This is a genomic window from Streptosporangium canum (assembly GCF_900113865.1).
GTDB classification, from domain to species: Bacteria; Actinomycetota; Actinomycetes; order Streptosporangiales; family Streptosporangiaceae; genus Streptosporangium; species Streptosporangium canum.
The window spans coordinates 123,776-180,476 of record NZ_FOQY01000011.1; the positions used below are offsets into that span (position 1 = coordinate 123,776).

Here is a 56,701-nt window from a genome sequence, read left to right on the forward strand (position 1 = left end):
GTCGGTGGTGGTGACGGAGCTGGAGGGGCGGCGGGTCGTGGTCTCCGCCGGCGGCGACGGGGCACGGGTGTGGGATCTGGCCACCCGCGAGCAGATCGGCAGGCCGTTCACCGCGCAGACCGACGGGGACACGACGACCGTGACGGTGACGGTGACGGAGTTCGAGGGGCGGCCGGTCGTCGTCTCCGGTGCCGCCGGTGGCGACGACAGCACGGTGCGGGTGTGGGACCTGGCCACGCGTGAGCAGATCGGTCAGCCGTTCACCGGCCACACCGAAGGCGTCGAGTCGGTGGTGGTGACGGAGCTGCAGGGGCGGCCGGTCGTCGTCTCCGGCGGCTACGACGGAATACGGGTGTGGGATCTGGCCACCCGCGAACAGATCGGCAAAGTGTTCGGCACCCCCACCCACGGGATCACGTCGATGCTGGTGACGGAGCTGGAAGGGCGGCCGGTCCTCCTCACCGGCGACTTCGACGGCAGAGTGCGGGTGTGGAGCCTGGGCCCGCCCGCCCCGGCGTCCGGCTCCTGAACCCCGGCGCCCGGCTCGCGAGTTCCCGGTGCCCGGCCCCTGAGCGGCCGTCGCCTTCTGCCCGCGCCGCCCGCGCCGGGTGCTCCGACCGCTCTGCCCGCACCGGGTGCCCGCATTCCGACGATCATCCCCGCGGTCCCGCGGTGGACGGGGATCGGCCGGGCCGCCGCCGTCTTCGAGTGTCATGAGCTCGGCCACCCACCGTCGTCTCCGAGCCAGACGAGGTTGGAGCGGAGCCGCGACGCGGCGCTGCGGGCGCTCGTCCATCGGCCGAACCCGTTGACCACGCCGACGGTCGCCGCCGTGCCGCACGGCAGGGCCAGCCCGTAGGCCACCACCTCCACGACGATCTCCTCGCCGTCCTCCCCGGTCTCCTGGACCAGCGCGAACATACGCGGCAGCCCCCCGGCCAGTGCCCGCACCCCTTCCCCGGTGAGAGGCGGGTCGTCCCCGGCGAGAGACGAATCGGGCTTCCGGGCCAAGTCGTCCCCGCCGTCTCCGATCTCGCCATACGCGCGGGCGGCGATCACGGCGGCCGAGTACGACGCGAAGAGCGAGCAGATCGACCGTTGGGTCGAACTCCGCATGACCCGTCAAGGGATCCTCGAACGGGAAGATCCGCCTCGGTTCTCAGCGATCATCGATGAGGCCGTACTGCGTCGCGAGGTCGGCGGCCCGGAATGTCTGGCGGCCCAACTTCGACACCTGGCCGGATGTGCTGCCGGACCGAACATCGAGATCCGTGTGCTGCCGTTCAGCGCCGGGGCGCACGCCAGCCCGACCGGCGCGTTCCGTATTTTCACGATGGAGAAGCCGTTCCCCGAGGTCGGCTATGCGGAGACGCCGAAGGGCGCTATCTATGTGGAATCACCCGATACCCAGCGCTTCGCACGGACGTACGATGAATTGCGAGAGCTGGCCCTCACGCCCGAGGCGTCGGCTGAGCTGATCTCCGCGACGGCAGAGAAACTGTCGCGGTGAACCGGATGGAAGGGCATGGCATGCCTACCCCCGAGGACCTGGCCAATGTTGCCTGGCACATCAGCACGAAGAGCGAGAACGGCGGCGGAAGCTGTGTGGAAGCCGGGCCGCTGGCCGATGGCAGCGGGCGGGTCGCCGTACGGCACAGCCATCACCCCGACGGCCAGGTGATCGTCTACACCCGCGCCGAGTGGGAGGCGTTCACCGGCGGCGTCAAGGACGGGGAGTTCGACTTCCCCTCCCCGTGACGCGCGAGGAGACGCCCACGCCGTCATCAGGAACGGAGCACCGGTCGTCCGCACCTGCCGACGACCGGATTCAGCCGCGTGATCAGACTTGCTGCTGGGGGCCGGCCCAGGGCGTGCTCCAGTCGATGTCCTCACCGTTCAGACGTACTGTCGGTGTCCCTTCGACCTTCCGGGTGAGGGCCAGTTCGGACACCTCTGCGGCGCGGTCGGAGCTCTCCCGGGAGTTCAGGCAGGCGGCGAAATCGGCCTCGGCGATGCCGACCTTTCTCGCATAGGCCACCAGATCCTCGATGGCGAACCCGCCCTCCGCCGTTTCCTCCGGCTGGTGGGTGTACAGCTCGTCGTGATAGGCCAGCCATTTGCGGGGATCCGTCACGCACAACGATGCTTTCAGCGCGCGGTGTGAGTTGTCGTGAGTGACGGGCGATTTCTCCTTGCGGAAAATGGTCATCGGATAATAGACGACCTTGATCTTTCCTTGAACCGCCCACTGCTTGATGGTCTCGCCATTGGTCCGTTCGAATTCCTGGCAGTAGGGGCACTGGTAGTCCTCGTAAACCTCCAGAACAGGGCTTTTCACGCCGCGTTGGGCCATGACGACGCTGCCGTCGGGCCGCAGAGTGATCAGATCCGATGGCGTGGCGGCGTTCGCGGGAATGCCGTCGGGCCTGCTCGACGTGATCGCGACCGTGACCAGGATGACGGCCGCGGCCACGAGGACGGGCAGGATCGTCTTCCTTCGGACGCGGGGGGAGTTCACGGTGCTCAAAAATCCGCCTATCGATCTGAGGTCGTTCCCGCTCGGCCTCTCGGCGGCCGGGGCCGGTCGGTCCGAGCGCGAACGCTGGGTGATCACATACGGTACGTGGTCATCTCGCTCTCGGCGGGCGCTGCCGCGGCCGTGGCCATGGAGGGGCCGGGGCTCTGGCGCGTGACCCGCCGCGTATTCCACAAGGGCCGACATCCTCCCCGGCAACTGCGGCATCCCGATCTGAGAGGGGTCTCAGCGACGCTCAGCGTCGCCACAGCGATCATCGGGCAGCGTGGGAGGCGGTTGGCCAGGGGGCCGAGGCGAGGAGAGGGAGTGCCGTGCTTACCCATGTCGCGCGTCCAGAGGAGATCCTCAACAGCCCGGCGATCTCTGCCGGGCTGGTGCGGGTGGAGAGCCGTATCCGGCGGCTGAGCACCTCCTCCCGGTTACCGCTCATCAACAGCGCGGCCGGGCGGATCACCGGCGCCGGGGGCAAGCGGCTGCGGCCCGCGCTGACGCTGGCGACCGCGCTCGCGCTGGACGGGTCCCTCAGCAACCGGGTGGTCACCGCGGCGGCGTGCGTGGAGCTGATCCACGCTGGGTCGCTGGTCCACGACGACCTCATGGACAAGGCCGCCGAGCGCAGGGGGGTGCGGACCCTCAACGCCGAGCTCGGTGACGCCAGGGCGCTGGTGGTCGGGGACTTCATGCTCGCCAGGGCCGGGCTCGCCGCGCTCTCCGTGGTCTCCAAGCCGGTCGCCCAGACGCTCGCCGCCGTGGTCGTCGAGCTGGCCGAGGGGCAGTTCCAGGAGATCGCCGAGCTGTTCGACCCCGGCCGCGCCCCCGAGGACGCGCTGCGGTCGATCACGGGCAAGACCGCGTCCCTGTTCCGGGCGAGCTGCCTGGTCGCCCACCCGGACGGGCGGAGCATGGCCGAGTACGGCGAGCGGTTCGGCGTCCTGTTCCAGGTCCTCGACGACCTGCTGGACCTGGCCTCCACCGCCAAGCGGCTCGGCAAGCCGGTCGGCAACGACCTCAGGCAGGGTGTCTACACCCTCCCGCTGCTGCTGGCGCTCCAGCACGACCACGGGGACCTGCGGTCCTTCCTCGGCAGGCGGCTGAGCGAGGACGAGATCATGGTCCTGCTCACCCGCCTGCGGAGCGGCCGCATGATCGACGACACCCTGGAGTATTGCCGGGGGCTGGCGTCCGACGCCCTGGCCTCGCTCCCGGTCATCGCCGACCCGGAGATCGCCGCCGCCCTGTACGGCCTGCCGGCCGCCTATATCGACTGGACGGAGTCGCTGCTCGTCAGGTGAGGGTGACCGGTAGGTCCTTTTCATCGCTCTTCTCAGCAAAAGACGCCGGAGTCTGTCGCTCCGTCTCCCCTCGGGTTACATTTATTTCAGATAACATCTTGATGTTGGAGGTGATCATGTCTCGTCCCGGAGTTCTGGCCCATGCGACCCGCGTCGAGCCGGTCAACGCTGATCGCGAGGTGCTGGCCGAGTTGCAGGCCGCCGACCGCCCTCAGGCGCAACTGGTGCTGCGTGGGTCGGGTGGGCGGGACATCGTGCTCCCCGAAGGACTCGTGCGCTTGGTGCTGGCGGCCGCTCAGGATCTCGCGGCGGGGAACGCCGTTCTGGCTCTGCCGGTGGAGACACGGCTGACGCCGAACGAGGTCGCGCAACTGCTGGGTGTGTCGCGGCCCTTCATCGCCCGGCTACTGGACGAAGGCGAGATCCCCTCTCAGTATCTGCCCGACAGCCGTCATCGTCTGGTCCGCCTTTCCGACGTCGTGGAGTTCCAGGCTCGTCGCGAGCGCCGCGCCGAAGGACGCCGCAGAATCGCGGAAGTGGCCGAAGAGGCGGATCTGCCCTACTGACCTCCCGGGAGTGCCCGCCGATGGCGCGCGTCTTCGTTGACACCAACGTGCTGTTCCCGTTCTCACTGATGGATCTGATGCTCGCCCTGACCGAGGACGCGGTGCACACCGTGGTCTGGAGCGATCATCTGCTGGAGGAGTGGGAACGCGTCATCGTGCGGGAGCGGCATCGCTCCACGTCCGCGGCGGCACGTATCAGCGCGGCGATGCGAGAGTTCTTCGCCGACACCCGCGTGTCCGAGGACGACTACAAGCACGTGCTCGAACATCTGGACGGCCCTGACCCAGACGACTGCCACCACATGGCCGCCGCCATCGTCGGCCGCGCCCAGACCGTGGTCACCTGGAACCTCACTGACTTCCCCGTCGCGACCCTGAGCCGATACGGGTTGACCGTCACCGACCCCGACACCTACCTGTGCTCGTTGCTGGCGCAGAGTCCCCACGAGGTGGTCGCTGTCTTGGCCCGGATGGCGAAGGGCAAGCGCCGCCCTCCCATGACCGGGCTGGACATCACCCACGCGCTGGAGCGCGCCGGGGTGCCCGTCTTCGCCCGGCGGGCACGCAACCGCCTGCCCGCCGTATCCGATGAGCCGTGATCGGCCACATAGGCAGAGCGGCGAGCTTGGACCTCGTGTTCGGATCCGCACTCGCCTTTCGGTAAATCGGTCATCCAGGACAGTCGGGCTCTTCCAGATCGGGCTGCTGTGATCGCCGCCGCCCTGTACGGCCTGCCGACCGCCTATATCGACTGGACGGAGTCGCTGCTCGTCAGGTGAGGGTGACCGGCAGGTCCTTGATGCCGTTGATGAAGTTGGAGCGGAGCCGGCGGGCGGGACCGGCCTGGGTGAGGCCGGGCAGCCGCTCGGCCAGGACCTCGAACAGCACCCGGAGCTCCAGTTTGGCGAGGTGGTTGCCGAGGCAGAAGTGGGCCCCGCCGCCGCCGAAGCCGATGTGCGGGTTGGGGTCGCGGCCGATGTCGAAGACGCCGGGGTCGGCGAAGACCTTCTCGTCCCGGTTGGCCGAGCTGTAGAAGACCACGACCTTGTCGTCCTCCTTGACCTCCTGCCCGCCGATCGTCGTGTCGGCGGTGGCCGTACGGCGGAAGAGGTTCACCGGGGAGACCCAGCGGACGATCTCGTCGGCCGCGGTGCGGGCGAGGGCGGGGTCGGCGACCAGGCGTTCCCACTGCTCGGGGTGCTCGAAGAAGGCGAGCATGCCGCCGGAGGCCGCGTTGCGGGTGGTCTCGTTGCCCGCCACCACCAGCAGCAGCACGAACAGGTCGAACTCCTCCTCGGTGAGCGTCTCGCCCGCGGCGTCGGGCATGATCAGCTTGGTGACGATGTCCTCGCGGGGCCGCTCGCGCCGCTCGGCGGCCACGGCGTTGGCGTAGGCGTAGACCTGCATGGCCGCGTCCGGACCCCCGGAGGAGTCGGCCGCGTAGTCCGGGTCCTCGGCCCCGATCATCTGGTTGGACCAGTTGAAGATCTTGTCCCGGTCCTCGACGGGGGCGCCGAGCAGCTCGCAGATCACGTACAGCGGCAGCGGGGCGGCGATGTCCCTGACGAAGTCGGCCGATCCGCGTCCCTTGGCCTCGTCCACCAGCTCGTGGCAGATGTCGCGGATGTGCTGCTCCAGGGCGCCCATCATGCGCGGGGTGAAGCCCCGGTTGACCAGGGAGCGACGCCGGGTGTGCTCCGGCGGGTCCTGGTTGAGCATCATCATCCGCTGGAGCGCGCGCTGGTCCTCGGGCATCTCGTCGAACAGTGCGAGTTTCCTGCTCGACGAGAACAGGTCGGAGCGGCGGGAGACGTGGACCACGTCGGAGTGGCCGGTGACGGCCCAGAATCCGGGCCATCCCCGCTCGGCGTCGCCCGGGTGCGCGTAGACGGGCGCGTTGGCCCGCAGCCAGGCGAGCTGGTCGTGAGGCGCGCCGTTCCGCCAGTAGAAATCCTGGTCGACAAGGTTGATGTCCATTGATCCTCCTGGGCGAACCGTACGCGCATCTCCCCGATGCCGCTGACGGAACCGGAACGCGCCCGCCGCGCTTTCCGGCGGGTGCGGCGCCGATCGTTCGATCAAGCGCTTGGCCAGACGGCTTTCTGAAACGTGTTCTATTACGGGTGGGCGGGAGAGTCAAGTGAGGGCCCGCCGCCTCCGGGGCGCGGGAGCCCCGGAGGCGGCGTGCGGGTCTCCCGGTTGGTGGCGGGCTTGTCGCGCCAGAGCGTCAAGTCATCGGGTGTCTGTGCGGCCGTCGCGCTCTTTTCCGGCTCCGCGGGGGCCGTGTGCCGTCCATAGAGGCAGGTGGTGATGGTGAGTGTGGCCGGCAGGGTGATGCCGAGTCGTCGTCTTGGAGGGTGAGACAACCGATTCCTCCGATCACAGGACCGGCCTGACTCAAGGAGATAGCACCGAAACCCCGCTGTAACAAGACGCATCCTCCGATGTTTGGCGGTCATCGATCCGTGGGATCGCCGCTCACATCGGAGGATCCGACCGGTGAGCCCCGTCGACGCCCGCGCGGTTAAATCCGATGACTGGCGGCGGGGAGTGTGGGGGAGATCCCGCTATACCACTGCCACCTGCGGTTTATCCTCTATAACAGATCGGATGTATCCCCCGCTGAAGGGTTGACATGGAGGTTCGATGTCGTTCAGCATCACGAGACAAGACATCCGATGTATGACTGAAGGGTGCGGTGTGAAGCTGCTGCGAGTTGGACCCGTCGGCCAGGAGCGCCCGGCCGTCATGGACGAGGCCGGTAACCTCCGTGCAATCTCGGAACCCGAGATCGACGGGGCTTTCCTCGCTTCCGGGGGAGTGGCGCGCGTCCGCGAGGCGCTGGAGCGGGACGAACTGCCCGTGCTGGAGACCGAGGGGCTGCGGATCGGCCCGCCCGTCGCCAGGCCGGGGAAGATCGTGTGCATCGGGCTCAACTACCGCGACCACGCGGAGGAGACGGGCGCCGCGATCCCGGCCGAGCCGATCATCTTCATGAAGGCCCCCAACACGGTCGTCGGCCCCTACGACGAGGTCCTGATCCCCAGAGACAGCGTGAAGACCGACTGGGAGGTCGAGCTGGCCGTCGTCATCGGCCGGACCGTCCGCTACGCGGAGACCCACGAGGAGGCTCTCGCGGCGGTCGCGGGCTACGCGATCTCCAACGACGTCTCCGAGCGCGAGTTCCAGCTCGAGCGCGGCGGACAGTGGGACAAGGGCAAGTCCTGCGAGACCTTCAACCCGCTCGGCCCCTGGCTGGTCACCGCCGACGAGATCGCCGACCCGCAGTCCCTGGGGCTGCGGCTGTGGGTGGACGGCGAGCCGTACCAGAACGGCGACACCAAGAACATGATCTTCCATGTCGCCGAGGTCGTCCGCTACCTCAGCCGGTTCATGGTCCTGGAGCCCGGCGACGTCATCAACACCGGCACCCCGGCCGGCGTCGCGCTCGGCCTGCCGGGCACGCCGTACCTGCGCGCGGGCCAGGTCATGGAGCTGGAGATCGACGGCCTGGGCCGCCAGCGCCAGACGGTGGGGCAGGCATGAGCGCCTACCGCATCACCGCGCTGGAGACCCACGACATCCGCTTCCCCACCTCGCTGGAGCTCGACGGCTCCGACGCGATGAACCCGGACCCGGACTACTCGGCCGCCTACGTGGTGCTGAAGACCGACGACGGGTTCGAGGGCCACGGCTTCGCCTTCACCATCGGCCGGGGCAACGAGGTGCAGACCGCCGCCGTCAAGGCGCTGGAGCCGTACGTCATCGGCAAGGACGTCGAGGACCTGGGCGCGCTCTGGAAGGACATGGTCCACGACTCCCAGCTGCGCTGGCTCGGCCCGGAGAAGGGCGTCATGCACATGGCGATCTCCGCCGTGGTCAACGCGCTCTGGGACCTGAAGGCCAAGCGCGAGGGCAAGCCGCTGTGGCTGCTGCTCGGCGAGATGTCGCCCGAGGAGATCGTCGCGCTGGTCGACTTCCGCTACCTCAGCGACGCGCTCACCCCGCAGGAGGCGCTGGAGATCCTGCGCGCCGCGGAGCCGGGCCGGCCGGAGCGGATCGCCCACCTGAGGGAGCACGGCTACCCGGCCTACACCACCTCGCCGGGCTGGCTCGGCTACAGCGACGACAAGCTGCGCCGCCTGTGCAAGGAGGCGATGGCCGAGGGCTTCACCCAGATCAAGCTGAAGGTCGGCGCCGACCTGGAGGACGACCGGCGGCGGATGCGCATCGCGCGTGAGACCTGCGGCGACGACTTCCCCATCGCCATCGACGCCAACCAGCGCTGGGACGTGGACTCCGCCATCGCCTGGGTCAACGCCCTGGCGGAGTTCCGGCCGCACTGGGTGGAGGAGCCGACCAGCCCCGACGACGTGCTCGGCCACGCCGCCATCGCGCGGGGCATCGCGCCGATCCCGGTCGCCACCGGCGAGCACGTGCAGAACCGCATGGTCTTCAAGCAGCTCCTGCAGGCCGAGGCGATCTCCTACCTGCAGATCGACGCGGCCCGGGTCGCGGGCGTGAACGAGAACATCGCGATCCTGCTGCTCGCCGCCAAATTCGGTGTCCCGGTCTGCCCGCACGCGGGCGGCGTGGGCCTGTGCGAGCTGGTCCAGCACCTGTCGATGTTCGACTACGTCGCGGTCAGCGGCTCGATGGAGAACCGGGTGATCGAGTACGTCGACCACCTCCACGAGCACTTCGCCGACCCGGTGGTGATCAGGAACGGCGCCTACGTCGCGCCGAGCCTGCCCGGCTTCGGCGCCGCCATGCACCCCCGGTCGATCACCGACCACACCTACCCCGACGGCCCCGTCTGGAGGTCCCTCAATGGCTGAGTTCGACGGCCTGCGCGTCCTGGTCACCGGCGGCGGCTCCGGCATCGGCCTGGCCACCGCCACCCTGCTCGCCGCGCGCGGAGCGGCGGTGGCCTGCCTGGACCTCAACCCGCCCGGGGAGCCGTTCATCCCGGTCACGGCGGACGTCACCGACGAGGACGCGGTCCGTACGGCGGTCGCCGAGGCGGCCGAACGGCTGGGCGGCCTGGATATCCTGGTGAACAATGCCGGGATCGGCGCGGCCGGGACGATCGAGGACAACCCCTACGAGGAGTGGTCCCGGGTCCTGGACGTCAACGTCCTCGGCATCGTCCGGGTGACGCGGGCGGCCCTGCCGCACCTGCGGCGCTCGGCGAACGCGGCGATCGTCAACACCTGCTCCATCGCCGCCACGGCGGGCCTGCCCCAGCGGGCGCTCTACAGCGCGTCCAAGGGGGCCATCCAGTCGCTCACCCTGGCGATGGCCGCCGACCATGTCCGCGAGGGCATCCGCGTCAACTGCGTCAACCCGGGCACCGCGGACACCCCCTGGGTGCAGCGCCTGCTCGACGCGGCTGCGGACCCGGCGGCCGAGCGGGCGGCCCTGGAGGGGCGTCAGCCGATGGGCCGCCTGGTGAGCGCGGAGGAGGTCGCGGCCGCGATCGCCTACCTCGCGAGCCCGCTCGCGGCCTCGACCACCGGCGCGGCCGTGGCGGTCGACGGCGGCATGCAGGGACTCAGGCTCCGGCCCGCGACGTGACACGGCGCGACGTGGCGTGACACGGCGGGGCCTCCCTCCGGAGGCCGGCCGCCGAACGAGATATACGAGATATCGGTCTAGCAATAATTCACCCCCCACATGGTTTCGAATTGAGGCAACGGTATGAAACTCGGAACTGCGGCGACGGGCGCGGCACTGCTCGCGCTCGCTCTCACCGTCTCGGCATGCGGCTCGTCGGAGACCACCGGCGCCGACAGCAGCGCCAAGCCCGCGGCCGACGCCGGGGCCAAGGGCGGCAAGGTCGGGATCGACTTCCCGCGCGCCGACTCCGACTTCTGGAACTCCTACAACAAGTACGTCCCGCAGCTCGCCGGTGAGCTGGGCGTCGAGCTGATGCCGCCGACCAACTCCCAGAACGACGTGGCCAAGCTGGTCGCCAACACCCAGGCGATGATGGGCCAGGGCGCCAAGGCGATCGTCATGGCCCCGCAGGACACCGGCGCGATCGCCTCCACGCTGCAGACCCTGGAGAACAAGAACATCCCGGTCGTCTCGGTGGACACCCGCCCCGACAAGGGCAAGATCTTCATGGTCGTGCGGGCCGACAACAAGGCCTACGGCACCAGGGCGTGCGAGTTCCTCGGCGAGAAGCTGGGGGGCAAGGGCAAGATCGTCCAGCTCATGGGCGCGCTGTCCTCGATCAACGGCAGGGACCGGGCCGAGGCGTTCGGCGCGTGCATGAAGGAGAAGTTCCCCGGCATCACGGTCTTCGACGAGCCGACCGAGTGGGACGGCACCAAGGCCGCCTCGATGCTGCAGACCCGCCTCCAGCAGCACCCGGACGTCAAGGGCATCTACATGCACGCCGGAGGCGTCCACCTGGCCCCGACCCTGCAGGTGCTCAAGGCCAAGGGCCTGATCGCGCCGCCGGAGGACCCCAAGCACGTCTTCGTGATCTCCAACGACGGGATCCCGCAGGAGTTCGAGGCGATCCGCAAGGGTGAGATCGACGCCACGCTCTCCCAGCCGGCCGACCTCTACGCCAAGTACGCGCTCTTCTACGCCAAGGCCGCGATCGAGGGCAAGACCTTCCAGCCGGGCCCGACCGACCACGACAGCACGATCATCCAGCTGCCGAACGGCCTTGAGGACCAGCTTCCCGCCCCGCTGGTGACCAAGGAGAACGTGGACGACCAGAGCCTCTGGGGCAACCAGGTCAAGTGATGACATCTTCCGTTAAAGCGGTTGAAGCGCTTGGTATCACCAAGCGCTTCGGCCCGACCACCGCCCTCAACGGTGCCGGGATCGCCATCACCGAGGGGGAGACGCACGCGCTGGTCGGCCGGAACGGCGCGGGCAAGTCCACTCTGGTGTCGATCCTGACCGGGCTCCAGCGCCCCGACGAGGGCGAGGTCCGCTTCCGCGGGGAGCCCGCGCCGCCGCTGGCCGACCGGGACGCCTGGCGGCAGCGTGTCGCGTGCGTCTACCAGAAGTCGACGATCATCCCCACGCTCACCGTCGCGGAGAACCTCTTCCTGAACCGGCAGACCGACCGGGGCGCGATCAAGTGGCGCGGCCTGCGCGCGCGGGCCAGGCAGCTCCTGGAGCAGTACGGCGTGGACGTGGACGCCGACGGCCTGGCCGGAGACCTGAGCGTCGAGCAGCGCCAGCTTCTGGAGATCGCCCGGGCGCTGTCGTTCGGCGCCCGGTTCATCATCCTGGACGAGCCCACCGCGCAGCTCGACGGCCCGGCCATCCAGCGGCTCTTCGACCGGATGCGCGCCCTCCGGGAACAGGGTGTGACGATGATGTTCATCTCGCACCACCTGGACGAGGTGTACGAGATCTGCCAGAGCGTCTCGGTCTTCCGCGACGCCCGGCACATCGTCACCACCACGGTCGGCGACCTCCCGCACGCCCAGCTGGTCGACGCGATGACCGGCGAGGCCACCGCCGCCTACGAATACCGCTCCCGTACGGCCGACGCCTCCGCCCCCGTCGTCCTGGCCGCCCGGGGGCTCAGCCTCGACGGCCGCTACGAGGACGTGGACCTGGCCATCAGGTCCGGGGAGATCGTCGGCCTGGCCGGGTCCGGCAGCAGCGGCAAGGTCGGCCTGGCCGAGACGCTGGTCGGCCTCCGCCGGGCCGACGCCGGCACGGTGACCGTCAACGGCACCGAGGTCAAGCCGGGAGACGTGCCGTCCGCGCTCGCCGCCGGTCTCGGCTTCGTCCCCCAGGACCGGCACCACGAGGGCTTCGTGCCGCTGCTGTCGATCGCCGAGAACGCCACCATCCCGATCGCGGGCAAGCTCGGCCGGTACGGCATGATCTCCCCGGCGAGGCGGCGCGAGCGCGGCGCCCGGATGATCGCCGAGCTGGACATCAAGACGACCGGACCCGACCAGCCGGTGGCCGACCTGTCCGGCGGCAACGCGCAGAAGGTCGTGCTGGCGAGAGCGCTCGCGGACGACCCCCGGGCGCTCGTGGTCATCAACCCGACCGCAGGGGTGGACGTGAAGGCCAAGCACTCGCTCCTCGGCGCCGTGGAGGACGCGGTGGCCCAGGGGACCGGAGCCGTACTGGTCTCCGACGAACTCGACGACCTGCGGATCTGCGACCGGGTCCTGGTCATGTTTCACGGCAAGGTCGTGAAGGACGTGCCCCGCGGCTGGACCGACAGCGAGCTGGTGGCGGCGATGGAAGGTATCGATCACTGATGGCCACTACAAAGACGACGCCCGTGGCGAGCCTGCCCGCGCAGGGCCGGCGGTTCCAGCTCGGGCGGTTCCGGGACCTCACGCTGGTCCCGGTGATCATCGTGCTGCTGATCGTCGGGTCGTTCGTGGACCCGGTGTTCCTCACTCCCGGCAACCTGACCAACGTCCTGCAGCAGCAGTCGGCCCTGGCACTGGTGGTGCTCGCCGAGGCGTTGATCCTCATCGCCGGCAAGTTCGACCTGTCGCTGGAGTCCACGGTCGGCATGGCCCCCGCCGTCGGCGTGATGCTGGTCATCCCGGTCGCGGCCGGCGGGTTCGGCCTGGAGCTCCCCGGCATCCTGGCGATCCCGCTCTGCCTGCTGATCGGCGGGCTGGTCGGCGCCTTCAACGGCTTCCTGATCATGCGGTTCCAGCTCTCGGCCTTCATCGTCACCCTGGCGATGATGATCGTCGTCCACGGCCTCCAGCTCGGCCTCACCCAGGGCAAGAGCCTGTTCGAGCTGCCCGAGTCGTTCCTCTACCTCGGCAGCGCCACCTGGCTGGGCCTCCCGGCGGCCATCTGGATCACCGGCCTGCTCTTCGCCGCGGCCATCGTCGCGCTCGGCTACTTCCGGGCCGGCCGCTCGCTCTACGCCATCGGCGGCAACGCCGACGCCGCCCGCGCGGCGGGCATCCGGGTCGAGCGGGTCCTGTGGATCGTCTTCATCATCGGCGGCGTGATCGCCGCGCTCGCCGGAGTGCTGGAGACCGGCCGCCTGGGCGGCATCAGCGCCAACCAGGGCGTCGGCTGGATCTTCATGGCCTTCGCCGCCGCGGTCATCGGCGGGGTCAGCATGGACGGCGGCAAGGGCACGATCCTCGGCGCCCTCACCGGTGTCCTGGTGATCGGTCTCGTCGAGAACATCCTGACGCTGAAGGGCGTCCCCGGCGAGTGGAAGCAGCTCGTCTACGGCTCGATCATCCTGGTCGCCCTGATGATCAGCCGCCTCGCCGGCGGCAAGGCACAGGATTGACGACGGCCGTACCCGCTCCCGGGCGGGTACGGCAAGGCGCAGGATCGACCACCATCCCCTCCCCGGGGACCACGGCAAGGCACAGGATTGACGGTCATGACCCTCTCCGTGAGCGAGTACGGCTTCGGCGCCGCCCCCATCGGCAACCTCTTCACCGCCGTGGGCGACGCCGAGGCCGGTGCGGCGGTGGACGCCGCCTACGACGCCGGGTTCCGCCTCTTCGACACCGCGCCCCACTACGGGCTCGGCCTGTCGGAACGGCGGCTCGGCGCCGCCCTGGCCGGGCGGCCCCGCGACTCCTACACCCTGTCCACCAAGGTCGGCCGCCTGCTCGTGCCGGCGCCCACCGGCGGTCCCGCCGGCCGCGACGACCAGGGGTTCGACGTCCCGGCCGACCTCCGCCGGGTGTGGGACTTCTCGCGTGACGGCGTACGGCGGTCGCTGGAGGAGAGCCTGGAACGGCTCGGTCTCGACGCGGTCGACATCGTGCTGATCCACGATCCGGACGACCACTGGGAGCAGGCCGTCTCCGAGGCGTACCCGGCCCTGGCCGAGCTGCGCGACCAGGGGGTCGTCAAGGCCGTCGGGGTCGGCATGAACCAGTCGGAGATGCTCGCCCGGTTCGTCCGCGAGACCGGCGTGGACCTGGTCATGCCGGCCGGCCGCCACACCCTTCTCGACCAGTCGGGGGAGGAGGAGCTGCTGCCGCTCTGCCAGGAGCGGGGCGTCTCGGTGGTCGCCGCCGGGGTGTTCAACAGCGGCCTGCTGGCCACCCACGACCCGTCGGGCACCTACGACTACGCCCCGGCTCCCGCGCCGCTGCTCGCCCGCGCCCGCCGCATCGCGGCCGTGTGCGAGAGCCACGGCGTCACCCTGCCCCAGGCGGCGCTGGCCTTCCCGCTGCGCCACCCGGCGGTCGTCTCGGTGGTCGTCGGCGCCAGGTCCGCCGCCGAGGTCGCCCGCAACGCCGCCCTGACCGCCCGGCCCGTCCCCGAGGACCTCTGGGCCGAACTGGCGGCCGAGGACCTGATCCCCTGAGCGGACCCGCCCGCCGGGGTCTCTCCGGTACGGCGTGCTCTCCCGGCACGGGGCGCCCCCTCGGTACGGCGTGTCGGGGACAGGGCGCGTGGGCGCCGTGTGTCCGGCCGGTCGGGACGGGGAGGCGGGGGGCGGTCAGTGGCCGCCGAACCAGCCGGGGACGTCGAGCGGGAAGGCGTCCGGCGGGGTGACCTTGCGCAGGTCGGCCTCCAGCGCGCGCAGCCGCTCCTCGCCGAGCGTCTCGGCCCAGCGGGCCCGCAGCTCGTCGAAGATGCGGGCCGAGCGCACCAGGGAGTCGACGCCGTGCTCGGTGAGCCGTACGACCTTGCGCCGCGCGTCGTGCGGGTCGGAGCCGCGTTCCACGTAGCCGAGCCGCTCCAGCGCGTCGACGGTCTTGCCCGCCGCCTGTTTGGACACCCCCAGGCGGCGACCGAGCTCGGCCGCCGTCGTGCCGTCGACGCCGATCGCCTGGAAGACGAAGCCGTGCATCGGCCGCATGTCCGGATGGCCCTGCCGGGCCAGCTCGGCGTGCAGCTCGTCGATGAGGACACGGAAGCCGAGGAACAGCCGGAGCGGCAGCTCGAATCCCGGAGGGTCACTTGACACGATAGACAACCTGGTTCACTATTTCGGCAACCACGTTGTCTAATTTAAGGGATCACGCGATGACTGTCATCCGCCATGCCGAAAGCCGCCGGACCGAGACGCCCAACGCCGTCATGACCACGCTCGCCTCACCGACCCAGGGAGGTTCGGGGCAGGTCGTCTGGCGCGTCGACATGCGCCCCGGCCAGGCGGGCCCGCTGCACGCCATCGACGCCGAGCAGGTGTGGACCGTGCTGGAGGGGGGCACGACCGTCGAACTCGGCGACGAGAAGCTCACCGCCGGGCCGGGCGACACCCTCATCCTCCCGGCCGACGTGCCGCGCCGCCTGAGCTCGGACCCGGCGGCCGGCCTGGCCGCCATCGTCGTCGCCCCCGCCGGCATGCGCGCCTACGTGATCGACGACACCCGGGTCCCGGCGGACTGCGCCACCCCCGACGGCGACAAGGTCCTGCCGGCCTGGGTCGTCTGAGAGACGGCCATCCGGGCAGGCCCGGCGCGGACGGCCGTACCGCTCAGGCGAGTCGGGGCGGAGGAGCCACCTGAGCGGGCCGGGAGGCGCTCACAGTCGCTCGCGCGGCAGTTCGACGGCGATGGTGAGGCCGCCCTCCTCACGAGGGCTGGCGGTCACGTCGCCGCCATGGGCCTCGGCCACGACCCTGACGATCGACAACCCGAGGCCGCTGCCGCGGTCGGAGCGCAGCCGGTCGCCGTGCAGCCGCCGAAACGGCTCGAAGATCGTCTCGATCTCGTAGGGAGGCACGGGGAGCCCGGTGTTCGCCACCACCAGTTCCACCCGGTCGGCCCGCTGCCGGGTGGACACCCACACCTCGCCGCCGGGGTGGTTGTGCCGTACGGCGTTCTCCACGAGGTTCTGCGCGAGCCGCTCGACCAGCACCGCCTCGCCGGCGGTCGGCGCGGGATCCAGCAGCCGGTGGACGGTGACCTCGCTGTCCCCGGCCTCCTCGGCCGCCAGGTCCAGCACGTGCTCGACCACGTCGGCCAGGTCGAAGGGACGCCGGTCGAGAACCGTGCGCTCGCCTTCCGACAGGGCGAGCAGCGCGTCGATCAGCCGCTCGTGCCTGGTGTTGACCACCAGAAGGGACTCGCCGAGGCGTCTGACGTCCTCGGTCGCGTCGGGCCGGCGGACCGCCACGTCCACGAGCGTGCGGTTGATGGTGAGCGGGGTGCGCAGCTCGTGTGAGGCGTTGGCGATGAAGCGCCGCTGACCGTCGTACGAGCGGGCCAGACGGCCGAGGATGCCGTCGATGACGTCGGCGAGCTCCTTGATCTCGTCCTCCGGCCCGTCATGGGCGATGCGTTCGGCGAGATCGTGGCTCTGCGCGACCTGTCGCACGCTCCCGGTCATCGACCTGACGGGGCGGATCACCCATCCGGCGGCCCGCCAGCCGGCCGCGGTGGCGAGGCCGCCGGCCACGAGGAGCCCGAGACCGCCCACGGTCAGCACGTTTTTGACGGTGTCGCGCTGGTAGATCCGCCTGACCTGCGCGACCCGCTGCTGGGCCACGTAGTACGCATCGGATTGCTCCGACGAGTAAACGATCTTCAAGGGGTACGCATCGGTGGGCGGGGGCAGGTACCTCCTGCCCGCGACCGAGATGAACTCGGGCTGGCGCAGCCCGTCACGGGGTTCCAGGCTCTGCCGGACGACGAAGGAGACCGCGGCCAGCAGCACCGCGCCGGCGAGGACGAACACCGCGCCGCAGGCGAGGGCGGAGCGCAGCCGTACGCTCGTCTTCACGGGATGCGGTACCCGGCCCCGGTGACGGTCTCGATGACCGCCGGCTCGCCGATCTTGCGCCGTAGTTTCATCATCGTCGTCCTCACGGTGTTGGTGAACGGGTCGATGTGCTCGTCCCACACCTTCTCCAGCAGCGTCTCGGCGGAGACCACCGCTCCGTCGGCGCGCAGCAACTCGGCCAGCACGCCGAACTCCTTGCGGGCGAGCGGCACGTAGCGGCCGTCCCGGAACACCTGGCGGTGCGCCCAGTCCAGGCGGATGCCGGCCCGCTCCAGCATCGGAGGGTCGGCCGGACGTACCCGGCGGCCCAGCGCGTGGACGCGGGCGACGAGTTCCTCGAAGGCGAACGGCTTGGGCAGGTAGTCGTCGGCGCCGAGGGACAGGCCCTCCACCCGGGAGCGCACGTCGCCGGACGCGGTGAGCATGATGACGCGGACCAGCGCGCCGTCGGTCACCAGTGCCCTGCACACGTCGTCACCGTGCATGCCCGGCAGATCGCGGTCCAGGATGAGCACGTCGTAGTCGTGGACACGGAGCCGCGCCAGCGCCGTCTCGCCGTCGTAGGCGATGTCGACGGCGAGTGCCTCGCCACGCAACCCCGCACCGATGGAGTCGGCGAGCATGCGCTCGTCCTCGGCGACCAGTACCCGCACGGCAGCTCCTTGATCTTTGGATCGTGCAGCGTGCCAGCGTGCCAGAAGCGGCATAACGCCGACATAACCGGATTTGGTCACGCCAAGGTTATCGGTCGATCGCTGGACTGCCCTCACCGTGCCGGGGACCGCCCGGCGCCTGATCGGGGGCTCGACCATGCTTGTCTCCACCGCCGGCGTCCAGGCCGTCCACCCCGTGGACCAGGGCAGACCGTCCTTCCTCCGCCGGTTCTTCGCCACCGGCCACGGGGTCTTCGCCGCCGTGCTCGTTCTCGCGGCGGCGCTTCGCTGCCTCGTCATGCTGGGCTACGACACCGCGCAGCTCTACTGGTACGACTCCTTCACCTACCTGGACACCGCCGTCCACCTTCAGCCCGGCGGGGCGTTCCACCCCGCCGGGTACTCCTTCTTCCTGCGGCTGCTCCTGCCGTTCCACAGTGTCGAACTCGTGGCGGGCGTACAGCACGCCATGGGGGTCGGCATGGGTTCGATGATCTATCTGGTGCTCCGCCGCCGGTCGCTTCCCGGGTGGGGGGCGACGCTGGCCACCCTGCCCGTGCTGTTCGACCCGGCGTTCCTGAGGCTGGAGCACGCCGTGCTCTCCGACACCCAGGTCATCTTCCTCGTCGTGGCCGCGCTGACCGCCCTGCTGTGGCGGACCAGGCCGTCGGTGCGCGCCTGCGCCGCGGTGGGCCTGCTGCTGGCGCTGGCCGGACTCACCCGGACGGTCGCGGTGCCGCTGCTCGGCCTGGTCCTGATCCATCTGATCATCCAGCGGGCCGGCCGCCGGCAGGTGATCGCGCTCGCCGTCGCCGGGCTGCTTCCTCTCGCCGGCTACGCGGGCTGGTACCAGGCGCATCACGGCCGGTTCGCGCTCAGCGGTTCGGACGGTGTGGCGCTGTGGGCGCGCACGATGACGTTCGCCGACTGCTCGGTGATCAAGCCGCCGGCCGAGGAGGCGAAGCTCTGCCCGAACGGCACCGTGGTCGACGCCGCCTCGGAGTACGTGTGGGCCGCGGACGCCTCGCTGAACAGGCTGCCGGGCGGCCGCTTCGCCCACAACGGCCTGGCCCGCTCCTTCGCCCTGCGCGCCATCGCCGCGCAGCCGCTGGACTACCTGGGCGCGGTCGTCCACGACACCTCGCTCGCCTTCGCGTGGACCCCGGTACGCCACCCCCTGCGCGTCTCGCCCACGCTGACATTCCCCCGCGGTTCGTGGCCGCTGCCCGCTTTCCCGCTGATCGACAAGGTACGCGGGGAGTACGACGGCGGCATCCGCGGGATGTCCTCCGTCGAGCCGTACGGGAGCGTCCTCGCCGCCTATGCCTATCCCGCCGTGCTGCACGGCCCGTTGCTCGGCATCGTGCTGCTGCTGGGCGGCCTCGGCTCGATCGGCCGGCGGCGGGCGGCGCTGCTGCCGTGGGCGACGGCCGCATTCCTGCTCGTCGCGCCTGTCGCCGCACTGGACTTCGACCACCGTTACGTGCTGCCCGCGATCCCCGTGGCCTGCCTCGCCGCCGCGCTGGGCGTCACGAGGAGCCGATGGGCCCGGCCCAGCGCTCCACCCGGCCGGCTCGCTTGATCATGAAGCCGCGCTTGAGCGACCGGAGCATCATGGTCGTCTCGATGGCCCGGATGCCCGGCAGCCCGCCGATCTCCCGCAGGAACCCGTACAGCTCCGGCCGGCCGGGCAGGGCGACCTGCGCCACCAGCTGGTGGTCGCCGGCCACGGCCACGGCGTATCTGACCTCCGGACGGGCGGCCAGGGTGTGGCCCACGGCCTCCACCTCGTTCTCGGCCACCCGCAGCCAGAGCACGGCTTCGGCCGGCAACCCCAGGTAGGCGGGCTCGATCTCGGCCCGGATGCGCAGGACGCCCCTGCGGAGCAGGGCGTCCAGGCGGCGGCGGGCCGTCGACTCGCTGATCCCGGTGGCCGCCGCGACCTCGGCGTGGGTGGCGCGGCCGTCGGTGACCACCGCCGCGATGATCCGCCCGTCCTCGGCGGAGGGCTCCTCGGTCCCGCGCGGGGAGTGCTCCGGCGGGGCGCAGTGCTCGCGCAGCCCCTCGACCTCCTGCGGGGTGAGCACGCCGAGGTGCCAGTCCAGGGGCGTGCTGAAGTATTTCAGCGCCGGATACGCGGTGCTCTCCAGCACTCCGTCGATCGCCGGGATGTCCCGGAAGAGCAGGTCCACCAGCGACTCGTCGGACACGGAGAGCTCCGCCGCGCAGTCCACCGAGCCCGAGACCAGCGCGACGGAGCGGGTCTGCGGCAGCTCGGTGAGGGCCGTCCCCACCTCGATCACCGATCCGGGACGGCAGCGCAGCCGGAGCGCGGCCGAGCTGAGCCGCCGGTCGTCGAGCAGCCCGATCACCGAGAGCACGCCCGAATCCATCAGCCGGGTCGCCCGGCGCGCCACGTTGCGGGTGGGCTCCGCCAGCACCCGGCCGATCCGGTCCCAGGTGGCCCGCCCGTTCACCTGGAGGGCGGCGACCACCCTGAGATCGGCTCCGTCGAGTGGCTGCATCGGGTCATCCTCGTAGTCGCAGGACCGGTCCGCCCCAAGAGTACGACTTTGTGATCTTTCCTGATGTGCGATCGGCTCAGGCGAGAGCGCTGCGCAGCCACTCCTCGACACCGGCGATGTGGACGGTCGCCCAGGCGCGGGCGACCTCGGGCTGCCGGGAGGCGATGGCGTCGCAGATCGCGGCGTGCTGCTCGCGGGTCTTCTCCAGCGCGTTCTCCTGGGTCAGGCCCCGCCAGATCCGGGCCCTGGTGGTGGGGCCCGACAGGCTCTCTATGAGAGAGCACAGCACCGCGTTGCCCGAGCCCGCCGCGATGTGCTGGTGGAACTCCAGGTCGTTGGCGACGAGCTGCTCGACGCTCGGGTCGGCGGGCAGCTCGGCGAGGATCTTGCGCAGCTCGGCGACCTCGGACTCGCTCATCCGCGTCGCCGCCATCGCGGTCGCCGCCGGCTCCAGGATCCGCCTGACCTGGAAGAACTGCAGCACGGTGTCGTCCTGGTGGAAGTCCACCACGAACGACATCGCATCCAGCAGGAGCTGGGGCTCCAGGCTGGTCACGTAGGTGCCGTCGCCCTGGCGCACGTCCAGCACGTTGATCAGGGCCAGGGCGCGGACGGCCTCACGCAGGGAGTTGCGGGACAGGCCGAGCCGCTCGGCCAGGTCGGCCTCCTTCGGCAGCCTGCTGCCCGGGGCGAGCTCGCCCGAGAGGATCATCTGCTTGATCTTGTCGATAGCGGTGTCGGTAACCGCCACGCTTCACCATCCTCGGATCCTCAGACATCGGATGTCTAAGAGTGTAGGGCGTAGTGGACCGGGTCCATCCCGGAGACACGGCGGATCACACCTCGGACCTCCAAGGTGCGCAGATGGGCCGCCGCCTCTCCGGCGGCCATGCCCCGCAGCATCGCCGGGAGCTCCTCCCAGGGGCGGTTCCAGGTCATCCGGCCGGCGGTCTCCCAGATGGTGAGGGGCTCCCCGGCGTCGGCCAGCAGGGCGGCCAGCCGTACGAGCTTCTCCTCGTGGTGCGTGCGGATCTCCGTCGCCCGAGCGGCCGTATCTTGAAATATCCATTCATGGGCGGGCAGGGCCTCAAGGTCGCCCAGGTCCGCCACCTTCATCAGCGAGTCCAGGTAGTCGCTGAGCGGATCCACGTCGCTGCGGTCGTAGGGGTAGAGGCCGATGTGCGGGGTGATGGCCGGCAGCACGTGGTCGCCGGTGAACAGCCGGCCGGTGTCCTCCAGGTGCAGGCAGATGTGGCCCGGGGTGTGGCCGGGGGTCCAGATCGTGCGGAGCCCGCGTCCGGGCAGGTCGACCAGGTCGCCGTCGTGGAGCGTCCGGTCGGGCAGCGCGGGCGGCCGCGGCCGCTCGGCCGTCACCTCCTCCACCTCGACCGTGGCGGCCCCCGCCCGGCGCAGCATGTCGGCCTGGAGGTCGCGCTGCGCGCCCTCCCCGAAGCTCCACATGAGCTTGACCAGCGCGGCGTCGGCCTCGTGCATGGCGACCCACGCCCCGGACTCCTCCCGGACCCGCCCGGCCAGCCCGGCGTGGTCCGGATGGAAGTGGGTGACCACCACCCCCCGGACCTCGCGGACGTCCATGCCGACGGCGGCCAGCCCGTCCCGCAGCGCCAGCCAGGCCTCCGGGTGGTTCCAGCCCGCGTCGACCAGCACCGGCCCGGCGGGGGACTCGATCGCGTAGACCAGGGTGTAGCCGAGCGGGTTGCCGGGGATCGGGACGGGCACGCTCCACACCCCGCCGCCGACGTCGATCGGGCGCTGCTCGCTGTACGGCCTGCGGCGGGATCTCAAACGGTGCTCCTTGCTCCTACAGTCGTTCGAGGACGGTCGCGGTGGCGAGCGCCCCGCCCGCGCACATCGTCACCAGCGCGGTGGACGAATCCGACCTCTCCAGCTCGTGCAGGGCGGTGGTGATCAGCCGGGAACCGGTCGCGCCGACCGGGTGGCCGAGGGCGATGGCGCCGCCGCCGGTGTTGACCCGGTCCATGTCCGGCCCGTGCACCGACGCCCAGGAGAGGACGACCGAGGCGAACGCCTCGTTCACCTCGAAGCGGTCGATGTCCGCGACGGTCATGCCCGTGGCGGCCAGGACCTTGGCGGTCGCGTCCACCGGGCCGTCCAGGTGGTAGTAGGGCTCGGCGCCGACCAGGGCCTGGGCGAGGATGCGGGCCCGGGGGCGCAGGCCGTGCCGGGCGGCGGCCTCCTCGCTCATCAGCAGCACCGCCGCCGCGCCGTCGGAGATCTGCGAGGCGGTGCCCGCGGTGTGCAGGCCGTTGTCGCCCATCACCGGCTTGAGCCGGGCCAGCCCCTCGACGGTCGTCTCGCGCAGCCCCTGGTCCCTGTCGACGGTGCGGCTCTCGCCGGTCGGCTGCCCGTCCTCGCCGAGGACCGGCGCGGTCACCTTGACGATCTCCCGGTCGAACCGGCCCTCGGCCCACGCCTCGGCGGCCAGCCGCTGGGACCGGGCGCCGAACCGGTCGAGCCGCTCGCGGGTCAGCCCGCGCCGCTGGGCGATCCGCTCGGCGGCGGTGAACTGGTCGGGCAGGTCGACGGCCCAGTCGTCGGGCCGGGGCCGGGCCGGGAGCACGTTGCTGCCGAGCGGGGCGCGGCTCATCACCTCGACGCCGCAGGCGATGCCGACGTCGACGACGCCCGACTGGATGAGGGCGGCGACCAGGTGGACGGCCTGCTGGGAGGAGCCGCACTGGGCGTCGATCGTGGTCACGCCCGTCTGGTACGGCAGGCCGGCGTAGAGCCAGGCGTGCCGGCCCACGTGCCCGCCCTGCTCGCCCGCCTGGGTGACGCACCCGGCGAAGACCTGGCCCACGATCGCCGGGTCGATCCCCGCCCTGTCCACCAGGCCGGTCAGGGCCGCCGCGAGCACCGCCTGCGGCTTCAGCCCCGCCAGCCAGCCGTTACGCCTGCCGATCGGGGTTCTCACGGCCTCGACGATCACTGCACCCATACGATCCCCTCGCCCGGCGGCCCGGAGCCGGCGCCCGCGGGCCGGCCCCTCGGCGCGTCGCTCTAGAACGTCGCTCTGGTCGTCTTCCGACTGTGACTGTAACGCGTTCTAATTTCAGGCGGAAGGAGGGGGCTGGAAATCGACGAGCAGGCGGGTGGCGGCGATCTCGATGCGGCGCTGGATCTGCTCGTACGTGCGGCGGCCGCGGAGCATCTCCAGCAGCTCGTGCACCCAGACGCTGGCCAGCGAGCCCGCGAGGGCGAACTGCTCCTCGGTGGCGGTCTCGGCGGTGAGGCCGTCTCCGGCGACGCGGAGCAGCAGGCCCGCCATGCGGTCCCCGAACGGGGTGTCCACCTCGGCCATGATCAGCGAGCGGATGAGCGCGTCGGCGAGCTCGGGCTCGCGCATCAGGCCGCGGGTGGCGCGCATCAGGACGTCGACGGCGCGGCCCGGGGGTGTGGTGGCGCCGGGCGGGCGGCGCTCGATGCTGCTCTCCAGGAGGTCGATCTCCTCGCCGACGACGGCGACGACCAGATCCATCTTGGAGGGGAAGTAGCGGTAGAGGGTGCCGAGGGCGACTCCCGCGCGCTCGGCGACGGTGCGCATCTGCATGGCCTCGACGCCGCCGCGCGAGGCGAGGGCGGCGGCCGCCTGGACGATGCGCTTGCGCCGCTGGTGCTGGCTTCTCGTGCGGACGCCGGTGGACGCCGATTCGCTCTGCACGCCGGGTGCCCCCTTGGTCTTGGCCGGTCCGGCGGCGCTCGGGGGCGGCGGGCCGGGGAGGCGCGAGGCGACCGGCGCCTCGATGGTCACATGCGGGGTACGCATGAGAACACGTTATCTGATTTCCGGATGCTCCGATGGGTTACTCGCCGGTCACAAAGGTGCCCCGTCCTTACACCGCATATGCGTTTGAGCGGCATGTCGCGGCTCATTGCGGCCGACCGCCCCTGGACAAATAATAGAATGTGTTCTACTTTTCGGAACTGCTGGCCTGAGCTTCATTGCTGGGAGGCGTTATGTCCGGGGAGACGTTGGCGGAGCTGCTGGAGCGGCGTGCCGGGGACGATCGGCCCGGGCTGCTCTTCGAGGACCAGGTGTGGAGCTGGCGCGAGTACGTCGCGGAGTGCCGGGTCAGAGGAGCCCGGATGGACGCCCTGGGCCGGGCCGTGCATGTCGGGGTGCTGTCCGACAACGTTCCCGAGACGCTCTTCCTGCTGGGCGGGGCCGCCCTGTCCGGCCACGTGCTCGTCGCGCTGAACCCGACCAGGAGCGCCGCCGAGCTCGCCCGCGACGCGGACGCGACCCACGTGGACCTCGTCGTCCACGGACCGGCGTACGCGGAGCTGGCCGGGGAGGTCGCCGGCCTGCGGGCCACGCCGCCGCCCGCCGAGCGCGACACCGGAGACGGGCTGGTCATGCTGATCTTCACCTCGGGGACGTCGGGCCGGCCCCGGGCGGTGCGGGTCACGCAGCGGAAGATCGCCGTCCCGGGCGTCAACCTGGCGGCGATGCTCTCGCCGCGGGACGTCGTCTACTGCTCCATGCCGCTGTTCCACTCGGGGGCCGTCATGGCGGCGTACGCGCCGGCGGTGGCGTCCGGGGCGGCCCTGGTGATCCGGCGCAGATTCTCCGCGTCCGGGCTGATGGCCGACGTCAGGCGCTACGGGGTCACGTATCTGCACTACGTCGGCAAGGCGCTCTCCTACGTCCTGTCCACCCCGCCGGAGCCCGGCGACCGGGACAACACGCTCAGGATCGCCTTCGGCAACGAGGGCAGCGCCACCGCGGTCCGCAGGTTCGGGGAACGGTTCGGCTGCCACGTCATCGACGCGTTCGGGTCCACCGAGACCGCGATCGCGATCACCCCCGACCCCGCGGGGCCGAGCGGCTGCCTGGGCAGGCTGCCCGACGGCGTCGAGATCCGCGACCCCGCCGGGCGGAGGTGCCCGGCCGCGGTCATCGAGGACGGGCGGCTGCTCAACGCGGACGAGGCGATCGGGGAGCTGGTCAACACCGAGGGGCCGGGCCTGTTCGACGGCTACTACAACGACCCCGAGGGCGACCGCGAGCGGATCAGGGAGGGCGTGTTCTGGTCGGGCGACCTGGCCTACGCCGACTCCCGGGGCTATGTGTTCTTCGCCGGGCGGGGCACCGAGCGGCTCCGCGTGGACGGGGAGAACCTGGCGGTCGCGCCGATCGAGGCGGTCGTCCGCGAGTTCCCCGGCGTGGTCGAGGCGGCCGTCTACCCGGTTCCCGACGCGGCGGCGGGCGACCAGGTCATGGCGGCCCTGGTGCTGGAGAACGGCTTCGACCAGGTGGCCTTCGAGGGCTTCCTGGCCGGACGGCGGGACGTCGGCCCGAAAGCCATACCCCGATATATCCGCATATGTAAGGAGTTGCCGCAGACCGCCTCGCACAAAGTCGTCAAGCGGATCCTCGCCGCGGAGGGCTGGCACACCGGCGACCCCGTCTGGTGGCGGCCCCCGGGCCGGCGGGGATGGCGGCCGCTGACCCCCGACGACATCACCGAGATCGACGCCGAGTTCGTCCGGCACGGCCGGCCGCACCCCCTGGAGCGCTAGTGGACTTCAACCTTGACGAGACGCAGAGTGACCTGCGCGACCTCGCGGCCGAGCTGCTCGGCCGCGAGGTGACAGCCGGCAGGCTCGAAGCCCACGAGGCGAGCGGCGCGCCGTACGACGCGAAGCTGTGGCGCTCCCTGGCCCGGGCCGGGCTGCTGGGCGCCTGCCTCCCGGAGGAGGCGGGTGGCGCCGGGCTCGGGCCGGTGGAGCTGGCGGTCGTCCTGCGGGAGATCGGCGCGCGGGTGGCCCCGGTCCCCGTCCAGCAGAGCCTGGTCACCGCGCTGGCCATCGCCCGGTACGGCTCCCGCGAGCAGCGCGAGGCGCTGGCGCCCCTGGCCGAGGGCGACCTCGTGCTGACCTCCGCGCTGCGCGAGCCGGGCCGCGACCTCGGCGCCGCACCGGCCGTGACCGCCCGCAGGGACGGCGGCGGATGGGTGCTGCACGGGCGCAAGAGCACGGTGTCGTACGCGGCCCAGGCGTCGAAGGTCCTCGTCCCCGCCACCACCGAGGAGGGCGTCGGGCTGTTCCTGGTCGACCCGGAGGCGATGACCGTGCGGGCGGCACCGGTCTCCACCGGCGAGCCCGCCGCCACGCTCACGCTGGACGGCGCCCCGGGCGAGCCGGTGGGCGCGCGGGACGGCGAGGCGTTCGCCGGGCTGCGGCGGCTGGCGCTGGCCGGGATCGTCGCCGTCTCCTCCGGCGTGCTGGCCGGGGCACTGGCGCTGACCACGGAGTACATCAGGACCCGCAGGCAGTTCGACCGGGCGCTGGCCGAGTTCCAGGCGGTGACCGTGCAGATCGCCGACGTCTACATCGCCGGCCGCGCGCTGGATGTGGCCGTGTGGTCCGGGGCGTGGCGGCTGGCCGAGGGATCGGCCGAGGAGGCCGAGACGGACCTGGCCGTCGCGGCCCTCACCGTGACGGACCCGGTGCTCAAGGCGCTCTACACCTGCCAGCACCTGCACGGCGGGATCGGCCTGGACGTGACCTACCCGCTGCACCGCTACTTCGCCTGGGGCAAGCACCACGCCCACCTGCTGGGCGGTGTGGAGGCCCGGCTCGACACGATCGGAGCGCTCGTCTGATGCTGATCGACCTGACCCCCGAGCAGCGGCGGCTCCGCGACGAGCTGCGCGACTACTTCCGGGGCTGCCTGACCGCCGAGGACCGCAGGAGGATATCCACCGATCCGTTCGGCCACGCCTACATGGAGCACTGCCGCAACCTCGGCCGCGACGGCAAGCTCGGGCTGGGCTGGCCGAAGGAGTACGGCGGCGGCGGGTACGGCCCGCTGGAGCAGCAGATCTTCGCCAACGAGATCGCCCGCGCCGAGGTGCCCTACCCGATCATCACGGTGCAGACCGTCGGCCCCACCCTCATGCAGTACGGCACGGCGGCGCAGAAGGAGTTCTTCCTGCCGCGCATCCTGGCGGGGGAGTGCCACTTCGCGATCGGCTACAGCGAGCCCGAGGCGGGCACCGACCTGGCGTCCCTGCGCACCACCGCGCTCCGCGACGGGGACCACTACGTCGTCAACGGCCAGAAGATCTTCACCTCGGGGGCGCACTACTCCCAGTACATCTGGCTGGCCGCCCGCACCGACCCGGCCGCCAAAAAGCACCGGGGCATCACGATGATGATCGTCGACTGCGCCGACCCCGGCTTCTCGTGGACCCCGATCACCACCATGGACGGGCGGCACCACACCAACTCCACCTACTACGCCGACGTGCGCGTGCCGGTGGACATGGTGGTGGGGGAGGAGAACAAGGGCTGGGACCTGATCGTCAACCAGCTCAACCACGAACGGGTCACGCTGGGCCCGGCGGGCAACATCGCCCACACCTACGACCGCTTCCTGCGCTGGGCGCGCGACACCGGCCTGATCGAGGAGCCCGCCGTACGGCGGGCGCTCGGCCGGGTCTACGCCTACCTCCGGACCAACGAACTGCTGAACTGGCAGGTCGCGGCCAACATGGACCTGGGCTGGCTGGGCGCCCCCGACGCCTCGGCCACCAAGATCTACGGCTCGGAGCGGATGCAGGAGGTCGGCAGGATCGTCGGCGACGTCCTGGCCCGCTTCGGCGACCCGGCCGACCCGGCGACGGCCGACTTCGTCGACCGCCTCGACCACGGCGTCAAGGGCGCGATCGTGCTCACCTTCGGCGGCGGCGTCAACGAGGTCCAGCGCGAGCTGATCGCCATGCTCGGCCTGAGCCTGCCGAGGCCGCCCCGATGACCGCGACGGCGGAGGCGGACCTCCACGACCGGCTCATGGCTCTGGCCGAGCGGCAGATCGCGGTCGGCGAGGTCCGGGGCGTCGCGGCGGCGGACCCGGTGAACCTCCCGATGATCCGGCACTGGGCCGCGGCCATGGGGGACGCCAACCCGGTCTACACCGACGCGGAGGCCGCGGCGGGCAGCGCGCACGGGGAGATCGTGGCGCCTCCGGCGATGATCCAGGTCTGGACCATGCCCGGCGTGGTCAGGGACGGCAGGCAGGCGACCACCCCGGTCGACGACGTGCTCCGGGCGCTGGACGGCAGCGGCTACACCGGGGTGGTCGCCACCAACTGCGAGCAGACCTACCACCGCTACCTGAGGCTCGGCGAGCGGCTGGTCCCGGCCACCCGGTTCACCGGGCTCGCCGGGCCGAAGAGGACGGCGCTCGGCGAGGGCTACTTCGTCACCTGGAACATCACGTGGTACTCCCAGGACGAGCCCGTGGCCGACATGCTGTTCCGGGTACTGAAATTTCGCCCCCGGGAGCGGAAAACCAAGCCCGAGGCGCGCGAGCCGTACCCGCTGAAGCCCGCGATCAACAGGGACACCGCGTTCTTCTGGGAGGGTGTCGGCAGAGGCGAGCTGCTGATCCAGAGATGCGCCGACTGCGGTGAGCTCCGGCACCCCCCGGGGCCGGTCTGCCCGTCGTGCCGTTCGGTCGAGCGGACGCACGTCGTGGCGAGCGGCGTGGGTGAGGTCTACAGCTACGTCGTGCACCACAACCCCCCGGTTCCGGGGCGGAGCACCCCTTTCGTGGTCGCGGTGGTGGAGCTGCCGGAAGGTGTGCGGATCGTAGGCAATGTTGTGGACTGTCCGCCTGAAGAAGTGGGTATCGGTATGCAGGTGCGTGTGACGTATCGCCAGATGGACGACGAGCTGATCCTGCCCATGTGGGTCCCCCAGGAGTCGTGATGCGGACGCTGACCGGAGACCAGGTCGAGATCGGATCCGTCCTCCCCGATCTCGTGATCGAGCTGACGCCCACCGCGATCGTCTCGACGGCGCTGGCGACGATGGACTTCACCCCGGTCCACCACGACGTCGGACGCGCCAGAGCGCAGGGTTCCAAGGACATCTTCCTCAACATCCTGACCACGATGGGCCTCGTCGAGCGCTACGTCACCGACTGGGCGGGTCCCGAGGCGCTGATCCGCGGCATCAACGTCAAGCTCGGCGTCCCCGCCTACGCGGGTGACACGCTGACCTTCACCGGCACCGTCGTCGCCTGCGAGAACGGCGAGTTCACCGTCGAGGTCCGGGGCAAGGTCAGCCTCGGCGACCACGCCTCCGGCACCGTCCGGTTCGCCCTCCCCGACCGCTGACCGCGGCCTCCGCGCGCTCCATCCGAAGAAAGGCACCCATCACCGTGGTCTCCCTTCCGGGGAGTACGGCTGTCGCCGGCATCGGCGCGACCGAGTTCTCCAAGCAGTCAGGACGGTCCGAGCTCCAGCTCGCCGCCGAGGCGGTGTTCGCGGCGCTGGACGACGCGGGCCTGAGCCCCTCGGACGTGGACGGGCTGGTGACCTACACCCAGGACACCAACCAGGAGATCGCCGTGGCCCGCGAGGTGGGCATCGGCGATCTGACGTTCTTCTCCCGCGTGCACTACGGCGGCGGCGCCGCGTGCGGCACCGTGCTGCACGCGGCGATGGCGGTGGCCACCGGGGTCGCCGAGACCGTGGTCTGCTACCGCGCGTTCAACGAGCGCTCGGGGCGCAGGTTCGGCCAGCCCGACGCCCGGATCGGCGGCGAGCCCTCGTCGCAGGGCCTGGAGATGAGCTGGCACGTGCCGTACGGGCTGATGACCCCGGCGGCCTGGGTCGCCATGTTCGCCCGGCGCTACATGCACGCCTACGGCGTGACGTCCGAGGACTTCGGCCGGGTGGCCGTGGCCATGCGCCGGCACGCGGCCACCAACCCCGCGGCGTGGTTCCACGGCCGTCCGATCACGCTGGAGGAGCACCAGGCTTCCAGGTGGATCGCCGAGCCGCTGCACCTGCTCGACTGCTGCCAGGAGAGCGACGGCGCGGTGGCCCTGGTGGTCACCTCCGCCGAGCGGGCCAGGGACCTGCGCCGGTCGCCCGCGCTGATCAGCGCCGCGGCCCAGGGCGCCGGCGCCGGCCAGCTGATGATGACCAGCTACTACCGCGACGACATGACCGGCCTGCCGGAGATGGGGGTGGTCGGCCGCCGGCTCTGGGAGCAGTCCGGCCTGGGGCCCGCCGACATCCAGACCGCCATCCTGTACGACCATTTCACCCCGTTCGTGCTGACCCAGCTGGAGGAGCTCGGCTTCTGCGGCCGGGGCGAGGCACGCGACTTCGTGGCCGGCGGCGGCATCGAGATCGACGGCCGTCTGCCGGTCAACCCGCACGGCGGCCAGCTCGGCGAGGCCTACATCCACGGCATGAACGGCATCGCCGAGGCCGTCAGGCAGATCCGGGGGACCTCGGTGAACCAGGTCGCCGCCGTCCGCAACGTCCTGGTCACCGCGGGCACCGGCGTCCCGACCAGCGGCCTGGTCCTGTCGGCGGAGTGACGTGCGTCTGCTGGACGCCGCTGGTCGACCTGGCCCTGACACCCGACAGGGCGGCGGGCCGGGTCAGGTGAGCAGGGTGTGGGCCAGGCCGACGGCGGTGCCGCCGGCGATCAGCCAGGCGTTGTTGAGCTTGGTCTTCCACAGCAGCACCAAGGCGATGAGGGCGATGGCGGCGGTGAGCCAGTCGATGATCGCGCTCTGGCCGAGCTGGAACGAAACTCCGGCCATGAGCGCGAGCGCGGCGGCGTTGAGGCCGTCCAGCAGGGCGGAGGTCCAGTCGCTGGAACGCAGCTTGTCGGTGAGTCTGGTGAGCAGGCCGACGAAGAGGAACGAGGGCAGGAAGATCGCGACGGTGGCCAGGAACGCGCCGATGGGGCCGGCGATGAGGTAGCCGAGGAAGGTGGCGGTGGTGAAGACCGGGCCGGGGGTGACCTGGCCGATGGAGACGGCGTCGATGAGCTGCTGGTTGGTGACCCAGCCGAGCCGGTCGACGAAGTCGCCGCGCAGGAAGGCCAGCAGCACGTATCCGCTGCCGTACAGCACGGAGCCGATCTTCAGCATGGTGAAGAACAACTGCGCCAGCTGCCCTCCGGTGGGGTCGGGGAAGACCGGGGAGCCGCCGAGGCCGAGCAGCGGTACGGCCAGCAGCCCCTGGGGGGAGTCGCGGCGCAGTCGGCGAGCCAGCCGGGTGGCGGCGGCCAGCAGGGCGCCGGCGGCCAGGATCAGCAGTTCGTTGGCGCCCAGCAGGTAGGCGGCCAGGGCGGCGATCGCCAGCCCGCCGAGCCAGATGTTCTTGATGACGGTGCGGAGCAGGCCGAACAGGGCGTGCGCGATGATCGCGATTACCGCCGGGACGATGCCGTACAGGACGCCCTCGACCGCGGGGGTGTGGCCGTAGGTGACATACGCCCAGGCCAGTGCGGTGACCATGAGTGCGGCCGGGAGGATGAAGCACACGCCGGCAGCGATCAGGCCGCCCCGGCGGGCCCGGTCGTAGCCCAGATGGATGGCCAGTTCGGTGGAGTTGGGGCCGGGGATGAGGTTGGTGGCGCCCATCAGGTCCACGAACCGCTGGTCGCTGACCCAGCCGCGGCGGCGCACCAGCTCGTCGCGCATCATCGCGGTATGCGCGGCCGGGCCGCCGAAGGCGATCGTGCCCAGTTTGAGGAACACCAGCGTCACCTCCCGCAGGCGGCGCCGGGCCGCCTTCCGGTCCCCGTCGTCCGGGTTGTTCGGCGGGTCGTTCCGCCTGGGCGGTTGTGGGCTCACGTGAAACCGGTGTCTTTCTTGTGAGGCTCGCGAGGGCGTTCGGTAAGAGGATCATCGGCGGGCAGGCGCGCCCCCGGGCCGTGGATGACAGGAGTCGCGCGGGGCTACCAGGCCGGATTCGTAGGCGAGAACCACGAGTTGGGCGCGGTCGCGGACGTGGAGCTTGATCATGGCTCGGTTGATGTGGGTTTTCGCGGTCAGCGGGCTGATCACCATGCGGTCGGCGATCTGGTCGTTGGTCAGGCCCTGCGCGACCATGGCTACGGCCTCGCGCTCACGGTTGGTCAGTTCTTCCAGCCCCGCGCCGGTGGCGGTGTGGAGCGGCTGGGTGACATACCGGTTGATCAGCCGGCGGGTGATCGACGGTGCGAGCAGGGCGTCGCCGCGCGCGGCGACGCGTACGGCGTGCAGGAAGTCTTCCGGCACGATGTCCTTGACGAGGAATCCGGCTGCGCCGGCGCGCAGCGCGTTGAAGACGTACTCGTCCAAGCCGTAGTTGGTCAGGATGACGACGTGCGTCCCGGCGAGGGCCGGGTCCGCGGCGATGCGCCGGGTCGCCTCGATGCCGTCCATGACCGGCATCTGGATATCGATGAGCGCGATGTCGGGCAGATGTTCCCTGGCCAGTGCCAGGCCCTCCTTCCCGTCGGCGGCCTCGGCCACCACCTCGATATCGTCTTCGAGGTCGAGGAGCGCGCGGAATCCGCTGCGAAGGAGCGGCTGGTCATCGACCAGCAGAACACGGATCATGACGTTCGGTCCACGGGAAGTTCGGCGTGCACGGAGAAGCCGCCTTCGCTGCGCGGTGCCGCCCGCAGGCGACCGCCGAGGGCGGTGACCCGTTCGCGCATCCCAAGCAGCCCGACGCCGGGCACCGCCGCGGTGTCCGACGTGGCCTTGCCGTCGTCATCGACCCGTATGACCAGGGCGTCGGGACGGTGGTCGATCCGGACCGACGCCGTCGCTGCGGCGGCGTGACGGGCGATGTTGGTCAGCGACTCCTGAACGATCCGGTAAGCGGTCCGGTCCACCGCGGCCGGCACGTCATGTCGTTGTCCCTTGATCGTCAGCTTCGCGTCCAGGCCGGTCGTCCGAGCCCGTTCCACCAGTTCCGGGACACGGTCGAGCCCATGCGGCGGGCTCTTGCCGTCGTCGCGCAGTGCCTCCAGGGTCGCTCGCAGTTCCCGGGTCGCCTCACGTCCGGCCTCCTGGATCGCCAGCAGGGCCTCCGGCACCTGCTCACCCCGCTTGCGGGCCACGTGGACGGCGACTTCGGCCTGCACCTTGATGACGGAGATCTGGTGGGTGAGCGAATCGTGCAGCTCCCGCGCGATGTGCAGCCGCTCCTCGTCGGCGCGGCGCCGCGCGGTCTCCTCCCGGGTGCGCTCGGCTTCGTCCGCCCGCCGCTCGGCCTGCCGCAGCGCTTCACCGGCGGCGCCGGCCGCGATCAGCCAGGCCAGTTCGAGGGCGCCTCGGGCCTGCGCGAGCGCCTCGCCCATGTCGTGCAGGCCCGAGGCCAGCGCCGCGAGGGGGAGAGCGGCCAGCATGGTCACGCTCGCCGCCACTGTGATGGTGCGGTGTCCCGCCCGTACAGCGGCGTACACCGCGAACAGATACGCGACAGCAGGCACGTCGAAACCGGCCGCCTGGTAACCCACCGCGCACAGCCCGGTGACGGCCAGGACGGGAACCGGAGCCCGGCGGCGCGCGGCCAGCGCCAAACCGCCGGCCGTCAGCAACGCGTAGCCGAACAGGTCGAGCCTCGTGGCGGAGTTCTGCCCGGACAGCCCGGTGACCAGCAGCGTCGCCGCCACGCCGACGGCGATCGCCCAGTCTCTGACACCGGCCCGGACGCTGGGCCGTCCTGTACTCATGCGCGCACCTTAGCCGGATGTCTGCGCGGGCGGCTCCTGCGCGCGGATGATCGGTCGGCTACCGCATACGCGGTACCTCCGCGGCTCCTGCGGCGTCCGCGGTAGCCGGCTGCGGCATTGGCGGCAGCGCGAATTGCCTGCGCCCGCTGGACGCCCGGCGGTGGGTCGGGCGGACATGATCAGGTGATTTCCAGTCGCAGGAGGAGAAGGAGCACCTCATGTCAGTCCGATTTGTGCTTGCGGTGGCCGGAGCCGTCCTGATCGGAGGTTTCGAGCTTGCCGAACCGGCGGCCGCGTACGCCTGGGTCCAGCCGGCCCCCGTCAGTGCCTACACCTTGACCGCGGGGCGTCTGTGGTCCTTGGTGGCCGCGCTGGTGGGGCTGGCCGGCGTGGTCATCGGCGGGTTGGCTCTGGCCCGCTCCGCCGGTCGTATCGGCACCGGCACCGGGCGAAGGGGGGCCATCGCGGCCCTGGCGGCGGGGCTGGCCGGCGTGGTCCTCGGCGGGCTGGTGGTGGCCGCCGCCGATGGTGGTCCCGGCACCGGCTACGGAATAGTCGGGGGCTTCATCGCCCTGGTGGTGGGGCTGATCGCCATGGTTCTCGGCGGGTTGGCGCTGGCTCGCTCCCTGCGCACCGGCCAGGGGAAGCGGCCCTCGATCTCGTAGAACTTCAGCAGCGGCGCAAATCCCAGCCAGGTCAGGCCTCTTTTGCCGGCCACCGGACGGCTGCCGCCTGTGACGCGCGGCAGCCGTACCCGCGTGCGAGGTCAGGAGGGGAGGTGCGCTCCCTTCTCGAACGGGTTCTCCGGCAGACGCTCGGGGGTCACGAGCAGCCGGATGACGCCGGCCTTCACCTGCCAGGCGTGCCAGACGGTCCAGTCGCCTCGCACCTGGTCCGCGGGGAGCGGCTCGAAGGACAGGGCGCCGGTCTCGGCGTCCGGCCGGATGCGGCTGAACTCCACGGTCAGGTCGCGCCTGCGGGCCTCGGCCAGCATGGCGTCCACCGGGCGGCCGTCCTGCAGCCGCACCCCGCCGAACATCTCACCGGGCGCGGTGGCCCAGTCGGGGTTTCCGTACTCCTCTCCCGGCTCTGCCCGGCGCCCCAGCGAGAGGCTCATGTTGCCGGTGTAGTCGGCGGGGACCCGCATCATCAGCTCGCAGCCGGCCTGGTGCAGCTGGCAGCCCTCGGGAGTGAAATCCAGGGTGGGGAGGGAGCTGCCCGAGGCGGAGCGGGCCGGTCCGGCGCCGGAGGATTTGCTCCACCTGACGCTCAGGAACTTCCCCACTCCGGTCGGCGAGGCGGGCACCAGGCGGAGATCGATGTCCAGGCCGACCGCGTGGAACGCCTCGGTGTACTTCACGTGGTCGGCGAGCGGGTCCTTGATGCGGGCCACGTACTGGTCGCCGTCCAGTTCGATGGCGATGGCGGAGTTCGCGTAGCTCGTGGCGCTCTCGTCTCCGAGCACACCGGGGCCGACGATGACACCGGTGACGAGCGCGCCGGCCGCGAGCGCCCCGGCCACCAGGCGCGGCATCCGCAGCCGCCACGGTGACGGCGCGGTGACGGCGGTGGTGGTCGCGCCAGGGCCGGAGACGATCGAGGCGAGCAGTGCCTGCGCCCCCGCGGCAGACACCTGATCGGTCAGTTCACCGTCGTGGACGCGGGCCAGCCGGTCCAGCGGCTCATGGATATTCCTCACAGTGACCTCCCCGTCGTGAGCCGCACGTCCGGGCTCATCGGAATGGATTCGACGCCCGCCGCCGCCAGCCCGCGCGAGAAGCGCCTGCGGGCACGGTGCAGCCGGATGCGTACGGCGTTGCGGGAGCCGCCCAGGACGCGTGCGATCTCCCCGGCGTCCAGGCCCTCCCAGACGACGAGCGACAGCAGCTCGCGGTCGTCGTCGGACAGCTCACGGAACACGCGGCCTATCGCGCCGAGTTCCACGTGTTCTTCGGGTGAGGGTGTCCGGGCGTAGCGATCGGCGATGTCCTCGCGCAGCGCCGTCTGGTGGGTGTGGCGGCGGAGCCGGCCCCGACGGTGGTTGGCGAGGACGTTGCGGGCCACGCCGTACAGCCAGAGCCTGGCCTGTTCGCCGGATGGCAGGTCGTCGACCTTCCGCCACGCGATCTCGAACGTCTCGGCCACCACGTCCGCCGCGTCCTCCGGGGAGTCGCAGCGGCGCATCGCGTAGCCGAGAATCTGGCCATAAGTATCGAGATAGACCCTCTCGAACAGGATTCTTCGGTCGTCATCCATGGGCGGTTCCCACGGCGGCCTCCTCGGTGATGGGGTCGTGTGCACCCACCCATGTCGGAGGTGCCACGATCATTTCTCCTCAATCAACGAAATCTTGGGAAATGTCCCTTGCTCCGGCCCCGCCGCCAGGACGGGGCCGGGGCCGCGGTGCCGGGCGGGCCGGGACGGCCGGCGGCGGACCGCCGCCCGAACGGGTGCGGGATGTTCCCCGTGCCTCCGCTCACCATGGCGGCCTTGACATGGTGCGGTGAAGTTGCGCCCGTTATGCGTGTTTCGGATGGCATTATTGCGACATGTTGGAAACGGTCGGGCTGGATCCGCTGGAGGAACGCGTCTACCGGTTCCTGGTCACGGCAGCCGAGGCCGACGTCACCGACCTGGCCGGCGAGCTGGGGCTCGACGTCGCGGCAGCCGAGGCGGCGCTGCGGTCGATGGAGGCCAGGGGCCTGGTCCGGCAGGCCGTCCCGGAGCCGGCCGCCCCGGCCGAGCGGCGTTTCACCGCGGTGGCTCCCGACATCGTGCTGGGCGCCCGGCTGCTGCGCCAGCAGCAGTCGCTCGACTGGGCGCGGCGCGAGGTGGAGCAACTGGCCGAGGAACACCGGGGCAACGCCCGCCGCCGCGACGCCGACCGGCTCGTCGAGGTGCTCCCCAACCGGATCGCGATGCGCGAGCAGCTCGAACACCTGCAGGAGAACGCCCGCGAGGAGGTCCTCTGCTTCTGCCGGGGACGCGCGATCGTGATGCACGCGACCGAGAACGACGAGGAGCTCGACGCGCTGCGCCGCGGGGTGGTCTACCGGGTGATCTACGAGCGCGACCTGCTGGAGGAGCCGGGGATGCAGGCCAACGTGGCCTATGGCGTCAAGCTGGGGGAGAGCGCCCGAGCCCTGCCCCGGCTGCCGGTCCGGCTGATGGTCGTGGACCGGGAGGTCGGCCTGATGCCGCTGGTACGGCATGCCGGGACGGCGGAGCCGACGGCCGCGCTGATCCGGGGCGGCGAGCTGCTGGAGGTGCTGATCGCGCTGTTCGACAGCTACTGGGACCGGGCGACGCCGCTGCGGATCGCCGAGGACGGCGCCCTCACCGAGGGAACCCATCCCTGCCCGCTGAACTCCGCCGACCTGTATCTGCTGTCGCTGCTGGTCGCCGGGGTGCCGGACAAGTCGATCGCCAGCCAGCTCGGGCTCAGCCAGCGGACCGTGCAGCGGCGCCTGTCGCACATCATGGAGCTCGCCGGCGCGCAGACCAGGATGCAGCTCGCCTGGCACGCCGCCCGGGAACGATGGCTCTGACCGGCCGGTTCCGGGGGCCGGTACGGCTCGCGCACCGGCCCCGGAGAGTCCGGCCTCTACTTCACGCCGTAGGCGCGGAGCACGGTCTGCTCGACCGCGTTCCCGGCGGCGTCCTTGGCGGTGACCCGCAGCGAGACGTACTGTCCCTTGCTCGCCTGGTGGGAGACCAGGGTGGAGTAGCGGTCCTTGCCGCGGGGCAGCAGCACCAGGCGCTTCCAGCTCTTTCCGTCGTCATAGGAGAGCTCGGCCGTGACCTGCCGCAGGGCGAGGCCGGGCGCGGCGCTCCGCACGCCGAAGTCCAGCGGGATCGGCAGCGTCCGGCGGACCCGGCCGTCGAGGTCGGCGGGCACGGTGTAGTCGACGCCGAGCAGCGGCAGCGGTTCGGAGCCGGACTTCGGGCGGGCGGAACCGAACGTCCACGCCGTGCTGGTCTCGGTGGCGTACGTCCACTCCTCCGACGAGCGCTTGGTGGACAGTTCCATCCGGTAGGTGGCCTTCCCGGGAACGGCGGGGAAGTTCCCCACGGCCCGTCGCGGCTCCTCGACGAGCGTGCCGTCGCGGTAGAAGCGGGCCGAGACCGTGTCCTCCTCGTCGGAGCTGAACGCGTAGCCGTAGTGGCCGGCGGCGTCGACGAACTCGGGGATGTCGAGCCTCAGCGTGTCCCCCGTCCGGGTCGGGGTGAACTCCGGCCTGCCCGGCGGGACCGCCGGCCGCACGACGGGGCCGAACCACCGCTCGCCGACCTTCTCACCGGCGGCGTAGCCGCGCAGCCCGCCGGTGAGCCCGGGGGTGAGCGGGCGCATCGACTCCCAGGTGAACATGTGCTGCGCCACGTGCTCCCACTCGGTGTCGCCCGAGGTGACGTACTCGGCGCGCGCGGATCCCATGCGGACCCACCGCTGTCCCTCGTTGGAGAAGACCTGCCAGGGCCGCCAGCCGAACCGCTGCTCCTTGGCCCAGCCGAAGCCGCCGGTCTCGTGGTAGCCGGTGTCCACCCGGGCCAGGTTGGAGGCGTTGGCCTCGTAGACGATCTGCTCCGGGATCCGCCCCTTGGAGACCTGCGAGATGTCGTAGAGGTAGGGGATGGCCATGTTCCCGGTCACGTCGAGGACGGCCTTGCCCTTGCGGACCCGCTCCAGCAGCTTCTTCCCCTGCTCGTAGGGGATCGTGGCGGCCGGGATCGCCTGCCTGTCCATGATCGGCGACCAGTACTGCCACGGGTTGTCGTCGGCGGCCGGTATGACGACGGCCGCCGCGGCGCCCGCCTCGGCGGCGGCGGCGATCATCTCGTCCCACCGGGGGTCGTCCTGCGAGGCGCTCGACATGACGACCGCCCGGCCGCGCGGCTTGAGAGCGCCGAGCTCCTCGGGGGTGCCGTGTCCGCCGTCGACGAGCTCCCAGCGGTACCTGCCGTTCCACTCCGGTGACCTCACCGTCGGGGAGATGTCCAGCGGCCCCTTGAGGCCGCTGACCCGTGACGACAGCCTCGGCGCGCCGTACTGCCAGCGCGAGGTGAACTCGAAGGCGCCCTGGCGGACCGGCTGCGTCTCGGCCACGTGCAGCTCTTCGACCGAGGGGAAGTTCATGTACGACGAGGAGATCTTCCGGGAGCCGGTGTCGCGGTAGCTGGCGAACGTGGAGATGCCCTCCTGGACCACCGGCTGCGGCGTCTTGATCACGATCGGCCGCGTCTTCCGCGCGTCGAACACCAGCTCCGCGTCGCCGGTCACCGGGAACTCGGGGATGTCGATCTTGATGTCGATGTAGTGCGCGCCCGACCGTTCCTCGCCGAACTGCCCCTGCGCGTAGTAGGTGCCTTCGGGGATCTCGAAGGTTTTCCCCTCCTCGGCCTCCCACGGCAGGATGTAGGTGAGGAGGTTGTCCCGCGTGCCGGGGCCGAACATGAAGATGGTGCTCATGCTCGACGGCCTGCCGTCCTTGCCGACGGCGCTGATGCGCACCTTGTGGGTGCGGGGGCTCCTGGTCAGCGCCAGCGTGGTCTGCAGGGCGACCGAGCCGTCCGCGGTGGTCGCGGTGAGATGGCCGGAGTGCCGGCCGTGGGCCAGCTTCGCCAGGTCGGCGCTCACCGGGACCGTGACCGTGGCGCCGGCGTCGACGGTGACCGACGCCGATCCCAGGGTGAGCGCGCCCTGCGCGGGGGCGTCACCGTCCAGGTTGTTCAAGGTGGCGGTCAGCGCCAGGGAGACGGGCGCCTGGGTGGAGTTGGTGTAGGCGACGGTCCCGGAAGGGCTCGTGGAGCCGCCGTCCTGGTGGGTGCCCAGGTCGAGCACGCCGGTGGCCGTGACGTCCTGCCGTACGGCGCGCGCGAGGTCCACCCGCCCGCCGCCCTGCTCGTAGACGGTCAGGTCCCGCGCGGTCCTGGCGGTCGAGATCAGGGCGTCCTTGAGCCGCGGGGCCTTCCAGTCCGGGTGCCGCTGCTTGAGGATCGCGGCGGCGCCGGCCACGTGCGGGGTCGCCATCGAGGTCCCGGACGCGGCCGTGTAGCTCTCGTCGGCGGGCTCGCCCATCGAGGTGCCCTCGGCCCGCCCGGCCACGATCGCCACTCCCGGGGCGGTGATGTCCGGCTTGGCGCCGCCGTCGAGACGCGGGCCACGGCTGGAGAAGGGGGCGAGCGCCTCGTCGGCGCCGACCGCGCCGACGGTCAGCGCGGAGGTCGCGGCGCCGGGGGTGCCGACGGAGTACTCCTCGCCCGCGTTGCCGGCCGCGACGACGAAGAGGGTGCCGGTCTGCTCGGTCAGCGCGTTCAGGGCGGCGCTGGCGGGGTCGGTGCCGTCGGTCGCCTCGCCGCCGAGGCTCAGGTTCACCACGTCGGCGCCGGACGCCGCGGCCCACTCCATCCCCTCGATGATCTGCGAGAACTGGCCCGAGCCGCCGTTGTCCAGCACCTTGCCGACGATCAGCTCGGCGCCGGGGGCCACGCCCTTGCGGCGGCCCTGGGAGGCTGTCCCGAGGCCCGCGACGGTGGTCGCCACGTGGGTGCCGTGCCCGTGGCCGTCCTGGGTCGAGGGGTCGGCGGTGAAGTTGCGCCTGTCGGTGATCTTTCCGGCGAGGTCGGGATGGTTCTCGTCCGCGCCGGTGTCGAGGACGGCCACCTTGACGCCCTTGCCGTCGAACCCGCTCTTCCAGGCGTCGGGGGCGCCGATCTGCGGAACGCTGTGCTCCAGGTCCGCCGTGACCTTGGCGTCCAGCCAGATCTTCCGGATTCCCGAGGCGAGCCGGGGTCCGCCGGAGCGAGCCGACGGCGCCGCCTCGACGGCCTTCCAGAACTCGGCCAGCTCGCCCTTGCCGGCGTCCACCGCCCGCGCGCCGATGCTCTCCAGCTCGGTCCCCGCCTTGGCGCCGGGCAGGGCGCCGGAGGTCCGTGCGCCCTTGTCGTAGGCGAGCAGCAGCGGCAGCGTGCGGCTGCCGGCGTCGTCGTATCCCTGCTCGATCAGGTCGCCGACGGCGAAAAGCCCCTTGTCGACCAGGTTCTCGGCCACGTACGGGACCATGTCGTCGGGCAGCACCTGCAGCTTCCCGTCGATGTCGTGAGTGGTGAATTTGATCTTCTCCCGGCCCTTGGCCGGATCGACCGTGACGGCCCATTTCCCGGCCGCGGCCTGGCGGACGGTCACCACGTCGCCGGTGATCAGGGTGATCCGGTGGAGGCCGGTGGCCGGGGGCGGGGCGGAAGCGGTCTCGGCCCCGGACGGTAACGCCGGTAGGGCGAGGGAGAGCGCCGCTCCGGTGGCGGCAAGACGCGCGAGCCAGTGCATGAGGGGGTGGCCTTCCGTGATTCGGTACTGCTGATCACGAGAGTGGGCGACAGGACTCCCTCACGTCACGATTTATCGCCTGCCGAAAATGTGACATGTCGCCAATGCGACAACTCGGGGTGTCCGGAGCGGGCCGTCACCGACGGCCCGATCCGGGACCCGCGCTCAGGGAGTGACGATCGTGGGGACCGCGAAGAAGACGAGCATCGCGATCGCCACGCAGATGAGGAAGCCGACCAGCTCCCATATCCAGTCGTAGTGGCGGTGACGGTGGCCGCCGCCGGCCGCCCTGTGCCTGCGACGTGCCCGTCTGCCCGCCCGCGCCGGCCGGGAGACCCGCTGATCGGTGGCGGGCCGTTCCACGGGGGGCGTCCGGTCCTGATGGGCTGGTCCGTCCAGCTCGTCCGGGCGCAGAGGCCAGCCGGGGAGGGGCGGCTGCGCCTGGGCGGTCCCGCCGGTGGCCGCCGGCACCGGTGCGGCGTCCGGGGGCTCCGGCGGCGCCACGGGCGTGGGCCAGGTCGCGAACGCGGCGGGGATCGGCTCCTCGCGGGGCGCGGCGGCGACCAGCTTGTCGGTGTAGGCCAGGGCCGCCCGCGTCTCGGGGGCGAGGGGGCGGAACAGGTCCTCCAGCGGGGGGAGGCCTGCGGGCGGCGCCGGCGGCGGGTCGTCGAGCACGTCGGCAGGCGGTGCCGGCGGGTCGTCGAGCACGTCGGCGGGGAGCGGAGCGGGCAGCGGGGGTGCGGCCGGTCGTGGTGACGGGGCGGCGGCCAGGGGCGACTCGGCGGGGGACTGCGTGATGGGGGGCTGCGTGGCCGGGGGCTGCGGGGCCTTGGCGGGCAAGGGGGCCGCGCCGCGCGGTCTCGGCCGCTGGAGCCTCGCCCGCCGGGCACGGGGGGACGCGTCGTCGAGCGCCGTCAGGATCGCGTCCCTGAGCTTGGGCATCGGCTCGGTGGCGGCCTCGTGCGCGGAGACCACGCCGGGCTCCGGGGCGGAGAAGGGGTCGGGAAAAGGGTCGGAGAAGGGGTCGGGGAAGCGGTCCGGCGGGGAGAACGCGCCGGTGCCGGTCCGCGCGCCGGCTCCGGCCGGAGGCGGCGGCCAGGAGGGAGCCGTCGGCCAGAGCGGTTTGACCTGCAGGACGGGGGGCGGCGGCGGGGCGGTGGCCGGCGCGGACGGCGATCCCAGTGCCAGGGTCCGCAGCGTCGCGGGCGGGGTGGCCCAGGGAGCGCGGACGAGCACATCGCGGATCGGGGCGACGGAGAGGGCGCCGAACACCTCGGCCAGATGATCCGGCACCCGCGCCGAGGGCAGCGCCAGGCTCAGCGACTGGGCGAAGCGCCGGCAGGCGCTCACGGTCAGCTCGTCGGCGGTGTCGGCCGCCACGTCGAGCACCCAGGACAGCTCGGAGGTGTCCATCTCACACACACCGGACAGGTACAGTACCTCGCGCTGGTGCGGGCGCAGGTCGCGCAGGACCCGCTCGACGAAGGAGGAGACCGGGTCGGCGTCGGCGGCGGGCGGGGCGTGGACGACGTCGCGCAGATGGATCTCGCGGCGGGCGAACGCGTAGAGCGCGGCACGCGGGGGCTCTATGTCCGGGACGGCGGTGAGGACGGCCACCAGCGCGGCGGCGGCGGAGCCGGGATCACCGAGCTGGTCGTGACAGTAGGCGAACAGCCCGGCGGCGTGACGGTCGTAGAGCTCGGCGATCAGTTCGCCGCGCGAGCGCTGACCGAGGAGCGGTTGGGTCACGTGACCGGTTCCTCTGGGGGTTCGAGCGAGTGTGGTGATGAAGAGAGACCGCGAGGCCTGTGGTACGTATGGCGCTGGAGGTGTCAATCCCCACGATATGGGTAATCATGCCGATCTGTTGAGGTTCTCCGCAGGATTGAATGCCCATTTGATAGATATCGCGGGGACGGCGGGGCGCCGATCGAAGGCGGGATGTCAGATCGGAAATGTCGGTCATAGGCCCTAGGGTGGTCCGCGTCAGATCATGGGGCAGTTGTGGCAGGGGGCCGCAGCCCTGCCGAGGAGCAAGAGGTTGCGCATGATCAAATTTGACCGGGTCACCAAGCGTTACGCCGACGGGACCGTCGCCGTGGACGACCTCAGCCTTGAGGTGCCCACGGGGGAGATAACCGTGTTCGTCGGCCCTTCGGGCTGCGGCAAGACGACGTCACTCCGCATGATCAACAGGATGATCGACGCGACCGAGGGGCAGATCCTCCTCGACGGCGTGGATGTGAAGACCATCGACCCGCCGACGCTGCGCAGGGGCATCGGCTACGTCATCCAGCAGGCGGGGCTGTTCCCGCACCGCAAGATCGTCGACAACGTGGCGACGGTGCCCTACCTGCTCGGCTGGGACAGGAAGAAGGCCCGGGATCGGGCCATGGAGCTGCTGGAGCGGGTCGGGCTCGACCTCAAGATGGCCGACCGGTACCCCTTCCAGCTCTCCGGCGGCCAGCAGCAGCGCGTCGGCGTGGCCCGCGCGCTGGCGGCCGACCCGCCGGTGCTGCTGATGGACGAGCCGTTCAGCGCGGTGGACCCGATCGTGCGCACGAGCCTGCAGGAGGAGCTGCTCCGGCTGCAGGCCGAGCTCAACAAGACCATCGTGTTCGTCACCCACGACATCGACGAGGCCATCAAGCTCGGCGACCGGGTGGCCGTGCTCCGCGTCGGCGGACGCCTGGCGCAGCTCGCCGACCCCCCGACGCTGCTGGCCCGCCCCGCCGACGACTTCGTCCGGGAGTTCCTCGGCCGTGACCGGGGCATCCGGCGGCTGTCGTTCGTCTCCGACGAGGGGCTGCGGCTGCGCGCCGACCTGACCGTGTCCGTCTCCGCCGACGTCTCCACGGTGCGCGGCGCGGACGAGTCCTGGCTGGCCGTGGTGGACGGGGAGAACCGGCCGCTGGGCTGGGCCTCCGTCAAGGACCTGCCGGAGACCGGCACGCTCGCGGACGTGCGGCTCGCGCCGTACGGGACGTTCGTCAGGGGCCGTGACTCGCTGCGCGGCGCGCTGGACGCGGCGCTGCTGTCCCCCTCGGGGAGCGCGATCGCGGTGGACGAGGAGGGCAGGGCCGAGGGCGTGGCCACCCGCGAGGCGCTGGACGAGGCGCTGGGCAAGGTCGCCGGAGGCGTCGGTGCATGAGGAACCGCTGGTCCGCTGGGACTGGATCGGGCGCAACTGGCCCTCGATCCAGGTCCTGCTGGAGGACCACGTCGTCATGGCGCTGGTGCCGATCGTCATCGGGCTGCTCGTCGCGCTCCCGCTCGGGCTGGCCGGCGTCCGCTGGCGCTGGCTCTACCAGCCGACCGTCGGCGTCATGAACGTGATCTACTCGCTGCCCTCGCTGGCGGTCTTCATCGTGCTCATCCCGGTCACCGGCCTCGCCACCCGGACGACCGTGATGGTCCCGCTCACCTTCTACGCCATGGCGGTGCTGATCCCGGCCGTCGTGGACGGGCTCACCTCGGTCCCCGACCACGTGCGCCAGTCCGCGGTGGCCATGGGCTTCACCCCGCTGCGGCGGCTGCTCCAGGTGGAGCTGCCGATCGCGGTCCCGGTCGTGCTGGCCGGGCTCAGGGTGGCCGCGGTCTCCAGCATCAGCCTGGTCAGCGTGGGCGCCCTGGTCGGCCGGGGCGGGCTGGGCTACCTGTTCATCGACGGCTGGCAGCGGCAGTTCTACACCCCGATCATCGTGGGCATCGTGCTGGTCGTGGTGCTGGCGGCCATCGCCGACCTGCTGCTGGTCCTGGCGCAGCGCCTGCTGACCCCGTGGTCGCGGGCAAGGGGGGCCGCGTGAACTGGCTGATCGACTTCTTCGGGAACCCGGACAACTGGTCCGGCCCGGACGGCATCCCCGTCCGGCTGCTGGAGCACCTGGAGTTCTCCGGGCTCTCGCTGCTGCTGGCCATGCTGATCGCGCTGCCGCTGGGGCTGTGGATCGGCCACACCGGCAAGGGGGCGCTGTTCGCGATCCTGAGCGCCAACGCGGCCCGCGCCCTGCCGACGCTGGGCCTGCTCGTGCTCATCGTGCTGCTGATGGGCGTCGGCACCATCGTTCCGGTGCTGATCCCGCTGGTGGCGCTCGCCGTGCCGCCCATCCTGGTCAACACCTACGAGGGCCTGCGCGGCGTGGATCCCGACCTGCGCGACGCCGCGTACGGCATGGGCCTGCGCGGGAGCGAGGTGCTCGGCCGGGTGCTCGTGCCGGTGGCGCTGCCGCTGATCCTGCTCGGCCTGCGGATCGCCGCGATCCAGGTGGTGTCGACCGCGACCGTGGCCGCCTACGTGGGTCTGGGCGGCCTGGGCCGGTTCATCGTCGACGGCCTGGCGACCAAGGACTTCCCGCGCACGATCGGAGGGGCCGTCCTGGTGGCGCTGCTGGCTCTGATCGTCCAGCTGGGTTTCGCTCTGGTGCAACGCGTCATGGTCTCCCCGGGGGTGAGTCAGCGCCAGACCATACGCTAATCTCCTTATTACCCCCCGTTTTAGAAGGGAAAGCACGATGAAGCGCCTGTTCAGCACCGCGGCAGTCATCCTGTCCGCGGCGCTCACACTTACCGCGTGCGGTGGCGGTGGCGACCCGCTCACCAGCGCGTCCGTGAGCCCCGCGGGCTCCGGATCCGCGGCCGGGGGGAAGGTCGTCGTCGGCTCGGCCAACTTCCCGGAGAACGTCCTGCTCGCCGAGATCTACGCCCAGGCCCTGGAGGCCAAGGGGGTGCAGGTCGACAAGAAGCTCAACATCGGCAGCCGTGAGGTCCTGTTCGACCAGGCCAAGAGCGGCGGCCTGACGGTCCTGCCGGAGTACATCGGCTCCCTGCTCGCCTTCGTCGACAAGACGACGACGGCGAAGACCAAGGACGACGTCGTCGCCGGGCTCAAGGAGAAGCTCCCGGCCGAGCTGGAGGTCCTGGAGCCCGCCGCGGCCGAGGACAACAACTCGCTGACCGTCACCAAGGCGACCGCCGACAAGGACGGCCTCGCCACGATCGAGGACCTGGTCAAGGTCGGCAAGAACTTCGCCGTGGGCGGCCCGCCGGAGTTCCAGTCCCGCCAGGAGAAGAACTTCAAGGACACCTACGGCCTGGAGTTCAAGGAGTGGAAGAAGACCGGTGACGCCACCGCCGACGCCATCAAGGACGGCACCGTCCAGGTGGGCAACGTCTTCACCACCGACCCCAAGATCGTGATCAACGACCTGGTCTCGCTGAAGGACACCAAGAACGCCTTCGCCGCCGACAACATCGCGCCCCTGGTCAACAAGGCCGCGGTGAACGACACCGTGAAGAGCGCGCTGAACGCCGTCTCCGCCAAGCTCGACACTCCCGGTCTCCTCGCGCTGATGAAGCGTGTGGCGATCGACAAGGACGACGCGGCCACGGTCGCCAAGGACTGGCTGACCCAGAACAGCCTGCTCTAGGCGGCTCGCCGTCACCTACGGCCCGCGCGCGGACTCCCCGTGCGCGGGCCGTACGGCTGTAGGCCGCCGGCCGTACTTGAGCTCCGGAGGTCGGCGAGCGAAGTCCTTGACGGCATACCCTTCATTCCACCCATAAGTTATAGGCGAGTCATAAAGGTGTAATGGGGGGAACCGTATGCGTGCGCCCGTTGAGCGTCTGCTCACTGACGCCAGGGGGGCCGGTCGTCCGTCGCGCGACACCGGAGCCGGCACATCGGCCGGCGGGAAGATCGCGCGGCTCGCCGGAGCGGCAGTGGCCGCGGGACTGCTGGCCAGCGGCCTCGCGCTGCCGGCCGTGGGCGGCGCGGGGGCGGTGGTCGTCACCGCGTCGGACGAGCTGAACATCAAGCCGGTGGACCTCAAGGAGCCTCCGCTGGCCGAGAAGACAACGGTCCTGGACGCCAGGGGCAACCAGATCGCGCAGTTCTGGGATGTGTACCGCGAGGTCGTGCCGCTCAGCCAGGTGGCCGACGTGATGAAGACGGCGATCATCTCGATCGAGGACTACCGCTTCTACGAGCACGGCGCCATCGATCTTGAGGGGACCATGCGGGCCCTGGCCAAGAACCTCGCCTCGGGCGGGGTCAGCCAGGGCGGCTCCAGCATCACCCAGCAGTACGTCAAGCAGGTGCTGCTCACCACGGCGGTCACCAAGAAGGAGCAGGAGAAGGCGCTGGAGGCCAGCTACGCGCGCAAGCTCAACGAGCTGCGGTACGCGATGGCGGTCGAGCAGAAATACTCCAAGGACCAGATCCTGGAGAAATACCTGAACATCGCCTTCTTCGGGGCGCGGGCCAACGGGGTCGAGGCGGCGGCCAAGCGGTTCTTCGGAGTGCCGGCGGCCAAGCTCACCCTGTCGCAGGCGGCGACCCTGGCGGCGGCCGTGCAGTCGCCCAACAGCACCAACCCCGACGCCGGCAAGAAGGCGCAGCGGCTGCTGCTGGAGCGGCGCAACCTGGTGCTCGACCGGATGGCGGAGCTCAAGAAGATCACGCCGGAGGAGGCCGCGAAGGCCAAGAAGGAGAAGCTGGGCTACCGGGGCACGCCGCTGCCGGGCGGGTGCGAGGCCAGCCCCTACCCCTACTTCTGCTTCTACGTGCGCAGCGAGATCTCCGGCAACCCGGCCTTCGGCAAGACCGAGGAGGACCGGCTCCGGTTCCTCAACCGCGGCGGGCTGACGATCAGGACGACGCTGGACCCGAAGATGCAGGCCGCGGCCGACGCGGCGATCAGGAAGCGGGTGTACGCCTCCGACAACCCGATGGCCTCCCAGGCGCTCGTGCAGCCCGGCACCGGCGCGATCAGGGCGATGGCGGCCAGCCGGAAGTACGGCATCGCCAAGCGCAGGAACGAGATGTCCTACAACGTGGTGGCCGACGCCGCGCACGGCGGCGGGGTGGGGTTCCAGGCGGGCTCGACGTTCAAGACCTTCACGCTGATCGCCGCGTTGAAGAAGGGCATGAAGATCAACGACGGCATCACCACCGGCGCCGGCTACACCGCCCCGAGCTACGCGGCCTTCAAGAACTGCAAGGGCGAGAGCATCGGCGACCCGACCCACACCGTCACCAACGACGAGGGCTCGCCCGGGTTCAAGACGCTGCAGACCGGCACCTGGGGGTCGGTCAACACCTTCTTCGTCGCCCTGGAGCAGCGCGTGGGGCTGTGCGACACGGTGGAGACCGCCAAGTCGCTGGGCATCAAGCGGGCCGACGGGAAGGCGCTGCAGGAGTATGAGACCTTCACCCTCGGCATCAACGAGATGGACCCGGTGACGGTGGCCAACGCCTACGCCGCGATCGGCGCGCGCGGCAAGTACTGCGCGCCGATGGCCATCACCCAGATCACCGACCGCGACGGCAAGGTGAAGCGTTACACGCCGCAGTGCCGTCAGGCGCTGGACCCCGAGATCGCCGACGCGACGGCCGCCATCCTGTCCGGGGTGTTCACCAAGGGCACCATGCGCGGCGTGGGCGGCATCGGCCGCCCCGCGGCGGGCAAGACCGGCACCACGGACGCGTACGCCACCGCGTGGTTCGCCGGGTTCACCCCCGACCTGGCCGGCGCGGTGAGCATCGGCGACCCCCGCGGCTCGACGGAGCACAAGCTCACCGGCGTCACCATCGGCGGCAAGTACTACGGCATCGTCGCCGGCGCCAGCCTTCCCGGCCCGATCTGGAAGGACACCATGATGGCGGCGCTGAAGGGCGTCAGGGCCACCCCCTTCCACCCGGTCAACTCCGCCCGCTTCGGCGGCTGCGGCCAGGGCTGCGCCCCCGAGCGGCCGGCCCGTGACAGCCGGGAGGTCCGCGACGACCCCCGGAACGGCGGGCGCGACCTGAACGGCAGGGGCGACCGGGGCCGCAGGAACGACTGGGGCCGGGGCAACGACTGGGGCCGGGGCAACGGGAACGGCCGCGGCCGGGGATGACAGCGAGAAGGGCCGGTCCCGGACGGAGAGTCCGGGGCCGGCCCTGACGGCCGCCGCCCCTGGGGCCGGCCGCCTTCCGGAATGATTGCCCCATGAACGAGTTCATCGAGGCCATGGCGCAGGTCCCGACCGCAGTGACGGTCATCACCGTGAAGGACGAGCGCGACGACGTGGGGGCGACGGTCGGCACCCTCGTCTCGGTCTCGCTCGACCCCCGGCTGGTGATGGTGAGCCTGGAGAACACCGGCTACCTCAACGAGCTGCTGCTGCGCCGTGACCGCTGGGCCGCCAGCGTGCTGTCCGCCGGGCAGAAGGCGATCGCCAGCCGTTTCGCCACCGCCGGCCGGCCCGGCGCCCGGCTGCTGCTCGCCGGCACGCCGCACCACCGGGGGGAGCTGAGCGAGGCGCTCATCGTGGACGGCGGGGTGACCGCCCTGGAGGCCGAGACGACCCAGGTCGTCCCGGCCGGGGACCATACCCTCTACGTCGCCCGGGTGCTCGACGTGAGCTACGTCAACCCGGGAGTCCTCCCACTCGTACGGCTCCGCAGCCGGTACCGCCCGGTCGGCTGAGCCGGCTCATTCAACGCAACGTAACGAGACGGACTCATCCTTGTATTATTAATAAAATACGATTAAAGTCCCCTCTCAATCGGATCCTGCAGGTCTGGAGGCACCGCCCGGGGACTTACGCCGGGCATCTCTTCCGTTTGAAGGGGAGTCAGCATGGGATCGAAGATTCCAAGGACCGCCCGGCTCGCGGTCATCGTCACCATGACCGCGGCGCTGGGCCTGGCAGCGGCCTGTGGCGGCGGCGCCGCCACGGAGCCGGCGAAGAACCAGGCGAGCGGTGACCCGGCCAGTCCGGTCACCGTGAAGTTCTGGTCGTGGGTGCCCAACATCCAGAAGGCCGTCGACGCGTTCAACGCCTCCCACCCTGGGATCAAGGTCGACCTGGAGACCATCACGGCCGGCCCCGACGGGGGCTACGCCAAGATGCTCGCGGGAGTCAAGGCGGGCAACGCCCCCGACGTGGCGCAGGTGGGCTACGACTCCCTGCCGTCGTTCCTGGTCAACGGGGCGCTGGAGGACATCACGCAGTACGCCGGGGACAAGGCGTCCACGTTCGTGGACTGGCAGTGGCAGACCGGCGTCTTCGGCGGCAAGGTCTACGCCATCCCGCAGGCCAGCGGGCCGATGGGCCTTTACTACCGCAAGGACCTGTTCGACAAGTGGGGCATCGAGGCGCCCAAGACCTGGGACGACTTCGCGGCGGCTGCCGCGACCATCCGCAAGAAGGACAAGGATGCCTACATCTCGACCTTCGCGGCGAATCAGGCGCCCTGGCTGATCTCCTTGGCCCAGCAGGCCGGCCAGGGGTGGTTCAGCACCGAGAACGACGCCTGGAAAGTGACGATCGACAACCCGGACACCCGCCGGGTGGCCGAGTACTGGCAGAAGATGCTGGACGGCAAGCTGGTCAAGACCGAGGCGGACATGTCCAACGCCTGGTACAGGGACCTGCAGACCGGCAGCATCGTGGGCTGGATCGGCGGCTCCTGGGGTGACGCGATCATCCGCGGCAACGCGCCGAAGACCTCGGGCAAGTGGGCCGTCGCCCCGATCCCGCAGTGGCCGGGCGCCGACAAGTTCACCTCGGCGAGCTGGGCGGGCGGTTCCTCCTCGGCGGTGCTGAAGGGGACCAAGCACGCCGCGGAGGCGACGACCTTCGCGGTCTGGCTCAACAGCGCCCCCGAGAGCGTCAACATCCTGCTCTCCGCCGGGTACGGCTGGCCGTCGATCAAGGACACCAGCCAGATCGCCAACCTGCAGAAGGACGACACCGTCTTCCCCTTCTACGGCGGCCAGAACATCTGGGACGTCTTCAAGGAGGCCGACGCGGCCGTCGACAGCGACTGGCGCTGGCCCCCGGTCAGCGACGCGCTCTACGCCTCCATCACCGACAACGCCAAGGCCGCGGTCCAGGGCGAAGGCACGCTGGTGGACGCCTTCGCCAAGACCCAGCAGGCGATGGTCGAGCAGTTGAAGGCCAAGGGCCTCAACGTGACGACGGGCGGCTGACGGTGGCGGGGGTGCTGCAGCGGGAGACGCCGAAGGCCGGAGCGGAGGCGGTGGGGCACGCGCGTCCGCGGCACCCCCGCCGTTCCCGGTCGCACGTGGCGGTCTTCGTCGCGCCTTTCTTCGTGGTCTTCGCGCTGTTCTTCCTGGCGCCGATCGGCTACGCGGTCTACCAGAGCTTCTTCAAGCTCACCAGCAGCGGTCTCGGTCTCACCGAGCCCACCCTGGACTTCGCCGGGCTGGACAACTACACCGCCGCGCTGACCTCCCCGGCCTTCCTCGGAAGCATCGGCCGCGTGCTGCTGTTCAGCCTGATCGAGGTGCCGGTCATGGTGGTCTGCGCGCTGACGCTGGCCCTGCTCCTCGACTCGGCCAGGGCGCGCTTCCGCGCCTTCTTCCGGGTCTCCTTCTTCCTGCCGTACGGCGTGCCCGGTGTGATCGCCTCGCTCCTGTGGGGCTTCCTCTACGTGCCGCAGACCAGCCCGCTGGTGGACGCGCTGGCCCTGGTGGGCCTGCCGCACGACTTCCTCGGCCCCGGCACCATCCTGCTGGCCATCGCCAACATCTCGACCTGGCAGTTCGCCGGATACAACATGCTCGTTCTGATCGCCGGCCTGCAGGCCATCCCGCAGGAGCTGTACGAGGCGGCCAGAGTGGACGGCGCGACCGAGATCCGGATCGCCTGGCACGTCAAGATCCCGCTGGTGCGGGCTCCGCTCGTGCTGATCACGGTCTTCACCCTCATCGGAACCCTCCAGCTGTTCGTCGAGCCGCTGGTGCTCAAACCGCTCACCACGGCGATCAGCAGCGACTACACGCCGAACCTGGCCGCCTACAACCAGGCCTTCGCCCAGAGCAACATCCATCTCGCGTCCGCGGAGGCGACGCTGATCGCGATCATGTCATTCGTGATCTCGTTCGGTTTCCTCCGGCTGGTCAACAGGAAGGGGAAGCGGGCATGGTGAGAAGGATCCGCCCGGCCACGGTGGTGGTCATGGCCCTGCTGGGCGCGGCGGCGGTCTACTTCCTGCTGCCGGTCGTCTGGGTGCTCGTCGCCGCGACCAAGAGCTCGGCCGACCTGTTCGGCACGTTCGGCCTCTGGTCGCCGGAGCCGCAGCTCGGCACCAACCTCGGGCGCCTGTTCGGCACCGGGGACGGCCTGTTCGGCCGCTGGATCGTCAACAGCTTCCTCTACGCGGGCATCGGCGCGCTGGCCGCGACCCTCCTGTCGGCGGGCGCCGGATACGCCATGGCGAAATATCCGTTCCGGGGCAGGGAGGCGCTGTTCAACCTGGTGCTCGCCGGTGTGCTCGTGCCCTCGACGGTGCTGGCCCTGCCGACCTACCTGATCTTCAGCGAGGTGGGGATCACCGGAACCTTCTGGTCGGTGCTGCTGCCCGGCATCGTGAGCCCGTTCGGGGTCTACCTGGCGCGCATCCACGCCACCGCGGCCATCCCCGACGCGCTGCTGGAGTCGGCGCGGCTGGACGGGGCGGGCGAGTACCGCATCTTCTTCGGGATCGCGATGAAGATCATGAGTCCGGCGCTCGTCACGATCTTCCTGTTCCAGTTCATCGGGGTGTGGAACAACTACTTCCTGCCCCTGGTGATGCTCTCCGACCAGCGGCTCTACCCGGTCACGCTCGGGCTGGCGCAGTGGAACTCCCAGACCTTCAGGGACCCGGCCTTCTACGAGCTGACGGTCACCGGCGCCGCCGTGTCCGCACTTCTTCTCGTCCTCACCATGGCCTCGTTGCAGCGTTTCTGGCGCGCGGGGCTGACCGCAGGGAGCGTCAAGGGTTGAACACCAGGATCACTCATCTCTACGACAGGGTCGACGGGCTCGGCTTCGGCGCCGACTACAACCCGGAGCAGTGGTCGCCCGACGTGTGGCGCGAGGACGTCCGCCTCATGCGCGAGGCCGGGGTCAACATCGTCACCCTGGGCATCTTCTCCTGGGGGATGATCGAGCCGGCTCCGGGAGAGTACGACTTCGGCTGGCTCGACGAGGTCATGGACCTGCTGGGCGACGCCGGGATCGCGGTGTCCCTGGCCACCGGCACCGCCTCGCCGCCCTCCTGGCTGCCCCGGCTGCACCCGGAGAGCCTGCCGGTCAGGCGGGACGGAGTCACGCTCCATCCGGGGTCGCGCCAGCACTACTGCCCCAGCTCCCCGGTCTACCGCGACGCCGCGGTGGCGCTGGCCACGCGGCTGGCCGAGCGGTACGGCACGCATCCGGCCCTCGCCCTGTGGCATGTGGGCAACGAGTACGGCTGCCACTTGGAGGAGTGCTGCTGCGAGGTCTCGGCGGAGGACTTCCGGCGCTGGCTGCGTGGGCGCTACGGAGACCTCGACGCGCTCAACGCCGCCTGGTCGACGACCTTCTGGAGCCAGCGCGTCACCGACTGGGCCGAGGTGGCGCCGCCCAGGACGGCCCCGACCCTGACCAACCCGGCGCAGGAGCTCGACTTCCGGCGCTTCAGCTCCGACGCCCTGCTCGCCTGCTACCGGGCCGAGCGCGCCGCGCTGCTGGAGCTGACCCCGGGCGTGCCGGTGACGACCAACATCATGGGCATGTGGCGTTCGGTCGACTACTTCTCCTGGGCCGAGGAGTTCGACATCGTGGCGCTGGACATCTATCCGGAGCCGAAGGACCCCGGGGCGCATATCGGCGCAGCCCTCTTCCACGACCTGATGCGCTCGGTGGGCGGCGGCCGGCCGTACCTGATGATGGAGAGCGCGACCGGCGCGATCAGCTACCGGCCGCCCAACCGGCCCAAGCACCCGGGGCTCAACCGGCTCTGGAGCCATCAGGCGCTGGCACGCGGCGCCGACGCCGTCATGTATTTCCAGTGGCGGGCCTCCGCGGGCGGCGCGGAGAAGTTCCACTCGGCGATCGTCTCGCACGGCGGGAGCGACAACCGGATCTTCCGCGAGGTCTCCGGCCTGGGCGCCGAGCTCGGCGCCCTGCGCGACGTGACGGGCTCGCGGGTCCACGCCGACGTGGCGATCGTGCACGACTGGGCGAACTGGTGGGCCCTGGAGCTGGACGCCCGGCCGGGGGAGCTCAAGCTGCCCGAGCGGATGCTGGCGCACTACACCCCGCTGTGGCGGGAGAACGTCACCGTCGACGTGGTGCCGCCGGACGCGGACCTGTCCGGCTACAAGCTGGTGGTGGTGCCCAACCTCTACCTCTGCTCCGACGCCGCCGCGCGCAACCTCTCCGGCTATGTCGAACGCGGCGGGCACCTGCTGATGTCGTTCTTCAGCGGGATCGCCGACGAGTGCGACCGGATACGGCTCGGTGGCTATCCGGGCGCCTTCCGGGAGCTGCTGGGACTGCGCGTCGAGGAGTTCTGGCCGCTGAGCGAGGGCGAGCGCGCCGGGCTAAGCTCGGGCGGGTCGGCCGATCTCTGGGCCGACCACGTGGTGCTGGAGGGCGCGAGCGAGCTGGCCGCCTACGCCGACGGGCCGCTCGCGGGCCTGCCCGCGGTCACCAGGCACTCCTACGGCGCCGGCACGGCGACCTACCTGGGCACTCGCCCCGACGAGGACGCCATGCGCGAGGTGGTCCGCGATGTCCTCGGCCTGGCCGGGGTCTCCCCGGTGCTGCCGGGTCTCCCCGAAGGGGTCGAGGCCGTCGAGCGGGCCGGCGAGGACGGGCGGCGGTTCCTGTTCCTGCTCAACCACGGTGACCGGCCCGTGCTCGCCGCCGGCGCCGAACTGGGGCCGCACGACGTCGTCGTGCTGAGGCGGGAGGACGTGTGACGGGCCGCTTCGACGGCAGGACCGCCGTCGTGACCGGGGGAGCGTCGGGCATCGGTGCCGCGACCGCCAGGAGGCTGGCGTCCGAGGGGGCGGCCGTGCTGGTCGTCGACGTCTCCGGCGCGGGCGCGGAGGTGGCGCAGGAACTCCGCGAGCTGGGCGGCAGGGCCGGTTTCCTCGAAGGCGACGTCTCCCGGGAGGAGACCTGGGAACGGGTGGCGGGCTGGGGCCCGATCGACGTGATCGTGAGCAACGCCTACACCGTCGAGGTGGCGCCGGCCCACGAGACCTCGCTCGACTCCTGGAACCGCCAGCTCGGCGTCAGCCTCACCGGGACCTTCCTGGCCGCACGCCGGCTGCTACCCGATCTTGCTCGGAGTGGCGGCGCCATGGTAATCACCTCATCGGTACACGCTCTCGTCGGTCTCCCCGGGCATCCCGCCTACGCGGCGGCCAAAGGCGGCCTGACGGCTCTCACCCGGCAGCTCGCTGTCGAGTACGGCCCCGCGGCACGCGTCAACTGCGTCGTCCCCGGGCCGATCATGACTCCGGCCTGGGACAGGGTGGACGAGGAGGGCCGTACCGACAGTGTCAGGGCGACCGTGCTGCGAAGGTTCGGCTCTCCGGACGAGGTCGCCACGGTGATCGCCTTCCTGGCGTCGCCGGAGGCCTCCTTCGTCACCGGCGCCTCCCTGGTCGTGGACGGCGGATGGAGCATCATGAAGGACTCGGCGTGATGGCGGAATACAGCGGGCGGGGCCTTCACGGCCAGACGGTGGAGGCGATCGCCGCGATGATCTTCAGCGGCGAGTACGGGGAGGGTGACAGCCTCGACGTGACCATCCTGCAGGACAGGCTCGGCGTGAGCTCGACGGCGCTGCGTGAGGCGATGAAGGTCCTCACCGCCAAGGGGCTCATCGCGGCCAGGCCCAAACTGGGCACCCGTGTGCGGCCGCGCTCCGACTGGAACCTGCTCGACGGCGACGTGATCAGGTGGAAGTTCGCCGGCAGTCCCGATCACGGGTTCCTCCGTGACCTGCACGAGCTGCGGGCCATCGTCGAGCCGCCGGTCGCCGGGCTGGCCGCGCTGCGCCGTACTCCGGAGCAGCTCGTCGCGTTGAAGACGGCACTGGACCGGATGGCCGGGGCGGTGGACCCCGCCGCCACCGTCGAGGCGGACCTGGAGTTCCATCGCGCGCTGCTGGCGGCGGGCGGCAACGAGCTGCTCGTCAGGATGGAGGTGGTGATGGGGGCCGGCCTCGCGGGACGCGACCGGCTCGTCCACGGCTCCCACGACAGCGACGACCCGGTGCCCAGCCATCTCGCCGTGCTCGACGCCGTCGCGGCCGGGGAGGCCGACGCCGCCGAGGCGGCGATGCGCGAGCTGCTGGCCAAGGCGTGGAGCGACGTCGAACGGCTCTATCAGGAGAGAAAGTGAAGATAACGAGGATCGAGACGTTCCTCGTCCCGCCCCGCTGGCTGTTCTGCCGGGTGGAGACCGACGACGGCGTCGTCGGCTGGGGTGAGCCCGTCGTGGAGGGGAGGGCCGAGGTCGTGCGGGCGGCGGTGGAGGTCCTCAGCGAATATCTCGTCGGCCGGGACCCGCTGCGGATCGAGGACCACTGGCAGGTGCTGACGAAGGGCGGTTTCTACCGGGGCGGCCCCGTGCTGTCGAGCGCGGTCGCCGGACTCGACCAGGCACTGTGGGACATCGCGGGCAAACACTACGGGGCGCCCGTGCACGCGCTGCTCGGCGGGCCCGTCAGGGACCGGGTGCGGGTCTACGCCTGGGTCGGCGGCGACGATCCCGGCGAGCTCCGCGAGATGATCGGCGAGCAGGTCGAGGCGGGGTTCACCGCGGTCA

General features: G+C 71.0%; 54 protein-coding genes (1 of these 54 only partly in view). 36 read left to right on the forward strand and 18 right to left on the reverse strand.

Annotation, left to right across the window (positions count from 1 at the left end; all coding sequences use genetic code 11):
- The coding region (locus BM085_RS18325) for a WD40 repeat domain-containing protein (RefSeq protein WP_218158747.1) at nt 1–529 on the forward strand (529 nt) is incomplete at its 5' end.
- A 182-nt stretch (nt 530–711) separates the two neighbouring features.
- Here the strand turns inward: BM085_RS18325 and BM085_RS18330 are convergent.
- A complete protein-coding gene (locus tag BM085_RS18330; RefSeq protein WP_093888175.1) occupies nt 712–1,116 on the reverse strand; it encodes a hypothetical protein in 405 nt (134 codons plus the stop codon).
- On the opposite strand from BM085_RS18330, the gene BM085_RS43130 reads away from it, so the two are divergent.
- Together BM085_RS43130 and BM085_RS18340 are read left to right on the forward strand one after the other, a co-directional pair.
- Complete coding sequence (locus BM085_RS43130; protein WP_245789420.1) at nt 1,091–1,510, forward strand: DUF5753 domain-containing protein; 420 nt, start codon at nt 1,091–1,093, stop codon at nt 1,508–1,510. The genes BM085_RS18330 and BM085_RS43130 overlap by 26 nt on opposite strands.
- Nucleotides 1,511–1,530: 20 nt before the next feature.
- Complete coding sequence (locus BM085_RS18340) at nt 1,531–1,758, forward strand: DUF397 domain-containing protein (RefSeq protein WP_093888177.1); 228 nt, start codon at nt 1,531–1,533, stop codon at nt 1,756–1,758.
- Between the two features lie 82 nt (nt 1,759–1,840).
- Here BM085_RS18340 and BM085_RS18345 read toward each other — a convergent pair whose 3' ends face one another.
- Nucleotides 1,841–2,518, reverse strand: coding sequence for a DsbA family protein (locus BM085_RS18345; protein WP_245789422.1), 678 nt, complete (start codon nt 2,516–2,518; stop codon nt 1,841–1,843).
- 329 nt (nt 2,519–2,847) lie between these two features.
- Here BM085_RS18345 and BM085_RS18350 point away from each other — a divergent pair, with 329 nt between their 5' ends.
- The 3 genes from BM085_RS18350 to BM085_RS18360 all read left to right on the forward strand — a co-directional run bounded on the left by BM085_RS18350 (nt 2,848) and on the right by BM085_RS18360 (nt 4,993).
- Entirely contained in the window at nt 2,848–3,828 is a 981-nt protein-coding gene (locus BM085_RS18350) for a polyprenyl synthetase family protein (RefSeq protein ID WP_093888179.1), read from the forward strand.
- Nucleotides 3,829–3,929: 101 nt separating this feature from the next.
- Nucleotides 3,930–4,394, forward strand: coding sequence for a helix-turn-helix domain-containing protein (locus tag BM085_RS18355; protein WP_245789393.1), 465 nt, complete (start codon nt 3,930–3,932; stop codon nt 4,392–4,394).
- A 20-nt stretch (nt 4,395–4,414) separates the two neighbouring features.
- Nucleotides 4,415–4,993: a PIN domain-containing protein gene (locus BM085_RS18360; RefSeq protein WP_093888180.1), complete on the forward strand. Its 579-nt coding sequence runs from the start codon at nt 4,415–4,417 to the stop codon at nt 4,991–4,993.
- A gap of 172 nt (nt 4,994–5,165) precedes the next feature.
- Here the strand turns inward: BM085_RS18360 and BM085_RS18365 are convergent, their stop codons facing one another.
- Nucleotides 5,166–6,371: a cytochrome P450 gene (locus tag BM085_RS18365; protein WP_093888181.1), complete on the reverse strand. Its 1,206-nt coding sequence runs from the start codon at nt 6,369–6,371 to the stop codon at nt 5,166–5,168.
- Between the two features lie 723 nt (nt 6,372–7,094).
- On the opposite strand from BM085_RS18365, the gene BM085_RS18370 reads away from it, so the two are divergent.
- From BM085_RS18370 to BM085_RS18400, 7 genes are all read left to right on the forward strand, one after another.
- On the forward strand, nt 7,095–7,940 hold the full coding sequence (locus BM085_RS18370) for a fumarylacetoacetate hydrolase family protein (RefSeq protein WP_086570113.1): 846 nt from the start codon (nt 7,095–7,097) through the stop codon (nt 7,938–7,940).
- A complete protein-coding gene (locus BM085_RS18375; RefSeq protein WP_093888182.1) occupies nt 7,937–9,232 on the forward strand; it encodes an L-fuconate dehydratase in 1,296 nt (431 codons plus the stop codon). Before BM085_RS18370 ends, BM085_RS18375 begins: the two co-directional genes overlap by 4 nt.
- Complete coding sequence (locus BM085_RS18380) at nt 9,225–9,971, forward strand: SDR family NAD(P)-dependent oxidoreductase (protein WP_093888183.1); 747 nt, start codon at nt 9,225–9,227, stop codon at nt 9,969–9,971. Before BM085_RS18375 ends, BM085_RS18380 begins: the two co-directional genes overlap by 8 nt.
- 123 nt (nt 9,972–10,094) lie before the next feature.
- Nucleotides 10,095–11,156, forward strand: coding sequence for a sugar ABC transporter substrate-binding protein (locus BM085_RS18385; protein ID WP_093888184.1), 1,062 nt, complete (start codon nt 10,095–10,097; stop codon nt 11,154–11,156).
- Nucleotides 11,156–12,649: a sugar ABC transporter ATP-binding protein gene (locus tag BM085_RS18390; protein ID WP_093888185.1), complete on the forward strand. Its 1,494-nt coding sequence runs from the start codon at nt 11,156–11,158 to the stop codon at nt 12,647–12,649. Before BM085_RS18385 ends, BM085_RS18390 begins: the two co-directional genes overlap by 1 nt.
- Nucleotides 12,649–13,662: an ABC transporter permease gene (locus BM085_RS18395; protein ID WP_093888186.1), complete on the forward strand. Its 1,014-nt coding sequence runs from the start codon at nt 12,649–12,651 to the stop codon at nt 13,660–13,662. Before BM085_RS18390 ends, BM085_RS18395 begins: the two co-directional genes overlap by 1 nt.
- A 96-nt stretch (nt 13,663–13,758) precedes the next feature.
- Nucleotides 13,759–14,700, forward strand: a complete 942-nt coding sequence (locus BM085_RS18400; RefSeq protein WP_093888187.1) for an aldo/keto reductase — start codon at nt 13,759–13,761, stop codon at nt 14,698–14,700.
- A gap of 135 nt (nt 14,701–14,835) precedes the next feature.
- Here the strand turns inward: BM085_RS18400 and BM085_RS18405 are convergent, their stop codons facing one another.
- Nucleotides 14,836–15,306, reverse strand: a complete 471-nt coding sequence (locus BM085_RS18405) for a MarR family winged helix-turn-helix transcriptional regulator (RefSeq protein ID WP_108724542.1) — start codon at nt 15,304–15,306, stop codon at nt 14,836–14,838.
- Nucleotides 15,307–15,365: 59 nt separating this feature from the next.
- Between BM085_RS18405 and BM085_RS18410 the strand changes: the two genes are divergently transcribed.
- Entirely contained in the window at nt 15,366–15,776 is a 411-nt protein-coding gene (locus tag BM085_RS18410) for a cupin domain-containing protein (RefSeq protein WP_093888188.1), read from the forward strand.
- Nucleotides 15,777–15,866: 90 nt separating this feature from the next.
- On the opposite strand, the gene BM085_RS18415 is transcribed toward BM085_RS18410, so the two are convergent.
- Together BM085_RS18415 and BM085_RS18420 are read right to left on the reverse strand one after the other, a co-directional pair.
- Nucleotides 15,867–17,066 (reverse strand): sensor histidine kinase, encoded by a 1,200-nt coding sequence (locus BM085_RS18415; RefSeq protein WP_093888189.1) that lies wholly within the window; start codon nt 17,064–17,066, stop codon nt 15,867–15,869.
- Nucleotides 17,063–17,719, reverse strand: coding sequence for a response regulator transcription factor (locus BM085_RS18420; protein WP_093888190.1), 657 nt, complete (start codon nt 17,717–17,719; stop codon nt 17,063–17,065). The genes BM085_RS18415 and BM085_RS18420 overlap by 4 nt, the downstream gene beginning before the upstream one ends.
- 157 nt (nt 17,720–17,876) lie before the next feature.
- On the opposite strand from BM085_RS18420, the gene BM085_RS18425 reads away from it, so the two are divergent.
- A complete protein-coding gene (locus tag BM085_RS18425; RefSeq protein ID WP_245789394.1) occupies nt 17,877–19,301 on the forward strand; it encodes a hypothetical protein in 1,425 nt (474 codons plus the stop codon).
- Here BM085_RS18425 and BM085_RS18430 read toward each other — a convergent pair.
- The 5 genes from BM085_RS18430 to BM085_RS18450 all read right to left on the reverse strand — a co-directional run bounded on the left by BM085_RS18430 (nt 19,249) and on the right by BM085_RS18450 (nt 24,052).
- Nucleotides 19,249–20,244, reverse strand: coding sequence for an Lrp/AsnC family transcriptional regulator (locus BM085_RS18430; protein ID WP_093888191.1), 996 nt, complete (start codon nt 20,242–20,244; stop codon nt 19,249–19,251). The two genes, BM085_RS18425 and BM085_RS18430, sit on opposite strands and share 53 nt — an antisense overlap.
- Nucleotides 20,245–20,320: 76 nt before the next feature.
- A complete protein-coding gene (locus tag BM085_RS18435; RefSeq protein ID WP_093888192.1) occupies nt 20,321–20,995 on the reverse strand; it encodes a FadR/GntR family transcriptional regulator in 675 nt (224 codons plus the stop codon).
- Between the two features lie 35 nt (nt 20,996–21,030).
- Complete coding sequence (locus BM085_RS18440) at nt 21,031–22,050, reverse strand: MBL fold metallo-hydrolase (protein ID WP_093888193.1); 1,020 nt, start codon at nt 22,048–22,050, stop codon at nt 21,031–21,033.
- 16 nt (nt 22,051–22,066) lie between these two features.
- Nucleotides 22,067–23,224: a steroid 3-ketoacyl-CoA thiolase gene (locus tag BM085_RS18445; RefSeq protein WP_086570081.1), complete on the reverse strand. Its 1,158-nt coding sequence runs from the start codon at nt 23,222–23,224 to the stop codon at nt 22,067–22,069.
- Nucleotides 23,225–23,338: 114 nt separating this feature from the next.
- Nucleotides 23,339–24,052: a TetR family transcriptional regulator gene (locus BM085_RS18450; protein ID WP_242675819.1), complete on the reverse strand. Its 714-nt coding sequence runs from the start codon at nt 24,050–24,052 to the stop codon at nt 23,339–23,341.
- A gap of 191 nt (nt 24,053–24,243) precedes the next feature.
- On the opposite strand from BM085_RS18450, the gene BM085_RS18455 reads away from it, so the two are divergent.
- Genes BM085_RS18455 through BM085_RS18480 form a run of 6 tightly spaced genes read left to right on the forward strand, consistent with a single transcriptional unit; the run spans nt 24,244 to nt 30,631 of the window.
- Nucleotides 24,244–25,809 (forward strand): long-chain-fatty-acid--CoA ligase, encoded by a 1,566-nt coding sequence (locus BM085_RS18455; RefSeq protein WP_093888194.1) that lies wholly within the window; start codon nt 24,244–24,246, stop codon nt 25,807–25,809.
- Complete coding sequence (locus BM085_RS18460; RefSeq protein WP_093888195.1) at nt 25,809–26,894, forward strand: acyl-CoA dehydrogenase family protein; 1,086 nt, start codon at nt 25,809–25,811, stop codon at nt 26,892–26,894. Before BM085_RS18455 ends, BM085_RS18460 begins: the two co-directional genes overlap by 1 nt.
- Nucleotides 26,894–28,048, forward strand: a complete 1,155-nt coding sequence (locus tag BM085_RS18465) for an acyl-CoA dehydrogenase family protein (protein ID WP_093888196.1) — start codon at nt 26,894–26,896, stop codon at nt 28,046–28,048. Before BM085_RS18460 ends, BM085_RS18465 begins: the two co-directional genes overlap by 1 nt.
- Nucleotides 28,045–29,004, forward strand: a complete 960-nt coding sequence (locus BM085_RS18470; RefSeq protein WP_093888197.1) for a bifunctional MaoC family dehydratase N-terminal/OB-fold nucleic acid binding domain-containing protein — start codon at nt 28,045–28,047, stop codon at nt 29,002–29,004. The genes BM085_RS18465 and BM085_RS18470 overlap by 4 nt, the downstream gene beginning before the upstream one ends.
- On the forward strand, nt 29,004–29,414 hold the full coding sequence (locus tag BM085_RS18475) for a MaoC/PaaZ C-terminal domain-containing protein (RefSeq protein WP_031160573.1): 411 nt from the start codon (nt 29,004–29,006) through the stop codon (nt 29,412–29,414). Before BM085_RS18470 ends, BM085_RS18475 begins: the two co-directional genes overlap by 1 nt.
- Before the next feature lie 44 nt (nt 29,415–29,458).
- Nucleotides 29,459–30,631 (forward strand): lipid-transfer protein, encoded by a 1,173-nt coding sequence (locus tag BM085_RS18480; protein ID WP_093888198.1) that lies wholly within the window; start codon nt 29,459–29,461, stop codon nt 30,629–30,631.
- A gap of 63 nt (nt 30,632–30,694) precedes the next feature.
- Here BM085_RS18480 and chrA read toward each other — a convergent pair whose 3' ends face one another.
- Genes chrA through BM085_RS18495 form a run of 3 tightly spaced genes read right to left on the reverse strand, consistent with a single transcriptional unit; the run spans nt 30,695 to nt 33,774 of the window.
- Entirely contained in the window at nt 30,695–31,900 is a 1,206-nt protein-coding gene (gene chrA / locus BM085_RS18485) for a chromate efflux transporter (RefSeq protein WP_218158748.1), read from the reverse strand.
- 51 nt (nt 31,901–31,951) lie between these two features.
- On the reverse strand, nt 31,952–32,650 hold the full coding sequence (locus BM085_RS18490) for a response regulator (RefSeq protein WP_093888199.1): 699 nt from the start codon (nt 32,648–32,650) through the stop codon (nt 31,952–31,954).
- Nucleotides 32,647–33,774 (reverse strand): sensor histidine kinase, encoded by a 1,128-nt coding sequence (locus BM085_RS18495; RefSeq protein ID WP_093888200.1) that lies wholly within the window; start codon nt 33,772–33,774, stop codon nt 32,647–32,649. Before BM085_RS18495 ends, BM085_RS18490 begins: the two co-directional genes overlap by 4 nt.
- 218 nt (nt 33,775–33,992) lie before the next feature.
- On the opposite strand from BM085_RS18495, the gene BM085_RS18500 reads away from it, so the two are divergent.
- Entirely contained in the window at nt 33,993–34,439 is a 447-nt protein-coding gene (locus BM085_RS18500) for a DUF6223 family protein (protein ID WP_093888201.1), read from the forward strand.
- A 101-nt stretch (nt 34,440–34,540) separates the two neighbouring features.
- Here the strand turns inward: BM085_RS18500 and BM085_RS18505 are convergent, their stop codons facing one another.
- Both BM085_RS18505 and BM085_RS18510 read right to left on the reverse strand, forming a co-directional pair.
- Nucleotides 34,541–35,473 carry a hypothetical protein gene (locus tag BM085_RS18505; RefSeq protein ID WP_093888202.1) on the reverse strand — a complete coding sequence of 311 codons (933 nt, stop codon included), beginning with the start codon at nt 35,471–35,473 and terminating at the stop codon, nt 34,541–34,543.
- Nucleotides 35,470–36,030 (reverse strand): RNA polymerase sigma factor, encoded by a 561-nt coding sequence (locus tag BM085_RS18510; protein WP_093888203.1) that lies wholly within the window; start codon nt 36,028–36,030, stop codon nt 35,470–35,472. Before BM085_RS18510 ends, BM085_RS18505 begins: the two co-directional genes overlap by 4 nt.
- A 293-nt stretch (nt 36,031–36,323) precedes the next feature.
- Here BM085_RS18510 and BM085_RS18515 point away from each other — a divergent pair, with 293 nt between their 5' ends.
- A complete protein-coding gene (locus tag BM085_RS18515; protein WP_093888204.1) occupies nt 36,324–37,322 on the forward strand; it encodes a helix-turn-helix domain-containing protein in 999 nt (332 codons plus the stop codon).
- Between the two features lie 56 nt (nt 37,323–37,378).
- Here the strand turns inward: BM085_RS18515 and BM085_RS18520 are convergent, their stop codons facing one another.
- Nucleotides 37,379–41,098 (reverse strand): S8 family peptidase, encoded by a 3,720-nt coding sequence (locus tag BM085_RS18520; protein ID WP_093888205.1) that lies wholly within the window; start codon nt 41,096–41,098, stop codon nt 37,379–37,381.
- A 165-nt stretch (nt 41,099–41,263) separates the two neighbouring features.
- Entirely contained in the window at nt 41,264–42,847 is a 1,584-nt protein-coding gene (locus BM085_RS18525; protein WP_093888206.1) for a hypothetical protein, read from the reverse strand.
- A gap of 298 nt (nt 42,848–43,145) precedes the next feature.
- Here BM085_RS18525 and BM085_RS18530 point away from each other — a divergent pair, with 298 nt between their 5' ends.
- The 13 genes from BM085_RS18530 to dgoD form a co-directional block, all read left to right on the forward strand.
- The gene (locus BM085_RS18530) at nt 43,146–44,249 is read left to right on the forward strand and encodes an ABC transporter ATP-binding protein (protein ID WP_093888207.1); all 1,104 of its coding nucleotides are present in this window, start codon (nt 43,146–43,148) and stop codon (nt 44,247–44,249) included.
- On the forward strand, nt 44,242–44,904 hold the full coding sequence (locus tag BM085_RS18535) for an ABC transporter permease (RefSeq protein WP_012894561.1): 663 nt from the start codon (nt 44,242–44,244) through the stop codon (nt 44,902–44,904). Before BM085_RS18530 ends, BM085_RS18535 begins: the two co-directional genes overlap by 8 nt.
- The gene (locus BM085_RS18540) at nt 44,901–45,572 is read left to right on the forward strand and encodes an ABC transporter permease (RefSeq protein WP_031160558.1); all 672 of its coding nucleotides are present in this window, start codon (nt 44,901–44,903) and stop codon (nt 45,570–45,572) included. Before BM085_RS18535 ends, BM085_RS18540 begins: the two co-directional genes overlap by 4 nt.
- 37 nt (nt 45,573–45,609) lie before the next feature.
- Entirely contained in the window at nt 45,610–46,524 is a 915-nt protein-coding gene (locus BM085_RS18545; RefSeq protein WP_093888208.1) for an ABC transporter substrate-binding protein, read from the forward strand.
- Between the two features lie 175 nt (nt 46,525–46,699).
- The gene (locus BM085_RS18550) at nt 46,700–48,994 is read left to right on the forward strand and encodes a transglycosylase domain-containing protein (RefSeq protein ID WP_245789397.1); all 2,295 of its coding nucleotides are present in this window, start codon (nt 46,700–46,702) and stop codon (nt 48,992–48,994) included.
- A gap of 92 nt (nt 48,995–49,086) precedes the next feature.
- Nucleotides 49,087–49,566, forward strand: coding sequence for a flavin reductase family protein (locus BM085_RS18555; protein WP_093888210.1), 480 nt, complete (start codon nt 49,087–49,089; stop codon nt 49,564–49,566).
- A gap of 153 nt (nt 49,567–49,719) precedes the next feature.
- Nucleotides 49,720–51,075, forward strand: a complete 1,356-nt coding sequence (locus tag BM085_RS18560) for an ABC transporter substrate-binding protein (RefSeq protein ID WP_093888211.1) — start codon at nt 49,720–49,722, stop codon at nt 51,073–51,075.
- 11 nt (nt 51,076–51,086) lie between these two features.
- A complete protein-coding gene (locus tag BM085_RS18565; protein ID WP_218158749.1) occupies nt 51,087–52,037 on the forward strand; it encodes a carbohydrate ABC transporter permease in 951 nt (316 codons plus the stop codon).
- A complete protein-coding gene (locus tag BM085_RS18570) occupies nt 52,031–52,876 on the forward strand; it encodes a carbohydrate ABC transporter permease (RefSeq protein ID WP_093888212.1) in 846 nt (281 codons plus the stop codon). Before BM085_RS18565 ends, BM085_RS18570 begins: the two co-directional genes overlap by 7 nt.
- The gene (locus BM085_RS18575; protein WP_218158750.1) at nt 52,873–54,840 is read left to right on the forward strand and encodes a beta-galactosidase; all 1,968 of its coding nucleotides are present in this window, start codon (nt 52,873–52,875) and stop codon (nt 54,838–54,840) included. Before BM085_RS18570 ends, BM085_RS18575 begins: the two co-directional genes overlap by 4 nt.
- Nucleotides 54,837–55,574, forward strand: a complete 738-nt coding sequence (locus BM085_RS18580; RefSeq protein WP_093888213.1) for an SDR family NAD(P)-dependent oxidoreductase — start codon at nt 54,837–54,839, stop codon at nt 55,572–55,574. Before BM085_RS18575 ends, BM085_RS18580 begins: the two co-directional genes overlap by 4 nt.
- Entirely contained in the window at nt 55,574–56,275 is a 702-nt protein-coding gene (locus tag BM085_RS18585) for a FadR/GntR family transcriptional regulator (protein ID WP_093888214.1), read from the forward strand. Before BM085_RS18580 ends, BM085_RS18585 begins: the two co-directional genes overlap by 1 nt.
- Nucleotides 56,272–56,701: the start of a galactonate dehydratase gene (dgoD, locus tag BM085_RS18590; RefSeq protein ID WP_093888215.1), read on the forward strand. The gene runs 716 nt beyond the window's last position; the window shows 430 of its 1,146 coding nt (coding positions 1–430); the start codon lies at nt 56,272–56,274; its stop codon lies beyond the right edge, outside the window. The genes BM085_RS18585 and dgoD overlap by 4 nt, the downstream gene beginning before the upstream one ends.

What these genes read in the sequence shown, in the direction of transcription:
- BM085_RS18330 (WP_093888175.1), bottom strand. Translation starts at nt 1,116, where the DNA reads ATGCGGAGTTCGACCCAACGGTCGATCTGCTCGCTCTTCGCGTCGTAC.
- BM085_RS18340 (WP_093888177.1), top strand. Translation starts at nt 1,531, where the DNA reads ATGCCTACCCCCGAGGACCTGGCCAATGTTGCCTGGCACATCAGCACG.
- BM085_RS18355 (WP_245789393.1), top strand. Translation starts at nt 3,930, where the DNA reads ATGTTGGAGGTGATCATGTCTCGTCCCGGAGTTCTGGCCCATGCGACC.
- BM085_RS18360 (WP_093888180.1), top strand. Translation starts at nt 4,415, where the DNA reads ATGGCGCGCGTCTTCGTTGACACCAACGTGCTGTTCCCGTTCTCACTG.
- BM085_RS18365 (WP_093888181.1), bottom strand. Translation starts at nt 6,371, where the DNA reads ATGGACATCAACCTTGTCGACCAGGATTTCTACTGGCGGAACGGCGCG.
- BM085_RS18375 (WP_093888182.1), top strand. Translation starts at nt 7,937, where the DNA reads ATGAGCGCCTACCGCATCACCGCGCTGGAGACCCACGACATCCGCTTC.
- BM085_RS18380 (WP_093888183.1), top strand. Translation starts at nt 9,225, where the DNA reads ATGGCTGAGTTCGACGGCCTGCGCGTCCTGGTCACCGGCGGCGGCTCC.
- BM085_RS18385 (WP_093888184.1), top strand. Translation starts at nt 10,095, where the DNA reads ATGAAACTCGGAACTGCGGCGACGGGCGCGGCACTGCTCGCGCTCGCT.
- BM085_RS18390 (WP_093888185.1), top strand. Translation starts at nt 11,156, where the DNA reads ATGACATCTTCCGTTAAAGCGGTTGAAGCGCTTGGTATCACCAAGCGC.
- BM085_RS18395 (WP_093888186.1), top strand. Translation starts at nt 12,649, where the DNA reads ATGGCCACTACAAAGACGACGCCCGTGGCGAGCCTGCCCGCGCAGGGC.
- BM085_RS18400 (WP_093888187.1), top strand. Translation starts at nt 13,759, where the DNA reads ATGACCCTCTCCGTGAGCGAGTACGGCTTCGGCGCCGCCCCCATCGGC.
- BM085_RS18410 (WP_093888188.1), top strand. Translation starts at nt 15,366, where the DNA reads ATGACTGTCATCCGCCATGCCGAAAGCCGCCGGACCGAGACGCCCAAC.
- BM085_RS18425 (WP_245789394.1), top strand. Translation starts at nt 17,877, where the DNA reads ATGCTTGTCTCCACCGCCGGCGTCCAGGCCGTCCACCCCGTGGACCAG.
- BM085_RS18430 (WP_093888191.1), bottom strand. Translation starts at nt 20,244, where the DNA reads ATGCAGCCACTCGACGGAGCCGATCTCAGGGTGGTCGCCGCCCTCCAG.
- BM085_RS18445 (WP_086570081.1), bottom strand. Translation starts at nt 23,224, where the DNA reads ATGGGTGCAGTGATCGTCGAGGCCGTGAGAACCCCGATCGGCAGGCGT.
- BM085_RS18450 (WP_242675819.1), bottom strand. Translation starts at nt 24,052, where the DNA reads ATGCGTACCCCGCATGTGACCATCGAGGCGCCGGTCGCCTCGCGCCTC.
- BM085_RS18455 (WP_093888194.1), top strand. Translation starts at nt 24,244, where the DNA reads ATGTCCGGGGAGACGTTGGCGGAGCTGCTGGAGCGGCGTGCCGGGGAC.
- BM085_RS18465 (WP_093888196.1), top strand. Translation starts at nt 26,894, where the DNA reads ATGCTGATCGACCTGACCCCCGAGCAGCGGCGGCTCCGCGACGAGCTG.
- BM085_RS18470 (WP_093888197.1), top strand. Translation starts at nt 28,045, where the DNA reads ATGACCGCGACGGCGGAGGCGGACCTCCACGACCGGCTCATGGCTCTG.
- BM085_RS18475 (WP_031160573.1), top strand. Translation starts at nt 29,004, where the DNA reads ATGCGGACGCTGACCGGAGACCAGGTCGAGATCGGATCCGTCCTCCCC.
- BM085_RS18490 (WP_093888199.1), bottom strand. Translation starts at nt 32,650, where the DNA reads ATGATCCGTGTTCTGCTGGTCGATGACCAGCCGCTCCTTCGCAGCGGA.
- BM085_RS18495 (WP_093888200.1), bottom strand. Translation starts at nt 33,774, where the DNA reads ATGAGTACAGGACGGCCCAGCGTCCGGGCCGGTGTCAGAGACTGGGCG.
- BM085_RS18500 (WP_093888201.1), top strand. Translation starts at nt 33,993, where the DNA reads ATGTCAGTCCGATTTGTGCTTGCGGTGGCCGGAGCCGTCCTGATCGGA.
- BM085_RS18510 (WP_093888203.1), bottom strand. Translation starts at nt 36,030, where the DNA reads ATGGATGACGACCGAAGAATCCTGTTCGAGAGGGTCTATCTCGATACT.
- BM085_RS18515 (WP_093888204.1), top strand. Translation starts at nt 36,324, where the DNA reads ATGTTGGAAACGGTCGGGCTGGATCCGCTGGAGGAACGCGTCTACCGG.
- BM085_RS18520 (WP_093888205.1), bottom strand. Translation starts at nt 41,098, where the DNA reads ATGCACTGGCTCGCGCGTCTTGCCGCCACCGGAGCGGCGCTCTCCCTC.
- BM085_RS18530 (WP_093888207.1), top strand. Translation starts at nt 43,146, where the DNA reads ATGATCAAATTTGACCGGGTCACCAAGCGTTACGCCGACGGGACCGTC.
- BM085_RS18545 (WP_093888208.1), top strand. Translation starts at nt 45,610, where the DNA reads ATGAAGCGCCTGTTCAGCACCGCGGCAGTCATCCTGTCCGCGGCGCTC.
- BM085_RS18550 (WP_245789397.1), top strand. Translation starts at nt 46,700, where the DNA reads ATGCGTGCGCCCGTTGAGCGTCTGCTCACTGACGCCAGGGGGGCCGGT.
- BM085_RS18555 (WP_093888210.1), top strand. Translation starts at nt 49,087, where the DNA reads ATGAACGAGTTCATCGAGGCCATGGCGCAGGTCCCGACCGCAGTGACG.
- BM085_RS18560 (WP_093888211.1), top strand. Translation starts at nt 49,720, where the DNA reads ATGGGATCGAAGATTCCAAGGACCGCCCGGCTCGCGGTCATCGTCACC.
- BM085_RS18570 (WP_093888212.1), top strand. Translation starts at nt 52,031, where the DNA reads ATGGTGAGAAGGATCCGCCCGGCCACGGTGGTGGTCATGGCCCTGCTG.
- BM085_RS18585 (WP_093888214.1), top strand. Translation starts at nt 55,574, where the DNA reads ATGGCGGAATACAGCGGGCGGGGCCTTCACGGCCAGACGGTGGAGGCG.